The organism is Cyanobium sp. Morenito 9A2 (assembly GCF_024345575.1).
In the GTDB taxonomy this organism is placed as follows: domain Bacteria; phylum Cyanobacteriota; class Cyanobacteriia; order PCC-6307; family Cyanobiaceae; genus ATX-6F1.
This window is the reverse complement of record NZ_JAGQBJ010000013.1, coordinates 1-53,860: the sequence shown is the minus strand read 5'-3', so window position 1 is coordinate 53,860 and position 53,860 is coordinate 1. Positions and strand designations below refer to the sequence as shown.

Genomic DNA, 53,860 nt, shown 5'->3' with positions numbered 1-53,860 from the left:
ACGCAACTGAGCACCTGTGCCCAGTATCTAATGTCGCCATCCACCGGCTTCAAAATGTGAGCGTGATTGTTTACCCAATACTTTCCAGGCGCAACAAACGCCAAGGGTGAGGAGCGTGAGTAAAGATTTGCTCCATCCTCAGCAACAAGGATGAGTGGCTCATCAAATAGATAATCTTCGACGAAATCGATTACTCCCGACGCCCCATAGTACGGGTATTCCTTTGCCATCGATGACCTCTCTTCGCCGCTGAGTGGAACGCGTACTGAGTCAAGGTTTGAAAACAAGCGCTTCAGTGGCTTGACCTGCCAATGAGCTGGAATCTCCCCCAGCCACTCCACCCCTGAATCCTTCATGGGAACGGTTGGATCGAGGCCCTTCGTAGCGGCGCGCGTGATCAGGGCGGTGCGTTGCTCCTGGAGCAGATCGATCAGCCGCTGCTTCTTCGCCACCAGGGCATCAATTCGGGCGGTCTCGCGGTCGAGGAAGGTGGCTATGGCGCGTTGTTCTGGTTCGGGTGGAAGGGGATGCCGGAGGTTTTTGATAAATGATTCCGGCACTCGCTTCTGACCGCCCGCTCCATACATGTCTGCCCAACCGATCTTTCGGAAGGCGTCGCTCAGGGTGATGTAGAAAAGAAAACGCTGATCAAGGCAGGCGACTGCCCGCAAGACGTGCAACTCCGTCGTGCCAAAAGCTATTCCGTTGACTAGCCCAGTCGCTTCAGCACCCTTCCCATTTTCAAAGCAAGGTGTGATCTTTGCAACGACAATATCGCCGTCTTTAAAGTAGGTGTAACCAGTTCCAATATCTACAAGTAGCTTGCTTCCCGACAGCGCTAGACCTCCATGCTCACCAACCGCTTCCATGGGGACAAAGGAGACCTCCGTGTCAGGGGGAAGCGCACGAAGTTCTGAGGCAACTGGATTCATCACCACTGAGAACTTCAGTCGCTTCGCGGTCCAACGTTCGGGTATCTCTCCCAGCCACTCCACTCCCGAATCCTTGTAGGCGGGATAGGGCTTGAACCGCCCTTGCAGCCCCTCTTTCGTTCCCGCTTCCACCGAGCTCAACTCGCCACCTCCTCGCTAAGCCCCCACCAAGGCCCACCTGCTGGCCATCCCCGATCGAACGGACCACCAGCCACCAGGCTTTCCCGCACCGGCCCCAGAAAGGCAAGGATCGCCTCTCCGATCTCCTCGAAGCGATTCGGCGGGGGCACCAGCACGGCCTCCCGGGCTAGATAACCCGCCCATCGTGCCGCCAAATCCGGTCGTTGGTAAAAGACCGGCGTCAGCGGCGTGGGGATCTGCTCCGTCCAAGGGGTACCGCGCCTTTTGAAGCACGCGTCTACAGCTGCCTGCAACACCTGCCCCTCGAAACTGAAGGAACTGGCCAGGGCCCACAGGTCATGAAAATCCTTCATGCGGCTGTTGCGCAGATCGAGCTTCAGCATCGCTTCGAACTTCTCCGCCACAGCCGCCTCCCGCGGATAGGCCAGTAGCTCCGGTGCCGGCAGATCGTTCAGAAGGGTTGGGTAGGTGATGTCAGCCGGCTCCGGCACCACAGCATCACCGAAGCCCAGATCCAGCTGCACGCCAATGCGTGTGTTGCCAAGCAGGGCGCGGAAGCGGGCCCGCTTGCCGGAATACTCCTCCTCGGGCCGGATCGTCTCCAGACGGAGCGTGCTGAGATCAAAGATCACTCCATCCTCCGGACAAGGCACCGCGCAAACGGTTTCGAGCAATGCCCGAATGGAAGCGTCACTGGGATCACCGGATGCCAGCAGGTCCACATCCTTGGTGCCGCGGTAGGGATCGGGCAACCACACCGTGAGCAAACTCGCCCCCTTGAGGGCGAAACGCTCCCGCACCGCTGACGCACCGAGCCGGTAGAGCAGTCGTTCAGCGGCATAGCGCGTGAGGGTGCGCTGGAAGGCTTCGCCGCCAGCCTTGGCCAGCAGGCGGTCTTTGACCGAGGCGGCTGGGTTCCCCTTCATCGCTGCCCCACCGCCAGGGCCGCACGCAGACGCCGAGACGGCAGCACCTCCAGCACCCGCTCCAGTTCCGCCATGTTCACCTTGTGCTGTCGCAGGCCATCCTCTAATGCTTCCAGGGCTGTTTCGCTGCCCACCAGCCGCTCGAAGCGGAAGCAATCGGCAATCGTGCGCGCCGGCGAGGTGATCCGGGCCGGCACGCCCTCGAACGTGGTTTTGCTCACGCCATAGGTCCAGGCCGGGCCGCTAAAGCGCACGATCCGCAGCTTCAGGGTCTCCAGCTGGGGCAGGCGCGCCTTGTGGGGGATGGCCAGCCAGATCGCAGCCGGCGCCTCGGTGCCGATGTCATGCACCTGCAGGGCCGACAGCAGACACACGATGCTGTGGGGGACCGCGGCGCAGGCCATCGCCAGGGAATAGTGCTCGCTGGGTTCGGCGTCGGTGCGGCGGTAGAGGCCGCGACCAAGCCGCTCCACTGCCCCAGAACGCAGCAGGCTGGGCAGTTGATGGCGGCTGAGCCCGGCCGCATCCAGATCACTGGAGCGGAAGAAGGCGCCCAGGCCGGCTTCCTGGCTCGAAATGTCGGCAGATGGAGCAGCCATGCCGACAATCTGAGCGAAACTGCGGCCCCTGTCAACGCGAGATGTCGGCAACGTATGGCAAGGTGCCTTCATTTTGCGTTAGACCCTGCCTGCGGCCGTCACCTCCGCCAGCATCCGCAGGATGTCGTCTTCGATCGTGCGGATGTCCGCCTCGATCTCCTCGAGCGGGCGAGGTGGTGTGTAGCGGTAGAAGTAGCGGTTGAAGTTGATCTCGTAGCCCACCAGCCCCACCAGGCCGTCGCGTTCGTCGCGCTTGCTGGTGTTGATCCAGGCATCGGGCACATGGGGGAGCACCTCGCGATCGAAGAACGCCTGCACGCTGGCTGGGATTCCCTCATCGTCGACCGGGTCGGGACCGGGCGGCAGGGGAACGCTTTCGGTGTCGCGCAATTCGGGGTCGGGCTCGGGCGTGCCGTCGCCATTGGTGCAGATCTCCGCGTTCTCGTCCCGCTCGCCCAGGGCGGCGAGGATCGCCTTGCGGGCTGGTGCGGTGAGCTTCACACCGGCGTGGCGAGCGGCCAGGGTGAGGAGCTTGTCAAACTCGACCCGATCCGGGAACGGCTCCTCCGGTAGATCGTTCACCAGGTCGCAGATCTTCTCCTGTAGAGCGCGGCCTTCAGAGATGTCCCGGGCTCCGGCCTCCCCTTTCTTCTTGCTAGTGGCCAGGGCCAAGAAACCCTTCTCGGCCTGCAGCTGTGCGACCCGTTCGGGGCTGGCCTGGAAGCTGAGCCGCAGCGGTCGCTCCACCGTGATTTTGCGGAAGCCGAAGTGGGTGGTGGGGAAGATGCGGCTCACCACGATCTCCTCGGTCTTGCCGTCCTTCGTCACCGTGCGGGTATCGCCGTCGGTGTAGTCAGCAAGGATCTTGAGAATGTCCTGGGCCTTCGCGTAGGGGATCTCACGGCGTTTGTCGCCCAGGGACTTTCGCATCGCCGCACAGAACAGTCCGGTCTTGGTGTCCTGATCGAAGTGCGACGAATCGATCAGTTGCACTTTCCCCTTTCGCTCAGGGGCCTTGCGGTTCGTCACTACCCACACGTAGGTGGCGATGCCGGTGTTGTAGAAGAGCTGCTCGGGAAGGGCGATCAGCGCTTCCAGCCAGTCGTTCTCCAGGATGAAGCGGCGGATCTCGCTTTCGCCGCTGGCGGCGTCGCCCGTGAACAGCGGCGATCCGTTCATGATGATCGCGATGCGGGAACCGCCTTCGGCTGGATCCTTGGCATGGGCCAGCATGTGCAGCAGGAACAGCAGCTGTCCATCACTGATGCGCGGCAGACCCGGTGGAAAGCGCCCGGCGGCGCCTCGCTCGTGTTCGGCTCGCACGTCTGTTTCATCCCGCTTCCAGTCTTTGCCGTAGGGGGGATTGGCTATTAGGTAATCGAAGTTGATGCCTCTGTGGCGGTCGTTGGCGAGCGTGCTGCCATAAAAGAGATTGTCGGCATCACGGCCACTGGGATCCTTCATGAATAGATCCGACTTCGACACGGCCCAGGTTTCTGGATTGACCTCCTGGCCAAATAGATGAAGCTCGGCCTGTTCGTTGATCGCAGGGCTGAGCAGCTCACCATTCTTGCGTAGGCCAGAAGTGATGTGCTCCTTGCTGATCATCAGCATGCCGCCCGAACCGCAGCATGGGTCATACACGGTGGCCACGACACCCGGCCTACGGATGAGCTCTGCATCACCGGCCAGCATGAGATCCACCATTAGGTGAACCACATCCCGCGGCGTGAAGTGCTCCCCAGGGTTCTCATTCAGTGCTTCGTTGAACTTGCGGATTAGTTCTTCAAAGATCGTACCCATGGTGGCGTTGTCGATCCGGCTGGGGTGCAGATCTACCTTCTTGAATCGTTCCAGCACCTGAAAGAGTAGCCCGGCTTCATCGAGCTTGCTGATCGTGTTGTCGAAGTCGAACTTCTCGATAACCTCGCGCATGTTAGGACTGAAGCCCGCGATGTAGTTGCGCAGGTTCTTGGCCAGATCGGGTGCATCGGCCAGCAGCTTCTCGAAGTCGTAGCGGGAGGTGTTGTAGAAGGCGAAGCCGGCGGCCTTGCGCAGCTGCGGATCCAGGTTCTCCAACTTCTTGTCCCGCAGCTCCGCCTGCTTGGCCAGCACAGTTTCCTTCGTTCCTGCGAGCACACAATCAAGCCGCCGCAGCACCGTGAGCGGCAGGATCACGTCCTGATACTTGCCGCGCTTGAAGGTGTCACGGATCAGGTCGGCGACGCCCCAGAGGAAGCTGACGATCTCGTTGTGGTTCATGCGGATCAGTCGCCGTTAGATGCCAGCCTAGCAATGAGAATCGGATAATCGCAAATCACCTTCTCTTCGCTTTGCGGCTATTGAGACCATGCTCTTGCGGAATCTATATCTTAATTCAATGATGACAGGAATCGAGCAGGCTGATGCCGCTCAAGTCGCTCTACCTCTTCGCCGCATTTCAACCCCATCTGCTGAATATACGACGAAGTTTAAGTCGGTGATCTCAAAGAATCCCCTTTGCCGGAAAAGCTTGCAGACCTCTCCTGCTTCATCCCTTTGCATTCCTCTAATGGCGACACTCTCTTCTCTCCGGCGACCGCAACTTGAGCGTCCTTCCACAGGGATAGGATCGTAGCCCCTTTGAGCAAGGAGATTCACAAGCTCGTGATTTCGTTCGGCGTTCTCAGCCTCGCTCAGCACCTCCTCGTGCGGATTCGATGCAGTGAGAATGATCCATGGCGATCCCTCCGGAAGATCGCCCGGCTGCGAACCTGCCCAAACTTCTTCGGAGACAACGCGTCGAACGATCTCAGTAGAGGCATAGGCCTCCCATGCTTGAAGAGAATCGACGGAGAGGCTCTGAATCCTCCCCAACAGCAGATCAAGTTCCTGCAAACGGCTTCCATAGCTGGCAACCTTCTCACTGATGGCGAGGAGGCTTCTTCCGTGGGCGATATGATTTCTCAAGCGATTCACAAACTTTGATAGCTCATCGAATCTGCCACTGGCCCCCTTCCCTGAATAGCCTAGATCGCCGAGGAGTTTCTTGTTCTGCTTCGTTCTCAGGATTACCTCTCGGAGATATCTTGGTCCCGGAGAGTCATCGTTTTCATCAGGCGGAGAATCTGGAATTGGCGTAGTGTCATAGGTACCAATCAGTCGCCGAAGGCCAGCTTCAAGCGCCATTGTCTTGGCAAAAAGGTAAAGGCAAACAGCTGGCTTGGAAAGATCATCTCGCGTGGCTATGCCAACTAAATCTCCATCCTCTTGCAGAAAGAACCACCCCTTTTCAGTGAGTATCCGGATTGCATCCTGAAGGGAAAGTGAAGGCGCGACGATCAGTGCTTCATCAAGTGGCCGGATTGCAGTCTGAATGGAAGATTGGCGTTCCATTGCCCGAAGGTCCTCCCTCTGGAGAAAACCAAGAGCAGCATGATCTGTGACTGGTGCGACATCAAAGTCGTTACCCGTCATCCATGCCAGCACCTCTCCGGCGATATCGTCAGGCTTAGCAAGTAGCAAGTCAGACGTAGCAAAATGCTCAGCTCGAATGGCTTCCATTGCCAAGACTTCGATACCGGCGTAATCCTTAAACATTGATGCACATGCTCTTGGCAGAGCTTATCAACGGTTGTCTGTCATGGGTGCGTGCACTTTGCTGCATGTCACCAATTACATGCTCAAGCACTTTAATGCCGCCGCCCTGACCGCTCCCTCGCTCAGCCTCGCCACCACCTCGTCCAGCAACACGAAAGAACCCTCCACCGGTAGGGGGCGGCCTGCAGACCCACATTCCCGTCGATCAATTCAAGGAAGGCTTCACCACCTTCCGCCAGGTGCTGCGCGATGGCTCCTTCGGTGAGCTGCTGGTGGATGGCCAGCGTCCCGGCCAGTGGCGCCATGTGTTCGCCTCGGTGCAGTCGCTCGCGGGGATCGATCCGGCGGGCCTGGCGCCGGGCACGTTCGACGTGGTGATCGTCGATGAGTTCCACCACGCCGCCGCCTCCAGCTACGAGCGCTGGCTGGCCCACCTGGCGCCGTCCCTGCTGCTCGGCCTCACCGCCACCCCCGAACGCACCGACGGCCTCGACATCCTCCATTGGTTCGGCGGCCACACCGCCGCTGAGCTGCGGCTCTGGAGCGCCCTCGATCAGGGCCTGCTGGCGCCCTTCCACTACTTCGGCCTCCACGACGGCACCGACCTCTCCCGCATCGAATGGCGCCGCAACGGCTACGACAGCGGCGCCCTCTCCAGGCTCTACACAGCCGACGACGCCCGCCTGCGCCTGATCCTGCGCGAACTCGAGGGCAAGATCACCCACCTGCAGACGATGCGGGCCCTGGGCTTCTGCGTGAGCGTGGAGCACGCCGGCTGGATGGCCCGCAAGTTCGCCGATGCCGGCCTGCGCGCCGCCGCCCTCGATGCCTCCAGCCCCCGCGAGGAGCGCGCCGAGCAGATCCGCCGCCTCAGGTCCGGTGAGCTGCAGATCCTCTTCGCCGTGGATCTGTTCAACGAAGGGCTCGACATCCCCGAGATCGACACGGTGCTGTTCCTGCGGCCCACCGAGAGCGCCATCGTGTTCCTGCAGCAGCTCGGCCGCGGTCTGCGCCTCTGCCCGGGCAAGAGCTGCCTCACCGTTCTTGATTTCATCGGCCAGGCCCACCGCCGCTTCCGCCACGACCTCCGCTACCGCGCCCTGCTCGGCGGCACCCGCGACCAGCTGCGCCAGCAGATCGAAACCGGCTTCCCCTTCCTCCCCGCCGGCTGCAGCCTCCAGCTCGATCGCGTCTCCACGGAGCGGGTGCTTTCCAATCTGCGCGAGTCGCTGCCCAGCCGCCGGCCCCAGCTGCTCGCCGAATGCCGACGCTTCGGGGCCTGCTCGCTGGCGGCGCTGCTCGATGGGCTCGGGATGGAGCTGGGGGAGTTTTATCGGGTGGCGGGGTGTTGGGCGTTACTGCAGCGGGAGCTGGGGTGGGGAGCGGCGGCAGCCTCCGGGGAGCCCACGGCGGATGAGGAGCGGTTGGGGCGGGGGATCGCCGGCGGCCTGCTGCATCTCGACGACCCCGAGCGCCTGCGCTGGCTGGTGGATCAGCTGCAGCGGCCCGTGGCGCCTGATCCGGCGGGGTTGGATCTGTGTGCGGAGCGTCAGTGGCGGATTCTGCTGGCCCAGCTCTGGGGCAGTGGCCGCAACCATGTGCCCCTCGCAGAGGCGTTGGTGCGGCTCTGGGCCGCTTCCGCCATCCGCGCCGAGCTGGTGGAGCTGGCTGGGCTCCTGCTGGAGCGCACCGACCACCTGGTGGCACCGCTCGATTGGCCGTTTCTGTCCGATAGCGATCCAGCCCCGCCGGTGCCCCTCATGCTCCACGGCCGCTACTCCCGCGCCGAAGTGTTCGCGGCGTTTGGCTTGCTGAACGAGGCCCGCCCCTTCCCCGGCCGCGAGGGGGTGTTCTTTGATGAGGCGTCGCGTTGCGACGTGTTCTTCATCACCCTGAAGAAGAGTGAGCGGTTGTTCTCCCCCACCACCCGCTACAACGACTACGCCATCTCACCGCGTGAGTTCCACTGGGAGAGCCAGAGCCTCACCCGCGAAGCCTCAGCCACCGGCCAGCGCTACATCCACCACCGCGCCCGCAGTAGCCGAGTGCTGTTGTTTGTGCGGGAGGAGAACCGGCGCTGCGGCGTCACGTTGCCGTTTCTTTGCCTGGGCTTTGCCGACTACGTGAGCCACGAAGGCGAACGCCCGATGGCGATTCGCTGGCGGCTGCAGCGTGCGATTCCGGGGGGCTTCTATCCGGAGCTGGCGGTGGCGGTGTGAGGGGGGGCAGAACGCCAAGTGGGAAGGCACCTGGCCAACCCCTGCCTGCTGGCCATTACCAGGCCTCCAGGTGCAGATCGGCCACATGGGCAAAGGCCTGATCCGCCGTCACCAGGGCGCAACCTTCGCTGAGGGCATGGCTGGCGATCAGCAGATCCATCGCCGCCAAGGGCTTCCCGTTGCGTTCGAGATCGGCCCTCAGCCGGCCATACACCCTGGCGCAGGCTTCTGACCAGGGCAGGATCTCCAGGGTCTTGAGAGTGTTCTCCACCAGCGCTTGCAACCGCGACGTAGGCGGCAGCTTCTCCAGGCCATATCGGATCTCCGCCACCACGATCGACGACAGGCAACAGCGTTGCTCACGCACCCAGGTATCCAGGCACGGCGACAGGCCTTTCAGAAAGGCGTTCACGGCGTTGGTGTCGAGCATCAGCCTCCCCTTTGCCGCAGCCATCAGAGGAACTCCACCGGTTCCGCAGGGCGCGTGTCGCGCAACCCCTCGAAAAACGCTTCCAGCTCGGCCTGGAAGCCAGGCTCCTGAAGCAGGTCATCCCTTTGATCCAGTAAGGCGCGGGCCGATGGCCGCACCGGCGTGAGCACCACAGCGCCACTCTCGGGATCGCGATGCACCTCCACCTCCGTGCCCTCGAAGCGGAACTCGACGGGTAGCCGCACCGCCTGGCTGCGGCCGTTGCGGAAAAGCTTGGCGCGCATCGATCCGAAGTGATAGATACCAAGTCTAGACCGGTTCGCAAGCGCCGCGCCGACTCAAGCCGCCAGGATGCCCGTCTCCTGCAGCAGCCGCCGCTGGCGGCGGGCGTCCACGAAGTGGTGGGCCGCCATGGCGCCGCTCACGGCCGCCGGCGGTACGCCGATGCCGGGGAACACGCCGGCGCCGCAGAGCACCAGCCCCTGCACCGGAGTACCGCCGCCGGGAAACGGCCCCCGATCGGCGGGCCAGGCCGGGCCGTAGCTGCCCTGGTGCAGCCGCAGGAAGTGGCGGTGGGTGAGGGGGGTCCCCTGCAGCTCGATCACCACCCGCTCGCGCCAGTCGGGCAGCACGCCATCGAACACCTGGTGGAACACCGCGCAGCGCTCCTGCTTGAGGCGTTTGTAATCGGCACTGCTCCGCTCCAGCTCGCTCCAGAGCTCCCAGGGTTCGTTGGCGGGGGTGTAGCCATGCAGCACCTGATGCCCCGGGGGCGCCAGGGAGGGATCCAGCAGTGACGGCATCGACAGCACCACCATGTTGCGTTCGGCGCCGATGCCCCGCTGCCAGTCGCCCACCCAGACGTGATGGATCGGCAGCTCAGCCAGGTCGTCGCCACGCAGGCCCAGGTGCCAGTGCAGGAAGCTGGCGCAGGCCGGGGTGGCCTGCAGCCGCCTCCTCCAGCGCTCGGAAACGGAGCCCTCTGGGAGCAGGGCCGGCAGATCCCAGGGGCTGAGGTTGGCGATCACGCCCAACCGGGCACCCATGCGTTCGCCACCGGTGAGCCGTACCCCGCAGGCCCTGCCACCTTCCACCAGGATCTCCGCCACCGGGGAGCGGCACTGAAGCCGGCCGCCGTGGCGCTCCAGGCCGCGCACCAGGGCCGCCACCACCGCGGGGCTGCCGCCGATCGGGTAGTCCAGAGCGGCGTCGGGCTCGAACCACTCGCCGAACAGGGTGGCCATCGCCGCGGCGCTGGTCTGCTCCATCCCCAGCCCGGAGATCAGGAAGCAGAGCAGCTCCACCCAGTGGAGCAGGAAAGGATCGCGCAGGTGGCGACGGGCGAGCGGTCCGAAGGCACCCCCCAGCTGGCCCAGCCGGCCCGCCTGGGCGAGCAGCCCCAGACCCTGGCCGCCGAGGACGGCCGCCGTGCCCAGGCCCGGCCGCAGGGCCAGCAGCGGCAGGGAGCGAGCGGCGGCGCAGAAGGGCTGCAGAACCTGCATGAAGCGGGCCCATTCGTCGGCGGCGGCGGCTCCGCGCAGGTCGCGCACCACGGCCAGGAAGGGCTCCAGGCCCACACCCACCCGCAGCTGGCCCTCGGGCAGCAGCAGCCCCCACTCGTGGTAGCTGTGCACCGGCACCTCCTCCCCGATCGCCCGCAGCACCTGGGCCAGGGGGTTGCTGCTGGGCCAGCTCCCCAGACCGCTCCAGAGGGAGGGCCCGGATTCAAAAGCAAAGCCCTGGCGCTGGAAGCCATGGGCCGCGCCGCCTGGCTGGTCGTGGGCTTCGAGCACCAGCACCTCGAGGCCATGACGGGCGGCCATGGCGGCGGCGCAGAGCCCCCCCAGCCCACTGCCCACCACCACCAGATCCGGTTCTCTGCAGTGATGCGGCGGAACCCCTCCTGTCGCCGCCTGGTTCGCCATGGGGTGATGCTATGGAGAAGTGCCCTGCCGATGCGGCGATGTTGCGCCAGAGCCTCCACCAGCTCAGCCTCCAAACCCGGGGCGAAGGCTTCACCGACATCACCACCGCCCTCGACCGGGAGATCGGGGCCAGCGGGTTGGCCACCGGCCTGGCCAACCTGGCCTGTCTGCACACCTCCTGTTCGCTCACCATCAACGAGAACGCCGACCCTCGGGTGCTGCTGGATCTGGCCGCCTACCTCCAGGCCCTGGTGCCCCAGGAGGGGGTGCGACCGATCAGCGGCCGGGGCGAACTGCGCCCCTATCGCCACGACGACGAGGGCCCGGATGACATGCCCGCCCACATCCGCACGGCCCTCACCTGCACCACCCTCGCCCTGCCGTTCCGGGGCGGGCGGTTGCTGATCGGCACCTGGCAGGCCGTCTATCTCTGGGAGCACCGGGCCCAGGCCCAGCACCGGCAGCTGAGCCTGCATCTGCTCGGGGAGTGAGCTGGGTGCTGGCGTTGATGCGGGTCGTCGAGGGCTTCTGCGCAGCAGTTGCCTGCCTCTGGCGGGAATGGCGCAGACAGGAGGACTGCCCCTTAAATTGATGCTTGATGCCACAACATCAGATGCGCACCACCCTGCAACTCGACGATGACGTGCTGGCAGCGGCGCGGGTGCTGGCCCGGCAACAGCGCACCAGCCTGGGGGCCGTGATCAGCGAGCTGGCGCGCCAGGCCCTGGTGGCACCAGCACCAGGCTCCAGCTCGGAACATCGGAGGGCCGACCATCGCAACGGCCTGCCCCTGCTGCCCTGGAAGGAGCAGGGGGCACCGGTGGATCTGGAGCTCGTGAACAGCCTGCGCGACGAGCTGGCGTGAGGGTGGCTCTACTGGATGTGAACGTGCTGATCGCCCTGCTGGATCGGCGCCACGTACACCATGAACCTGCCCATGGCTGGTTTGCGGCAGCGCAGGCCCATGGCTGGGCCACCTGCCCCCTCACCCAGAACGCCGTGCTGCGCATCCTCGGCCAGCCGCGCTACCCCAACAGTCCGGGGCCGCCGGCGGTGGTGGCCCCTTTGATGGCGGAACTGATCCGCCACCCGCAGCATCAGTTCTGGCCGGATTCGCTCAGCCTGCTGGGCCACAGCGGTGTGGATGCATCGCACCTGCTGGAGGCAAGCCAGCTCACCGACACCTATCTTCTGGCGCTGGCGGTGCACCGCGGTGGCTGGCTGGTGAGCTTCGATCGCCGCCTCAGCTGCGAGGCGGTGGCTGGCGGCCGCGAGGCCCTGTGGTTGATCGATGCCTGAGACCGCCAGACGCGGCTCAGGACGAACAGCTGTAGTGGGACACGCCTCCGGCGTTGAAGAATTCCCTGGGCTTCAGGCGGTCATAGGTCGCCTGAAGCTCCGGGGATAGCTCGTCATAGGGATGGCTGAACACCTCCTGCAGCTCCCTGACCAGCCTGAACTCCCCTTGCGCCGCCTGTTCATAGGCCGGGGCGATCAGCCATTCGCGCCAAGTGATGGCCGGATTCACGCGTTTCATCGCTGCGGATGTCTCACGGGGGTCGCCGCTGCTGGTGACCTGATCCCTCCACCGCTGCAGCCAGTGCGTCCATTGCCCATCGAGCTGCTCTGAGCTGGGCACATAGAAGCTCTCTTTCAGGCTTGAAAGCTGCTCGGGGATATCCGACAACCTGCGGAAGAAGATCGTGTAGTCCACCTTCGAGAGCACCATCAGCTCAAGCAGCTCGTTCACCAGCGCGGCGTCGTAGCGGATCAGGCCGAGCTTGCTGGCCCACATCGCCTCGATCTCCTGCTGCATCGCGCCGGCGAAGCCATCACGGATCTGATCCAGCCTTGCCAGCTCATCCGTGTCTCCCCGGAGCAGCGGCCGGATCGCGGCCCAGAACATCTGGTAGTTGGCTTCAGCCGCTGCCGGTTGGTTGAAGAAGCAGAAATGCTCGCCGCCGCCGGTCCAGGGTTGAAACCGGGGATCGAACAGTTCGCAGAAGCCGAAGGGGCCGTAGTCGAGGGTGTAGCCCCCTGCCGCGCAGTTGTCGCTGTTGAAATTGCCCTGGCAGTAGCCCACGCGCATCCAGTTGGCGACCAGTGAGGTGAGCCGCGTGCGAAACAATCCCGCCAGCTCCACCACCTGCTCGCTGAACTCCAGGTTCGGATCAATCTCAGGCCGGTAGTTGCGCGCGATCAGGTGCGCCACGATCATCCGCAGCTCGTTGAGCGCCTGTGGATGGGCCTCGCTGCGGGCGCGGCGGGCAAACAGCTCCAGCTGGCCCACCCGCAGAAAGGAGGGTGCCACGCGGGTGGTGATCGCCGCCGGATTGTCCACCAGGATGTCGGGATCGAACGAGCGGGAGTTCGGGGAGTACCAGGGCCGGCGTACGGTTTCAGATCCAGACACCACCAGCATCAGGGAGCGTGAAGTGGGAACCCCCAGGGCGTGCATGAACTCCTGGGCCAGAAACTCCCGCACGCTGGAACGCAGCACGGCGCGTCCATCGGCCCCGCGGCAGTAGGGGGTCGGGCCACCGCCTTTCAGTTGCATCTCCCAACGACTGCCGTTGAAGACACCTTCAAACACGGAAATGGCCCGGCCATCGCCGTAGCCGTTGCCGGTTCCAAACGGGCACTGCTGGATGTACTCCGTGCCGTAGATCGAGAGGGCATACCCGGTGGCCCAGCCAAACGGTCGCATCGGCTCCCGCGCCACCGTGATGTCGCCGGAAAACAGACGGCGGAACTGGTCGTCGTGTGCCAGCGCATCGCTCAGGCCCAGCTCGCCAAAGAGGGTTCTGCTGTGCGCCACCACCTCCGGCGATGGAATCGGGGTTGGTGTCACCGGCACGTAATGACCGGAGAACACCTGGCGGGGCCGGTGATCGTGGCCATCGCCGGTGGCCTGGGGATCCGCCTGCAGGGAATCCAGCAGCGAATAGTCGGCCCGTTGGGCAAACTCCGCGAACGTGGCTGTCGGCGCGGCTGTCGTCACTGGTGTCGGCACTGTGGTCGTCACGGGTCTCTCGGGTTTTGAGCGGCCCGGGCAGGGCCCTGACGCTGGAGTCATCATCCTGGCGAACCTGTCGCCATCGGTGGGATGCCGATGCCATTGCCGTCGCGCGTGCTTCGTGCTCACCCAAGGCATTCGCAAGGTCGTCGGGCTTCAGCCCCCAGGATCCCCCTCAATCCGTGGGCGCAGATAGGCCACCGCCAGTTGCACCGTCTCCTTGACCAACCGCGCCCGCATGGGCGGCGGCTGGCTCAGGGAAAGCCACAGCAGGTTGCCGATCGTCTTCACCAGCACGTAGGCCATCAGGCCGGCCTCCTCGGGGCTGAGGCCTGCTCCCGCGGTAGCGGCCCGGGCCCCGAGGGCCACCGACCAATCGGCCACCAGTCGGGCATCGGTCTCCTCCTCGATCGCCACCAGGTCGGGGGTGCTGCTCTGCAGGTCGATGAAGATGGCCTGATAGCCGGGATGCTCGGCGAAGAAGCGATCCGTGCGAGCCACCACCGCTTCGATGTAGGCGTCGAGGTCCAGGGTTGCGCCCTCCTCCTGCTCCAAGGCGGCCAGCTCCCCATGGAGCTGCTCCCCATAGCGCCGGGCGAGGCTGCGCAGGATCGCCCCCTTGTCGGGGAAGAACTGGTAGAGGGAGCCGATCGGCACCCCGGCCCGCGCCGCGATGGCGTTGGTGGTGGTGGTCCCCACCCCATCGGACACGAACAACGCCTCGGCGGCCTCCAGGATCCGCCTCACCCGCTCCTGGCTGCGGGCCTGGCGGGGCTGGCGTCTCAGGCCGGAGGGCTCGGCAGACCCAGGGGGGGATCCGGGGTGGTCGGTCATGGCGGCAGGCCGAATCGCCGCGGCAGCGGCCAACTCCAGGAAAACACGAGCGATCCTCGCATCCTCCTTGACAAAGCTGAGGGGCGCTCATATTTTCTTGATATGAGCTTTGCTCATGTTCTCTCGGCCCTCCCGAGCACCCCTTCCTTCCCCTCTCCTGCCATGACCACCACCCCATTCCGAGTGCTCGGCACCTTCCTCGCCATGACCGGAGGCGACGACGACCTCGAGCTGGTGGGGGCCCTCACCGACGCCCTGCTCGCCACCCCCTCCTACGGACTGGCGGCCGAGCACCTGCGCCGTGATCCCGCCTGCGCCGCCCTGATCGAGGAGCGCTACATCCCCGGGCCCCAGAACCTGGAGGCCCTGGCCGCCCTGCCGAGCGGCTCCCTCGGCCACACCTACGCCATGAGGCTGGCCCGCCTCGGCTACGACCCCAACCTCCATGCCGGCATGGTGCCGAGCACCGATGGGATCTATGTGGAACTACGGCTCAGCCAGACCCATGACCTCTGGCACCTGCTCACCGGCTTCGATACCTCGGTGCACGGGGAGATCGCCCTGCAGGCCTTCCACCTCAGCCAGTTCCCCTACCCCCTCGCCAGCCTGCTCACGGCCCAGGCCCTGCTCTCCACCACCCTCTTCGAACCCGAGCAACTGCCCCTGCTGGTGGAGGCAATCCTCACCGGACTGCAGATGGGCCAGCAGGCGCAGCCCCTGTTCGCCCAGCGCTGGGAAGAAGGCTGGAACAAGCCCCTCAGCCAGTGGCGCGCCGAACTCAACCTGCCGCCTGGGCCACCCCAGGCACCCGGGCAGGAACAGGGCGCTGGGCTGGTTGGCGGCGGGGTCGCCCTCGGATGAGCCCACGGCGACAGTTTCAGCGTCCGGCAGCACGTGCCCCTGGCCGAGGCCCTCGTCCAGCTCTGGGCTGCCGCCCACTGCTACGCAGATGCCTTCGGCCATGGCCAAATCAACGAGGCCAGGCCCTTCCCCGGCCGCGTAGCCGAAGGCTTCTGCGCAGCAGTTGGAGTCCTCCACTGCCTCGCAGAAGCCGTCGGCTTCGATAAGGCGACCCAGTGCGATGTCATTTTAATCACCCTCAAGAAGTCCGAGCGCCTGTTCTCCCCCACCACCCGCACCAACGACGGCGCGATCTCCCAGTGGGATTTCCACTGGGAGAGCCAGAGCCTCACCCGCGAAGCCTCCGTTACCGGCCAGCGCTACATCCGCCACGCCGAGCGCAGCAGCCGCGTGATGCTGTTTGTGCGGGTAGCCGCAGGCTTCTGCGCAGCAGTTGAGAACAAGCTTGGCGGGGTGACGCTGCCGATTCGTTGGCGGTGTGAGGGGGAGATTCAGGCGGCCCAGTCCACCAGCTGCAGCCTATCGACGCGGCTGAACTCGCTGACGTTGTGGCTCACCACGGTGGCGCCGATCGCCAGGGCGTGACAGGCGATCCAGAGGTCGTTGGCGCCGATCGGTGTGGCACGGCGCTTCAAGGCGGTGGCCTGAACGGCGTAGTGCTCGCAGATTCCCGGTCCCTGGGGATAGAGCACCGGCACCAATCGCGTCAGGGCCTCCAGCTGCTGCAGGGTGGCCTCCCGCCGCCGACTGCCCGCTTCCCCACGTAGCAACTCGGCCCAGGTGATGAACGACATGGCGATGGTGTCGTCATCGCTGAGGGCATCGATGCGCTCGGCCACCTGGGGCGGACGGTTCTTGCTCAGATAGAAGAGGAGTTCGTATCGAGCAGGTAGATCACAGGGCTTCCCGTTCCTGCACCGGCAGCTTGTCGGCCTGCTGTTGCTCCAGCGCCTCCAGGAAGTCGGCATCCAACCCACTGAGCGCCTGCAGCAGGGCTTGCCCCCGCTGGCTGGGACAGGGGTGAATGAGCAGATCACCCTCCGGAGTGCGGCTGATCTGCACGCGATCGGTGCCGAGGCGAAACTCCGCGGGAATGCGCACGGCCTGGCTGTTGCCGTTCATCAACACGCGGCTGGGCAGGACCTCCACAGGACAACTCCTCGCGTGGGTACAGCCAAGTGTAGATGTGGTCGGTTCACGACGAACAGCTGTAGTGCGACACGCCACCGGCGTTGAAGAACTCTCGGGGCTTCAGGCGGTCGTACCTCGCCGCAAACTCCGCGGATGGTTCGTCATAGGGATGGCTGAACACTTCCTGCAGCTCCTGGACCAGGCTGAAATCCCCCTGGGCCGCCTGTTCATAGGCCGGGGCAATCAGCCATTCGCGCCAGGTGATCGCGGGGTTCACGCGTTGCATCGCTGCGGATGTCACCTTGGTGTCGCCGCCTGCCGTGATGCGATCCCGCCAGCGTTGCAGCCACTGCGTCCATCGCGCCTCAAGCTCTTCCGAACACGGCAGGTAGAAGCTCTCTTTCAAGGCGGAGAGTTGCTCGGGGATCTCAGAGAGCCGGCGGAAAAAGATCGAGTAATCCACCTTGGAGCGCACCATCAGCTCCAGCAGCTCGTTCACCAGTTCAACGTCATAGGTAGAGAGGCCGAGCTTGCTGGCCCACATCGCCTCGATCTCTTGGCGCATCGCTTCGGCGAAGCCGCCCTGGATCTGATCCAGCCGCGCCAGGGCCTGCGAGTGGCCCTCGAGCAGCGGCCGGAGGGCGGCCCAGAACATCTGGTAGTTGGCTTCAGCCGCCGCCGGTTGGTTGAAGAAGCAGAAATGCTCGCCGCCGCCGGTCCAGGGCTGAAACCGGGGATCGAACAGTTCGCAGAATCCGAAGGGGCCGTAGTCGAGGGTGTAGCCCCCTGCCGCGCAGTTGTCGCTGTTGAAATTGCCCTGGCAGTAGCCCACGCGCATCCAGTTCGCCACCAGAGACGTGAGCCGTCCGCGGAACAACCCCGCCAGCGCCACCACCTGGTCGCTGAACGCCAGGCCCGGATCGATCTCCTGCCGGTAGTTGCGCTCGATCAGGTGAGCCACGATCATCCGCAGCTCATGCAGCGCCTGCGGATGGGCACCGCGGCGGACGCGCCGGGCGAACAGCTCCAGCTGGCCCACCCGCAGAAACGACGGCGCCACCCGGGTGGTGATCGCCGCCGGGTTGTCCACCAGGATGTCGGGATCAAACGAGCGGGAGTTCGGCGCATACCAGGGCCGCCGCACGGTTTCCGAGCCGGACGCATACAGCGTCAGCGAGCGGGAGGTGGGCACCCCCAGGGCGTGCATGAACTCCTGCGCCAGGAACTCGCGCACGCTGGAGCGCAGCACGGCGCGGCCATCGGCGCCGCGGCCGTAGGGCGTCGGGCCACCGCCCTTGAGCTGCAGTTCCCAGCGCCGGCCGTTGAACACGCCTTCGAACACGGAAATGGCCCGGCCATCGCCGTAGCCGTTGCCGGTGCCGAACGGGCACTGCTGGATGTATTCGCTGCCGTAGATCGAGAGGGCATAGCCGGTGGCCCAGCCATAGGGCCGCATCGGCTCCTGCGCCGCCGTGATGTCGCCGGAAAACAGACGGCGGAACTGGTCGTCGTGTGCCAGCGCATCGCTCAGGCCCAGCTCGCCAAAGAGGGTTCTGCTGTGCGCCACCACCTCCGGTGCCGGAAGCGGGGTTGGTGTCACCGGCACGTAATGACCGGAGAACACCTGGCGGGGCCGGTGATCGTGGCCATCGCCGGTGGCCTGGGGATCCGCCTGCAGGGAATCCAGCAGCGAGTAGTCAGCCCGTTGGGCGAACTCCGCAAAGCTTGTGGTCGTCGCTGTCGGCGTGGCAGTCGGCACGGGTCTCTCGGGTGTTGGGCGGCCTGGGGCGGGCCCTGGCCTTGAGCTCATCATCCTGGCGAACCTGTCGCCATCGCTGGAGTGCCTTTTGCCGGTGCGTTCGAGCTTCAACTTCGCCGGCGCCCGCAGCGCTCCAGTCCCGCTGAGCTGTTGCCGCCGCTTGCGATGGTGAGGGGTGGGGGTGAAGGTTGGGGTGACAGGGGTGGAACTGATGGGTTGAGTTCTCCCCCCGCTGATGCCGCAACGAAACCAGCCCGGACGAGAACCGAGAGCAATGCGCTTTGGCGTACGCCTTCTGCAGGATCTGTGAGCAGTCTTTCCGCCACCGAGGCCCGAAAGCGGCTGGACGCCTTCATCGACGAGGTGGGGCAATCCCATGAGCCGATCCAGATCACCGGCAAGCGTGGCAACGCCATGCTCCAATCGGAAGACGACTGGCGGGCCATCTGGGGAACCCTGCAGATGGTCTCAATTCCTCGAATGGGCGAATCGATCCTGGATGGGAGGGCCACATCCTCAACGGAGCTGAGCAGCCAACCGGGCTGGTGAGCAGACCGGCTCAGCGGCCCAGCACCAGCTCGGCATATCGCCGCACCGCGCCGCTGTGGTCGGTGTCGGCCCGCAGGGCGATGAAACCGTCCGGCCGCACGGCCAGCAGGGTGAGGGGGCCCAGGCCCAGGCTGGGCGCCTCCTCCAGCCGCAGCGACACCACCGCCTCCACCAGCGCCGGCGGAACCATGCCGGTGGCCCGCTCGGCCTCCAGCTCTGCCTGCAGGCTGGCGAGTGCCTCCTGCGGTGACTGCGGACCAGCCAGCAGCAGCAGCGTGTGGCCGCGTCGGTGGGTGAGCTGGTGCAGCAGTGCCGCGCCAGCCCCGGGCGGCAGCGGGATTGTGGTGGGCAACCGTTGACCGGCGGCGAATGGTTGGCCGCCTTGGCCGCCGCTGCCGCCGCTGATCGCCGAGTCGGCGTAGCTCACGTTCAGCTCGGTTTCCGCCACCACCTCCTGCTGGCGGGCCACCGGGTTGGCCAGCATGGCGGCGATGGTCCGGTCGCGTTCGGCGCGCTCAACGGGCTCCTTCAGGCCATGGGCCTGCTCGGTGGCGTCGCCGGAGCGGCAGATCGCCTGCGCCACCGGACGCCGCTCCTGCTCGTAGCTGTCCAGCAGCGCGGGGGCGGCGGCGCCGTGGTGCACCAGCGCCAGCTTCCAGGCCAGGTTGGCGGCATCGTGCAGCCCGCAGTTCATGCCGTGACCCTCGGCGGGGGAGCAGACGTGGGCGGCATCGCCCGCCACGAACACCGGCCCGGCCCGGAAGGCGCTGGCCACCCGGCTGTGGCAGTGGAAGAGATTGGGGTTCTCCACTGCGCTGAAGTGGGCCTCCGGCAGGTAACGCTGCAGCACGGCGGTGGCTTCCGCCACCAGATCGCCCTGCTCATCGGCGGGCCGCAGATACACCCGCCAGCGCTGCTCGGGCAGGGCCGTGAGGATCAGCGGCGACGCGTCGAGATAGGCCGCGTTCAGCTCATGGCTGTCGGCCCAGCCCTCCACGGCCGCATCGAACACGGCCCAGGGGCGGGCGATGGCCTGGCCCTCGAAGTGGAGGCCGCTCAGCTCGCGGGTGGTGCTGCGCAGGCCGTCGCAGCCCACCACCCAGCGGGCCTCCACGGTTTGCTCCCACTCGCCGCAGCTCACCGTGGCGCTCATGCCGTCGCCGCTGGGCTGGAGGCCCACCAGCCGGCAGGCGCGCGTCACCGTGCCCCCCGCGCTCTCGAGATGATCCGTGAGGATCGCTTCGGTCACCTCTTCGGAGAGGCCGAGGTTGAAGCCGTAGCGGCTGCCGCAGCTGGCCAGATCCAGTTCCCCCAGCCTTTGGCCGTCGGCATGGATCAGGATCCGCCGCTGCCGGCAGCCGGCCTCGAGGAAGCGATCCACCAGCCCCAGCGCCTCGAAGATCTCCAGCGAGAGGGGGTGGATCACCGTGGCCCGGTCCCAGTGCAGGGCTTCGGCCCGGGCGTCGATCAGCAGGGTGGGCACGCCGCGGCGCTGCAGCTCCCCCGCCAGCAGCAGGCCCGTGGGGCCCGCCCCCACCACGAGCACGCAGGTCTGGGTGGGCAGGGAGGGAAGCACGGCACGGTGGCGGGCCGTGGATCACAGGGCCCCGAAGTGGCGCAGATTAGGGCCGTCGCCCCTGGTTTGATCGGCGCCCATGGACGAGCCTGTGTCGATGCTCCAGGGGGGCGCTCAGAGGGTTCTGCGCTGCATGGGGGATCTGGCCCTCGACGGTGGCCGGTTCCTGGCAGCCGCCCTGGCCCTCAGCGCGGCAGCGGCGCAGGCGGCCCCGAACGGCACCTGGTTGTCGCAGCCCCAGATCTGGTACTACGCCACCACCCATTCCCTTAACGGGACCATGGCCGAGATCCGTGACAGCGGCTTCAAGGTGGTATTCCTCGATGTCCGCAGGGTGTCGGACCGGATGCAGCGGGAGGCGGCCCAGGCAGCCCGCCGAGAGGGACTGGTGCCCGTGGTGTGGGTGCAGTCCCCCCAGTACCGGGCCTTGCAGATCGCCGATCTGGTGCACGAGGCCCGCCACGGCGACGGGATCCAGGTGGACGATCACTTCTTCGCCAACTACAGCCTTGAGGATTTTTATCTATTGCGTCAGCTTTACCCCAAGCCCATCTTCTGCAGCATCCAGCCGTTCCAGGTCGGCCTGGTCCCCAGGGATGGCTGCAACCAGCTCGATGTGCAGTGCTACAGCGCCCAGCAGTTCCAGGCGTGCCTCAAGCTGGCCGATCGGCTCGGCGCCGTGGTGAGTCTCTCGACCCAGAACACCCTGGGGCAGCAGCAAAAACTGGGCGGGAGACCCTTTAACACTTTCCTCTGGCAGGGCCCCTGACGGGCGGGGATTCCTCCGGAGCCAGCTGCGCGCCGATGGCACGGAAGATGTCATCAGCGGAGTTGCAGTAGGCACCGCTTGAGTCGAAGGCCCCTTCGTCGAAGGTGACCGCCACCGCAATCGCAATCTTCTTCGAGGGCAGGTAGGCCATCACCCCGGCCTGGCCGGAGAACAACGGGTTCTGGAGGAGCCAGGGGCCCGAGAGCACGATCCCGATCCCGTAGGTGTAGAAGTCGCCGAGGGTGGCGCAGGTCGCGCAGCCCTCGATCGGCCTGCCGAAGCCCCGCAGCGTCGGCGCGATCTGCAGCCTGTGGCTCTGCGGCGACAACAGTCGTCCCGTCCCGATCGCCTCGGCGGAGGTCGCCATGTCGTGGATGGTGGTGAACTGCACCGCACCACGGGTGATCGTCCACGAGGGGTTCCAGTAGGTCGACTCCTCGTAGAAGCGCGTCCCCGCTGGGATGCCGAGGGTCTGCCGCCGCTCCGACGAGAAGGCGTGCAGAACCGGCGGCGCGATCGCGGGGGTGCCGCCAGGGTCCCGCGTGTGGCGGAGGTCCAGGGGTGTGAAGATCCGCTCCTGCATCAGCACCGGCATCGTCTGGCCCGTGATTCGCTCCAGCGCCAGACCGAGCAGAACGTAGTTCGTGTGCGCGTAGTTCCAGCTCGTGCCGGGCTCGTACAAGAGCGTCTTCAGGTCCGCGAAGGCGAGCAGCTCCTGCACCGAGAAAGGGCGGAACGGGTTCGCGAGCGACGCCTGGTTGAAGGCGTCATTGCCGATCACGTAGTCGCGGTAGCCGGAGGTCATCCGGGCCAGCTGGCCGAGCGTGACCCGATCCGCGTTCGGGATCTCCGGTAGCCAGCGCGAGAGCTTGTCGTCGAGGCTCACCCTGTTCCCATCGACCAGCTGCAGCAGCAGCGTCGCCACGTAGGAAAGAGCGACAGCCCCGTTGCGGAAATGCATGTCCTTGGTGGCAGGCACGCCCGTCATCGACTCCCCCATGGCCTCGGTGACCACCTCCCTGCCGTCGATCGTGACGCGGACGATCACCGCCCTCAGATGATCAACCGCCATGCGCTGGCGAACGATCCGCAGGATGCCGGCTGCCTGGGGCGACTCCGCCGCCCGCCCCTCGTTGGCGCCCATGGCCATGGCGGGAGCCGCTCCGCCCAGACCACCCACGAGCAGGGCCCCCAGACCACACAACGCCTGCTGGCTGAACCATCGGCGATCCACACCGGCGCGCGCAGATGGCGGCACCGGTGCTCGACCCTGGGGTCCAGCGCCGGGAGGCGCCCCGGGGGACTTCGTAGTCTCGCCGTGATCAGGAAGAACCATGTCCAGCCTCCGTGGCCTGATTCGATCGGCCGCCCTGATGATGATGGCCGGAACGATGGGTGGGGCCATCGCCGTGCCCGCGGCAGGCGGCCCACCGGCTTCGCCCGTGACGCTGACGTTTGCCGGTCAGACCTATCTTCTGCGCTGGTCGTTGAACCACCAGCACGAGTTCACACCCCCGGGCCAGGACGACCTGAGCCGCTGGAGGGACATGGTCACCATCAACACCTATCCCGGCGTGAGCGATGGAGAAGGGCTGGCCCAAGTGGCCAATCGAGTTCTCGACAACTACAGGCGCAATAGGGCGATGGTGCTTCGCACCAGCTCAATTCCTAGAACCGCCCAGCAGCCTGCCGAGCACCTGATCGTTGCCCTCTTCTCCGTTCGCGATTCCAGCGAGGCCGTGTTCGCCCGATGGAGGCTGGCCGATGGCCGCGGCACCGCCGTGGTCTACAGCCACCGCCTCCAAGGGCCCGAGGCGGCAGCGGCCATGGCGGCCTGGCTGAAGACCCAAGGAACCGCCGTGGAGCGTTCCCTGATGTCCCTCCGGGAGGTTCCCTCCCACCGCCTTCTCGAGCCGACGATTCCCTGAGCGGTGGGGAAGCCTGTCGGTAGCCCTGCCAGACCCGCTGTCCCACCATCAACCACCTGGAGGCAGCGATGGATGGCGCCGCGGGATGGTCCTGCACGGGGCGGCTGCGGTTCAGCCACCGGGGGCGGCGATGGACCCCGGTGGCTGCCCTTCGAGGGACACGATCCCCTCATCGCACCAGCGGATCCATTCCTGCTCGAACAGGATGCCGCGGCGCAGGGTGAGATAGCGGTACTGCATGGAGCGGCAGCCCGGCCTGGCTGAGCACCAACGCTTCGTTTTCCTGATAGGAGGCGAGCTGTCTGGCATGCACGGCCCGGTGGCGTTGCACCTCCGCCAGCAGCTGCTCGGACTCGGTGGAGGAGCCGCCGAGCACCTTCACCAGCAGGTCTTCGCGGATCGGGGTGGGCAGGGAGGGCTCGGCAGCCCACTGGCGCAGCTCCTGGCGGCCCGCCTCGGTGATCGCGTACACCTTGCGATCGGGCTTGCCGCGCTGGGGCACCACCTGGCAGCAGGCCCAGCCGTTCTGCTCGATCCGCCCCAGCTCCCGGTAGATCTGCTGCTGGCTGGCCGTCCAGTAGCAGGCCATCGACTCCTCGAACTGCTTGCTGATGTCGTAGCTGCTTCCGTGTCAGCCCCCCCCAGGCGGGCGGGTCGGTGGGCGGCCTCCACCTGTCCCGCCGCCATTCCCTGAGTGCCGGCAAGGAAAAAGTCTGGGCCACCAGGCCCGACATCGGGACCGCTGACACCCAGAGATGGTGAGCGTCGCTCTGTGATCCCGAGCCCTGGTCCGATCCCTGCCACCAGCGGGGAAGCTCGCCCGGGGGAGGTCGGGCCGACCCGTTCAGTTCCGGGGCAGGAGTGCCTCAACGCGCACCACCTTGCCCTCCAGCGTCTGGTCACGGTCGGCGCGGGTGTTGATCGCGATCATGGTGAAGAGGCGGGGGTGGCCCATGGCGGACACCGTCCGGTGGCACGTCTCGATCGCGGCCAACATCGGGGGGCCGCTCACCCTTGATCGCGGTTCCGTCGGCATGCAGCTGGGTCTAGGGGCCTGCGTGCTTCAGCACCCGCTCGCATCCGGCATGGAGGGTGCCAGCGGCTCCTCCACCCCGATGGAGACGACACACCGAGCAACGATCACCGACAGGGCCGGCCCGGGGCACCTTCTGGCGGCCATTCTCTGCTCGAGGACCCCACGGAGAGCGACGGCACGAGCGACCTGTTCACGGATGCTCAGGGGTGGGCGCTGGCGCGGCCCGGGGTCCCCATCTCCACCCCATCCACCAGCGCTTGACGACCGCTCGGCCATGGCTTCCGTCGCACAGGGGGTAGTGGCGGGAGCGGCCGCAGCCGCAGACCTGCACGGTGCCCGGCGCTGCCAGCAGAACCTCCCGGGCCAGCTGGCCGGTACCGAGGTGGGCGCCGTCGCAGAACCAGCCCTGGCGGCTGCGGCCACAGCGGCACAGGAAGGTGAGGCCGGCGGGCAGCTCCAGGGGCTGCGGGCCGCTCGCAGCGTCATCGGGTTCGTTCATCGACCCATCGCCCCCCATCGCTCATCCCTGGGGCCAGTCTTCCAGAACTGGAGATGGTTGACCATGCTGCTGGCTCACCCTCCCGTCTGAGCGGCCCATGCCCGACCAACCGATCGTGATCCTGGGGGGCTTCCTGATCCGTCCGGAGTCCTACGCCCCGATGGTGGCCCGGCTGGGGCAGCTGAGCCACCAACCGGTGCGGCTGGTGGCGGTGGGCAAGCCCGAATGGCTGCTCACCGTGTTTGCCTCGACCTGGGCGCGGATCCTCGACCGGGTGGCGGCGACGGTGGCGAACCTGGCCAGACAGTCACCCACGGGCCGGGTAACGCTGATCGGCCACAGTTCCGGCGGAATCCTGCTGCGGCTGTTTCTCGATGACGCCCCGTTCCAGGGCCGCTGCTACGACGGCAAGTCCCTGGCGGACACGCTGCTGATGCTGGGCAGTCCCCACACCGCCTTGAAGGCCACGGTGCTGCGCGCGATGGTGGAGCGGCGGCTGCCGGGATCGACCTTCGCGGATCGGGTGCGGTACGTCTCGGTCGCCGGAGATCTGGCGCTGCCGGACGCCTCCCCCCTGGCCCGGCGTCTGGCGCCGACGGCCTACCGCAACAGCACGGGGCTGGCCAACGACCGCGGCGATGGACTCGTGCCGGTGACCGCGGCCCTGCTGGCGGGCTCGATGCCGGTGGTGTTGCCGGGGGTCGCCCACAGCGGTGCCTTCGGAGTGCGCTGGTACGGCAGCGCTGCGGTGGTGGAGGCTTGGTGGCGGGCCCAGGAGTGAGCAGAGCCCGGAAGCCCGTCCCTGCCCTTCGCTTCCCCCGCCGGCGCCGAGGCTGAGCCGAGCAGGGGGCCGTGAGCACCCCGGTCGGCGACTGCCGCCCGCCGCTCGCAAAGCGAGGGGCAACTCCACCGCTGCTCCGCTTGGCGATGGCGAGCGAACACGGTCCCCGGGCCCTGGGACCTCTTCCCCTGGGGCCGTTGACCAGCCGCTCCCGCCACCAGGGCCCGCGGGACGTTCGACACCCAAAGTGAGGGGCCAGGGCGATCGGCGCTCTGGGGAGCACCCGGCCGTGGGTTGAGATGGCCTTGTTTCGGGCATTGATGGCGTGGGGGACGGCGCCACCGCCATCCGGCCCGGGCGGAGATCTGCTCCGATGGACAGGCCCCGGGGGCGCACGGGCACCAAGGCTCGTTGCCCAGGGAATCGAGCATGGCCCCCGGTCCGGGGCCAGCCCTGTTGGGTGCCGGGCGAGCAGAGCTCACGAAGCCCTGGCTCAGCATGCGCAACTGCCGCCGTCGGGCAGCGTGATTGTGGCCTGTTTCTTGATGCAATCTGAATCGACGATCGCGCCAGGGGTGTGATCACACTTGTCTCCTTCGCCGGACCCACTCCCATCGAGGCCATTCCCATTGCCCCCCTGCGGCCCCTCAGAGGCTGCGGCTTCGCCGCTTTCGGGGGATCTCTGTTGCCTTCGAGTCGGCTGAAAGGCTGCCCGTGTCCTCCTCCGGCAACGTCGCCTGGATTGGGCCGATCCGGATCGTGCCCACCAACCAGGGGCTGCACGTGCACCTCAATCCAGGGGCGCCACGGTGGCTCAGGGATGCTTCGCATTCCTTTGGCCCACGGGCACCGTGCTGGCGAATCTGTCTGTGCCGCGGCGATGGGTGTGCGCTGGCGCTCCTGCTTTGATCCCCAACCGGCCCGTATGGCGCCCGCGAGGCGGGTCTGGGGGCTGGATCCAGCGGCGCTGTGGGGTTGGGCCTGGTGAGCCTGTCCAGCCCGGCAGGCGGTGGATGCGAGGCCCGAACCGAGAGCTGCGGGGAGGATCTGCTGACTGGTCATCCTCATGGGTTGTGCTTCACGGGGGGAACAGCTCAGGGCTCGGAGGGAATCCGTCTGAGGCTCGTGCCGGCCTCGCCCTGATGCGTGCGTGGACCCACCCACTGGCCCTGCGCCAGCACCCTTGAGCTGAACACGAGGTACGTCCTGTGGGCATCTCTCATTGAATGAACCAAACCCGCTTCCGCTGCTGCTTGAGCCGTTTTGGCTGGGCGGGAACAAGGGATGGACGATCGCTCTACCAGGCCCGCAATCGGTCTGTCGCAATCCAACCAACGAAAGGGGGCTTCCTGGATGAATCGTCAGAGCGGCGTGACGGGACCCCCGTTCGGGCGGCTGGGGGGTGAGAGGGTGCGGAAGCCGTTCCCTCTGTCGTCGCTGCCATGGCCACCTACCTGATCACCGGCGCCAACCGTGGCATCGGCACCGAGTATGGCCGCCAGCTCAAGGACCGGGGCGACACCGTGATCGCCGCCTGCCGCCGCTCCTCGCCCGAGCTGGACGCCCTCGGCGTGCGGATCGAGTCCGGGGTCGACATCACCTCCGCTGCCGCCATCGCCGGCCTTGTGGAACGGCTCGAGGGTCTGCCGATCGACGTGCTGATTCACAACGCCGGCCTTCTGGAGGCCACTTGCCTGGAGACTCTGGATGTCGAGAGCCTGCGGCGCCAGTTCGAGGTGAACGCCATCGGCCCCCTGCTGCTGAGCCGTGCCCTCCTGGGCCAGCTCGCCCCGGGCGCCAAGCTGATCCTGATGACCAGCCGCATGGGCTCGATCGCCGACAACAGCTCCGGTGGCTCCTATGGCTATCGGATGTCGAAGGTGGCGTTGTGCATGGCCGGCAAGTCGTTGGCGATCGACCTCCAGCCACGCGGCATCTCCGTGGCCCTGCTGCACCCCGGGCTGGTGCGCACGCGCATGACCGGTTTCGCCGCCCAGGCCGTTGCTCCCGAGCAGGCGGTGCGGGGCCTGCTGGACCGCATCGATGCGCTCAGCCTGGAGACCTCCGGCCGCTTCTGGCATGCCAACGGCCAGGAGCTGCCCTGGTAAGGCCGCGGCTGGATCTGACCTTACTTAAATGATGCCGCTGGGATCGGGGGCCGATCCAGGCCACCTTCGCGATCTAAAGCCCACCCCTGCCGAGCTGCCGCTGCACCTGATCGCTGGCGGCCAGCCCTGCTTCGATCGCCCCCTCGAAGTAGCCCGGCCAGCGGCAGGCGGCCTCGGTGCCCGCCCACACCACCCGGCCATGGGGTTGCTGCCACACCGGGCCATGGCGGGTCCAGGCCCCCGGGCTGAGGAAGCTGGTGAAGGCGCCGCCGGTCCAGCTCTCTTCGTTCCAGTTGTGGATCACCAGTTCGCTGGGGTCGGCCGCCGCCGGCCCCCACCAGGCGGCCAGATCCGCCAGCACGGCCCGCCGCCGCTGCGCCTCGGGCAAGCGCTGCCAGCGCGCGGCCCGATCCCCGGAGATGAAACTGGCCAGCAGGCCTGGGCCCTCAGGGGGTGAGCTGTCGACGGTGAGCTCCAAAGTGGGCAGATTGCCGATGCCCAGGCCGTTGAGGCCCCGCTCCCGCCAGAACGGCTTCGGGTAGAGCGCCAGCACCTTCACCATCGAGCCCATCGGCGAGCGCTGCAGCAGGCCCCGCCCATCGGGCGGCAGGTCGGGGCTGAAGCGGAGGCCCAGACGCAGCGGCGGCGGGATGGCGACCACCACGGCCGCGGCCCCGAGCGCGTCCCCCTCGCCGAAGGACACCCGCACCCCACCGGCGTTCTGCTCGATCGCCCCCACCGGCGCCCGCAGCCGGATCACGTCGGCCAGCTCGGCCGCCAGCCGCTCGGCCACCTGGGCCGCTCCCCCGTGCACGAGAGAGGCCTCCGGCGTCTCGTGCTGGGGGGCGACGGCCTGGGTCCAGGCCAGGTGCAGGATCGAGCTTTCGTGGGGTTCGAAACCACCGGAGCCCCCCACCCGCGCCAGCCAGTGCAGGGGATAGCGGGCCAACGGGCCGGCCCCCTGCCCCTCCAGCCAGCCCTGGAGGCTGATCCGATCGAGCGCTTCAGCGTTGGGGGCGGTCCAGGGAGCCGCCGGCGGCACCTGCGCCACCAGGCACTGAAACCGCTGCTGCAGGGCCAGGGCTTCCTCCAGCTCCGCCTGGGGCAGGCCGAGCTGCTGGGGTTGGAAGAACAAAAAGCTGGAGCCAAAGTCAGGCTCGACGCCGGCCCGATGGGGCGTCCCGTTCCAGTGGAACACTCCGTCTCCGTTGTAGGAGGTGGGGAAGCGCTGCAGGCCAAATTCCTCCAGCAGGTCGATCAGGCGCCGGTGCGTGGCCCCCACCCACTGGCCGCCCAGATCCAGCGGCAGGCCGGTGGCGCTGCGCCGGCCCACCATCCTTCCGCCGCAGCGGTCCCGCGCCTCCAGCACGCGCACCACCAGGCCCTGGCGTCGCAGGTCGCGGGCGCAGATCAGGCCGGAGAGACCGGCGCCCACCACCACCACATCCACCACCGCGGCTGCAGCTGCCTCAAGCGTGGCCGTCGTCATCGGATCACCATCGGGGCTGGGGTGAGAAGTGCTCAAGGGGGGTCGCGATCACGGGCCGGCCAGGCTCTCGCAACAGGGCATGGCCCCATCTTCCCCGAGCCAACCCATTTGTGGGCAACGACCGCCGAGCCGCGTCGCCCCACCGCCAGCCGGTGAATCCGGTGTTCCAGATCGACGCCCCTGTCACCCGCTCCATGGCCGGAACAACGCCGCCTTCGGAGTACGTGCGGCGGGAAGGCGATGCCGTCGCCACCAGGAGCCACAGCCCCTCAGCGATGTCTGTTCGGTGCGCTGCCATCCCGGGCCTCCTGGTCAGCCAAGCAGCCGGCTGTCGAACCCCCGGGTGACCAGCCGCCCACGCAGCGATGGCCCCCCTGCACCGGCGGCTCCCTCAGCGTGCCCTCCTGGCTGTGGAGCCCCCTCAGGTTGCTCAGCCGACAGGCGGGTACGAGGTTGCCAGGGATCGGAGTGTCACCCCCGCTTTCCCCGGATCATCAGCGCCGCCGGGCGGGTCGGAAGACGATCGGAGCTCGCGCCGATCACCGGATCACCGCTCCTGGGGGCCACCGAGGCGTTGGCGCTGGAACACACCCTGGCCTTCGAGGTTCAGGTTGTCGATCTGAACCTCGTAGGCCTCCCCATCGCCGCCCACTCTGAAGCCCACCGCACTCGGCCCGGAGGCATTCTCGCCGCTGGGCTGGTAGCTGTAGGTGTCACCACTGACATGGGTGAGCGGGTAGACCCTGCGCTGGGGCCCCAGCTCCAGCGCCAGGCCACCCCCCTGGGGCTTCACGGCGAGGGCTCCCACGTAGGCGTTGCCGTAACGGCCGCTGTAGGCCGTCCATGGCCGCGACGGAGCGGGATGCGCCGGCGGGAGCACCTGTGGATAGGCCTGACGGGCCATCTGGGCGAACGTTTCTCCCAGGGGCTTGAGGTAGTCGTCCTTGACCCTGCCGAAACGGGCAAGGTCGAGGAAGCTCAGCGCCACGGTTTCTGGCACCCCGATCGGCTGGCCGTTGGTCAGCACCACGATGCCCAGTGATTCCCCTGGAAGCAGATACACCGCTGTGGCGGCACCGAGGTCGAAGCCGCCGGAATGGCTGAGCTGCACAGCGCCCTGGTCGGTGCTGTTCACGTTCCAGCCCAACCCGTAGAAACCGCTGCGGTACACGGCTGGATCCCGCGAAGGCGCGCTGACGATCAGCGGGCGGTGGGTCTCGGCCAGGGCGGCGGGGGCCACGATCTGGCGGCCGCCGGCCCCGGTTCCCAGGCGCCCCCCCGCCAGCTGCAGCCGCAACCATTGGGAGAGGTCGCGCGCCGTGGAGCTCACGCCACCGGCGGGCGACTGGGCCCCTGGGTCCCGCTGGTAACGGGCCACCCAGCGGGGGCTGGCCGCCCCCTTGGCGCTCTCGCGCACATGCAGGACGGCGCGGTTGGGGGCCGCCAGCAGATCGGCATGGCTGGAGCTGGTGCGGCCCATGCCCAGCGGGTGATAGAGCCGTTCCCTGGAGAGCACTTCCCAGCCCTGGCCCGTGGCGTTCGCCGCTGCGATGGCGCCGGCCGTGAACCCGAAGTTGGTGTAGTTGAAGACGGACCGGAAGCGGTTCTCCAGGGGCAGCAGCCCCAGGCGCTGGAAGATGGTGCTGCGATCGAAGCCGATGTCCTCCAGCCAATCGCCGGCGTGGTCGGGCAGGCCGCTGCGGTGCGAGAGCAGATCCCGCAGGGTCACCCTTTCGGCGATGGCGGCCGGGCCGAGGCGAAAGCCGGGAAGAGCACCGATCACCGGATCGTCCCAGCGCACCCTGCCATCCCCCACCAGGCCCGCCACCACCGTGCTGGCGATCGGTTTCGAGAGCGAGGCCAGCTGAAAGACGGTGTCGGGATCCACGGTCTCGGCCTTGCCCACCTCCCTCAGCCCGTAGCCCTTGAGGAACACCACCCGGTCGTCGTGGACCACGGCGATCGCCAGGCCCGGCACCCCTGTCTGGCGCAGGATCTGCGTGGCGAAGGCCTCCAGCTTCGGTAGCGCCGCCGTCACTTTGGCCCCGGTCACCAGCCTCGGCGGTGGCGGTGGACCGGCGGCGGCTTCGGCGGCGAACACCGATGGCGCCGGGCTGAACATCCCAACGCCAAACACCAAACCCACCAACGTGAACACCTGCCGTGGGCGGCAGGAGAGTGGTTGGGGCTGCATCACCGAGATCACCGCAAGGAGCTGGGGGGTTCCCCTGATTGGGTGGACATCGATCTGGACTCCACCCAGGAGGTTGGAGAGGAAGCTCTCCTCAACGATCACGGTCTAACCCAGGCTTACCGCTGTCCACCTGGCGGCGGAGCAGGTCAATCCGGCCTCGCCGGTTGGCCTGGCGATGGTTCACATCGCAGGCCCATTCCCCATAATCCATCACAGAGGCTGGGCAACCACCCCCCGGAGGCTCCAACCTGAACAAACTGGTGGACCGGGAGAGCGGCTGAGAATTGGCTTCGCCATCAAGCCCATGGGCGCGATGGCGTCTGGAGTTGACAACGGGCGCGGCTGAATCAGGAACGGCTGCGCCCCGCTCGGCCGGAGCCTGCGCACATCGGCGCCCTCATCTCCAGGACGGCTCATAGATCCGCAGAGAAGCCATGCCTACAGGATTGGAGACAGGATTGGGGCCGAAAGGGAATGCCGTCACGGCGAACATGTAGGTGTCCGCCTGGGACGGATTGCGGTAGGGCATCAGCACAACGGTGACCGTCGCACCGGGTTGAACCGGTTCGGGGAAAACGATTCGTACCACCTGGGTGGCCTCATGGATCGTCACCTCCACGGGCACCCTTGAGCCCCCATGGCGGGGTACGCCAAGGAAGGCATGGGTGCGAGCTGAATCGTAGAACAGGTTCCTGTCGAATCCGCCCGTCTGCATAATTTCCAGGGCAGCGAGCGGGACTTCAGCCGTCTGGGGAACGTCGATCGAAAAGAAATACTCAGGACCCACATCGTCCTTGTAAGGCGAGTAGGTGATCAACCTGAGTTTCCAGGGCGGCGTTGCGAAAAAGGTCTGCCCCCTCAGCTCGATGGCAGGCGCTGGGGCCGTGAACGCCAGGGGTGAGCAGCACAGACCCAGCAGCGAAGCACCGATCAGACCATGGAAACGCAGCATCTGGCTCCTCGTTATGGTTCCCCACCAGGTTGTTGATGCCAGCAGCTGAGCGAACCGCCGCTGGGGGCTGAGGACTCCCGGGCCATGGAATGCATGAATCCTATTGAGATCGGCAGGTGGACCGGCAGCAGCCCATGGCCAGTCGCTGAGGTGCTGCGGGGCTGCCTGTCGGCCCCTTTCATCGGGATGGTTTTGCTGGGGACGACGTCGACCGGAGGTCCTGACGCTCTGCCATGCCGTGGCTCCTGGGGGCGTTAGGCCAGCGCTTCATGGCCTTCAACCCCCATGGCCTGCCCGCGGGCCTTCGCGCACCGCTTCCACGGCGGCCGCTGGCAACCACTGTTGAACGCTCCGGTGGTGCGGCCCCCCTCTGCTTCTGCCAGTGCGGGCGGTGACCTGGACCAGCCTGCTGGGCAACAACGGCCCGGTGCTGACCTGGTGCAGCACCTCGGGCTCACGGCCTGCTCGATGGGCTGGGGCTGCTGCGCGAGCTCCGGCTGCTGAACGCCCCTAGCGCCGTGTTCCTCGGGCGGCCCACCAACCTGTGGCCGATTGCGGTGCTGCCGTCGGTGGGGGCGATGGAGCGGATCGATCCGCGCCTGCTGGAGGCCGCCGCTGATCCGCACCCCAGCCCCTGTCGCCGCTTCACCCGGATGCTGATGGCCCTGATCACCCCGACGATGCCGCGGCCATGAACCGGATTGGACGCCTGCTGCTGGCACTCCCGGGTGCCCCGGCCTGAGTCCTGTCTGATGTGCTGGTGGCCGTCACGGCGCTGTTCAGCTTCCACGTCCCCCGCGGCCGCATCACCCTCCTCTGGCCGGGCTTCATCCTCGAGAAGCGGCGCCATCCCCTGCCCGTTGGCGGCGCTGCTGCTGGGTCGGTCGCCCACCAACCCGGAGCTCGTGCTGGCCACCGCTACCCCTGAGTGGTAGGAAAGGGTTCTAGGTCGTAAGCAGGAAATCGGTGCTGGCCTGTCCCCTTGAGAGGCTTGTTCTCCGTTCCTCCATGCCGTGACAGTTCTCTGGTGTGCCTTCTGAGCAAGCGTGTTGGAACGCTTTCCCTGCGCTTCCGCAGTCATCGCCAACGTCCCGAGCGGTTCAGGCGGAGTCCGAAGATTGAATTCGCCTGAAACGTGTCTGCGGGGGCTCACCTTGTTACATGCAGATCTGTAGAAAGACGTCCAGTGATTGTTTAAATCCTCGGCGGATCTCAGCCAGGCAGGGTCCAAGGCCATCCGCTCCTCCAGAAAACCCAAGGATTGTCCCGGCGAAACTGATCCGTTTCTTCAGGCCATTTGCGGATTGAAGCGACAGCGCCCTTGTTCGCATCGGCCGATGGGTGGTCTCTGTGCACGACCTTCACATCGCCAAATGGAACGACCGTGACTCGGCCGCCCGCCCTCTCACCAAGTTCCCTGTCGAGCACCTGAAACAGGGCTTCACTGTCCGTCCATGGCAAGCTGCCGTTTACGGGACGGGAGAAGATCAGCTCAGGGTGCGTTTGTGCTTCAGCTCCACAGCATGCAGAAGAGGGATAACGCTGTTTTCTATCCCGTCGTGGGCGCCGAAGTGCCGACGGACCACTCACCCTGCTGCTCTCCCGCAGCCTCTTCTGCTGCAGCTGCGTCGCCTTCCCCCCCCAAGGCCCGGCTGGCGGGCTTCGATGCATCCCTGGAGCTGGCGGCCCAGGATCAGGCGCCGCCGCCGCTGGCGGCCATCCTGCTCTCCCTTTCCCCTTGCTGCGACGACGGCGTGATCAGCCGCTTCACGGTTGCGGAGACGGTGTCGTTGCCCCTGTCCATCGAACTGGCCGGTGCCTTCCAGTGGGAGATCTCCCCGCAGATCCAGCTGCTCTCCAGCCTGGTGCTGTCCGTGGGCGCGGTGGCGCGGCTGCTGGCCTCGTCGCCCCGGTTCAACACGCCAACCGAAAGCATCCGCCTGGGATGGTGCGTCCTGCGGTGACTGAAACAGACTGTCGCTGCCCCTGCGGTTCAAGAACCCGGTGATGTCCCTCCCCATCCGCTCCGCTCTCCGGTCAGCGTGCCTGCCCCTGGTGGCCCTGCTGAGCATGGGTCTGGTCCTGGTTGCACCCCAGCCCCGTGCCCTCGGCGCTGAGGGACCGGGGCTGCCGGGCTACGCCCCCGGCAGCGGGCTGGAGGCCGACGCGGCCCGTCGCATCAGCCGCTGGGCCCTGGCCGACTACGCCGTCCCGGGCGCGGCCATCGCCCTGGTCCAGGACGGCCGGCTGACACTGGTGGAGGGTTTCGGGGTGCGCGACCTGGGTACCGGAGCCCCCACCACCGCCGACACGGTGTTCCAGCTGGCCAGCGTCTCGAAGACCTTCACGGCCGCCACGGTGGCCGCCCTGGTGGATCGCAAGCGGCTCACCTGGGAGCAGCCGATGGTGTCGCTGCTGCCGGACTTCCGCCTCCATGACGCCTATGCGGGCCGCTGGGTGAACGCCAGGGATCTGCTCAGCCACCGCGCCGGCTTCCCCGCCTTCTTCGGCGACCTCTTTGATCACCTCGGCTACGGCAGCGCCGACGTGCTGCATCGGATCCGCTACGTGAAGCCGGCCACCTCCTTCCGTGACCGCCCCGCCTACTCCAACATCGGCTTCTTCCTTGCCGGTGAACTGGCGGCGAAGGCCGGCGGCCAGCCCTTCCCCGCGCTCACCCGCTCCCTGCTCTTCAAGCCCCTGGCCATGACCCGCACGGGCGTGGCCACCAGCCTCATCGGCACGGCCGCCGCCCCCGGCAGCCTCACAAATGTCAGCCGCTCCCATGCCCTTGTCGGGGACCGCCTGCAGGTGGTGCCCCCCAACCTCAGCGCCCTGTTCATCGCCGCCGGCGGCTTTGCCAGCAGCGCCAACGACCTCGGCCGCTTTCTCACCCTGCTGGTCAGCGGCGGCGAGATCGACGGCAGGCGGGTGCTCTCGGAGGCGGCGGTGAAGGCCCTGTTCGAGCCGGTGATTGCCGAGGAGCCAGGCTTCGCCGAGTTCCCCCCGATCGATGAGCACTCCGGCTTCGACTATTCCCCCGGCTGGGGGGTGTACCACTACAACGGTCTGAAGGTGCTGGAGAAGGGCGGCGCTCTCGATGGTGTGCGGACCCTCCTGGTGGTCGTGCCCCAGAAGCGCTTTGCCGTGGCGATCCTTGCCAACCGTAACCTCACGGCCCTGCCGGAGGCGGTGCGAGCTGCCCTGCTGCAGCAGGCCTTCGGGCGGCCCGGCGAGCCCGATCTGCAGCCGGCGATCAGGGCCAAGGCCCGTCAGCTCGAAAGCCTGGTGTTGGCGGTGGAGCCGAAGCCCGCCAACCCGAAGCCCGCCTCCCTGCCCCTGTCGGCCTACACGGGTACATACGTCAACGACCTGTTCGGCTCCTGGAGCGTGGCCCAGCGGAATGGGGCCCTGGAGGTACTGGCGGGTCCGGCCCGTTACCGCGCGACGGTGAGCCCCTGGAACGGCGACACCTTCCACATGCTCTGGCCCGGCGTGATCTCCTCTCCGGTGGAGGTGCCCTTCCAGACGGACCCCTCGGGCCGGATCAGTGGCTTCGACTACCTGGGCTATGCGTTCCGGCGCATGGGCTCCTGAGATGTCCAGGATGGATGCGACGCCAACCTGAGCCGTTGCAACCCTTCTTTACGGCGGGCGAGCTCGGATGAAATGGGGGCTCCATGCGTTGGTGGGCGAAGCCTTTGAGCTGCAGATCCTGCGCCGCGACGGCAGCGCTCAGCCTTCGGCGTAGAGCGTGCCGCTGGAGCGGGCCCGCTCCAGCCCCACGTCCACTCCCAGATGCTGGTCGGGCCGGCCGGTGATCAGCAGGGCCCGGCGCTGGCGGGTGGCGATCTGCCAGAGCCAGCGGCTGAGCAGGGTGATCCGGTTTTCGGTATCGGGGATGAAGGCCAGGTGGGCGAGGCCCCAGAGCAGCCAACCGGCCAGGCCGGTAAGCCGCAGGCCGCGCAGGTCGGCGACGGCATAGAGCGGCCCGATCACCGCCATCGTGCCCAGGTCGTTCCAGCGGAACGGCGCCGTGGGGCGTCCGGCGAGGTCGTTGAGCAGATCCCGGGCCACCCAGGCGCCCATCTGCACCGCCGGACCGGCCATCCCCGGCAGGGGCGCCCCATCAGCGGTGTGGCGGTAGCAGCAGAGATCCCCCAGCACGCGCACCTCCGGGTGGCCGGGAATCGAGAAGTCGGGTTCCACTAGTACCCGGCCGCCCCGGTCTGTGGCGCAGCCGCTGCGCTCCGCCAGCAGCTTCCCCAGCCGCGAGGCACGCACCCCTGCGGTCCAGCAAATGGTGGCCGCCCGGAGCTGTTCGGCGGGATCCACTCCCTCCTCCTGCGGGGCCGCCCCAGCGGCTGCAGTGCTGGGCTTCAGGCGCACGGTGCCTGGTTCGATCGCCTCCACCAGCGTGTTCAACCGCACCTCGACGCCATTGGCGCGCAGGTAACCGGCCGCCGCGGCCGAAAGGCTGGGGTGCATCGCCGGCAGCACCCGCTCGACCGCATCCACCAGCACCACGCGGCAGTCCTGCTCCTTGAGCTGCTTGAAATCGCGTTGAATCGCCGAGCGCATCAGCTCCACCAGCGAGCCCGCCAGCTCGCAGCCCGCCGGGCCTCCCCCCACCACCACCACCGACTGCAGAAAACGGCGCCGCACCAGGTCGGTGGTCTGCTCAGCCTCCTCCAGGGCCATCAGCAGGCGCCGGCGGATCTCCTGGGCGTGCTCGAGAATCTTCATCGGCGGTGCCAGGGGGCGCCACTCCTCGTGGCCGAAGTAGGCGGTGCCCGAGCCACTGGCCAGCACCAGCCGGTCGTAGCCGTAGTGCTGGCCGTTGAACACCACCTCGCGGCGTTCCAGATCCAGGTCGTTCACCTCCCCCAGCAGCACCTGAACGTTGCGGGCCTGGCCCACCATCTGGCGCAGGGGCGAGGCCACATCGGCGGCGGACACCAGCCCCGAGGCCACCTGATAGAGCAGCGGCTGGAACAGGTTGAAGTTGCGCTTGTCGATCAGGGTGACGCGCACCCGCTGGCCCGCCAGGGCCTGGCAGAGGCGCAGCCCGGCGAAACCGCCACCCACCACCACCACGTGGGGGGCGGCGGCCAGGTCGGGAGCGGGCGGTTCCAGTTCAAGGAAGAAGCGTTCCGGCGCCATGTGCTCCAGCCCATGGGGAATGGATTGAACCGTAAGGAGGGTGCCCGGGCTGGGCGGAGCCCGATGGGGTTCTCCGCACAGAGCCGCCGCCGGCTCCGACCGCCCCGGGCCGGTCGGAGCCGGTCCGGCCTCTGCCTAGTCTGACCCAGGTCCAGTTGCCGCCGCCGCCGATGCGCTCCGTTCCTCTCCACCTCGAACCCGGCAGCGACGTGCGCCGCGCGCTCGAGTGGCTGGCAGCGGAGGAGAACGCCTCCGGCTTCGTGCTCGGTGTGGTGGGCAACCTCTCCCAGGCCGCCTTCCAGTGCCCGGGTGCGCCAGCGCCCACCCTGATCCAGGGCGAACTCGAGATCATCACCCTGCAGGGCACCCTCGCTCCCGCCGGAGTGCACCTGCACCTGAGCGTCTCCGATCCCGAGTGCCAGGTGTGGGGCGGCCACATCGAGCCCGGCACGTTGGTGCTCAAGGGGGCCGACCTGCTCGTGGGCCTGCTCGATGGCCCCCTGCCCACCGGCGCAGCGACCCTACCCGCTTCGGCGGCGGCTGAACTCCCGGCCCTGGCTGCCCGACCCCCTGCGGTCGCGCCAGGGGCACCGCCCACCGGGGGATCGCGGGTGGAGATCGCGGTGTTCCCGGGATGCCCCTACTGCGCCCGGGCCCTGCGCCTGCTGCGCACCCTCACCATTCCCTACCGGCTGGTGGAGCCCCAGGCCGGCAGCGTCCCCCAGGTGTCGATCGACGGCCAACTGATCGGCGGCTACGACGCCCTCGCCGAACTCCACAGCCAGGGCCGACTGGAGGGCCTGCGCCAGGGCTGAGCACTTCAGGGCAGCACGGTCGACGAAGGCGGCCCATGAGAGGTGGGGGCCTAGGGGTCCCGGAGGGGGCACCAACGGATCTGCTTCTCCTGCAGGCGCTTCTCGAATTCGGGGAAAACTTTCTTGGCGTGCTTGCTGCCGTAGAGCAGCAGCGCATACATCAGGTTGAGGCTGAATTCACCCCGGAAGTAGCCACCGTGGGAATCGAGGCGTCCCCATCCGATCGCACTCGCCAGCTGCATCGCGGCGGTGGCCCCGTAGTTGAGGATCCGGCTTCCCCGCCGCTGGGCGGTGAAGGCACTGAGCCACCGCTTCGTCTGGCCGTCAGCGGAGCCGGCCCCGCTGTCGCGGTAGTCGGTGCAGTCCACCAAGGTCAGCCGTCCCAACAACGAGGTCGTGTTGAACGGAGCCTCCCGCAGGCTGAGGCCGCGGCCGAGCCCGTTGAGGCCCACCTGGCTCAGCTCGAGTTCCCTCACTCCACCAGACGACATCGCCGCTCGATCCAGCGGCACCAGGTTTCCGAGCCGGTAGCCCCCCCGGCGACTGCGGGCCGGGGTCACGAACGAATTGGCCACCGTGGAGGCCAGCCGCAGCACGATGTCGGCGTCGTTGCTGAACACGAACACCTCCTGGAAGCGGCGCAGGGAGGAGGCCAGAGGATTGGCGCGGCCGTTGGTGAGCGCCCAGATCGGGATGTCGGGGGAGGCGAGCACCAACCGGCTGAGCTCGAAGAGTTCGCCGATGCGGCACCGTGGGAGGGCGGGATCGGAATCGGGATCTGCGTCGGCGTCGGCCCCGGGCTCGGGGGCAACGGCGGCGCGGTTGCGGAGGCCGAAGGGCCCGTTGCGGGGGTCGATCTGCTTCCAACGCTCGAGCGCCTTGGGGTCGAACACATCCGAAAGGGTGCGGATCGTCTGGGTGGCGACGAACGCTCCCATACTGTGGGCCAGCAGGCTGAGCTTGATCAAGCCGATGGCGGGGCTGTGTTCCGACGCCTCCGCCTCCGCCCGCTCCCTCAATTGCCGGACGATCGTTTCAGCGCTGGTGTGATAAACGGCCTCGATCGCATCGGCGTAGATCACATGCAACCAGCGCACCAGCTCCACGGCGTCGTAGACGCCGTGGCCCGCCGCCCGCTCCCGGTCGCGGAAGTAGGCGACCAGCCGCAGCGCCAGAAGTGCGGCGACCAGGCCGATCAGCGCGGCGCCGATCAGAGCGCATGGGCCCGGGGAGCGGGACACCAGCAGCACCCCCAGCGCCACCAGCCCCCAGAGCGGCGCCGGAACGGCCCCCGCCAGGGAACGCAGCAGGTCGCCATTGAGGATCGCCTCCGACGGCCAGGCGTAGTCGATGAACAGCACGAAGTCGTCGTAGGGGTGGTCGCTGGCTGCCCGATTCTCGGTGGCCCTGACAAACTGGGACTGGGTGATCCTGTAGCCGTTCTCCCGCACCCGGGGCAGAGGGGTGCTGAAGCCGTGAATGTTGAGCAGCAGCTTGAGCTTCAGATCGACGGCGGCCAGGCCCTTCGCCTGGCTCCCGCTCAGAAAGGCCAGCAGTTTGCGGCGGAAGGCCTCCAGGGCTTCCGCCGTCAGGTCAGGGAGACCGGCGCCGCGCCGGGAGGGGGGCCGAAGGAACTCCTGGTAGGCGTTCTCGGTATTGATCGGCGCCGTGCTGCAGACGAGCAGATGGCTGAAGTTCGGGTTGGCCATCCCCCCCTCGCCATGGCCGTCGTAGTCCACGATCGCGAGCTGGCGCACCGCATCTCCAGAGGGGCTGGCCATCAACGGATGCCGCGCAAGGCTTCGCCTGCAAGGTAGAAACGTCGGCCCCGGTTGGCAGGGCTCCGTGTGCCATCCGTCCGTTTGTTGACGGTCTTCTGGGGGCTCTGGAAACCCCATGATCCCCGTCTGAAACCAAACGGCCCTGCGCTAGGTCGGCCCGGCGAAGTTCCGCTCGCTCAGAGCCTCGGGGCACCGGGCGCTTCAAGCAGCGTCGCATCCGGCCAGGCCCCCAGCCCCTTGAACCGGCTGGCCAGGAAGCCGAGCAGGCTTGTGGGGCCGGCCAGGTCCTGCTCTGCGGCCCATTCGGCCTCCTGAATCTGGGCTTCCTCCAGACCAAGGCCGTCAATCAGGCGCCGGTAGGCCACCTTCTCTTGTGCGTTGATGCTTGAAGTGTCGCCCGGTCGGCGGCTGATCCGAATCAGCTGGTAGGCCAGCTTCACGGCTAGCTGCCGCTCGTCTTCTCCTTCGATTCGGGGGATCAGCGCCTCGAGGGCTTCGAGCCCGGGCGCCTCGACGGCCAGGGCTTCATCGGCTCCCAGTTGCAGCAGCAGCTCCTTTTCCTCGGCCGAGACATCCCCATCCGACCAGGCCACCCAGGAGAGGATCCGCAGCAGGTCGCGGTCGCGATCCAGCTTGTGCTCTCCAGCTGCGGTCATGGGTCGATCCTTCCGTGTTCGAACCACTCCAGCACGGCCTCCAGCGGGTCGGCGAGGGCTCGTGTCCTGCCGCTGCCCAACCTGGGTAGGGTCAGCCGGTTGCGTCCGTCGACGGCATCCGTGAGTCCATCCACCGAGGCGACATCAGCAACGACCCATCTGCAGCTCTCCACCAGCGAGGCTTGCGCCCTGGTGATCGGCGCTTATCCACCCTTCCGCTACGACGCCCGCGGCGGGCGCGGCCGCGGGCTGCTGGGGCCCTCGGCGGCAGCGGGGCCGCAGGCGCTGGTGTTCGATCCGGCCTCCCTGTCGATCCCGGCGCTCAGCTGGCGCACCGCGCGCTTCCTGGGCCTGCCCCTGCCGCCGGGTCTGTCGATCGTGATCGACGCCAAGCGGCTGGAGGGAAGCCTCGATGCCGCCACCGGTGAGCTGGCGCTGCGGTTCCAGGCGCGCTTCCACTTCGCCATCGGCTCCCTCTACCGAGCCCCGCCCCTGCTGGTGGACACCGAACTCCGCACCGGAACCGTGCGCGGCCGCCGGCACACCACCTGCGGAGCACCCCTGGCGGCCGACGGCTCCGCGCGGCTGGTCGGAGTGGCGACCATCCCACCCAGTGGTGAAGCCTGGTTCGATCGCTTCCTGGGTCTGCCCGATGAGGCCCTGGCCATGCTGCGCTGCCACTTCTCCGCCACCGACCCATGAGTCCCATGCTCCGACGCATCGCCCTGCTGCTGGGCTGGATCCTGATCTGGGGCACCGGCGGCTCCCTGATCGACGCAGGACTGATCCGGGCCGGGGTCTACTCGCTCGAAACCGGGCAGCTGGGCACCGCCGCCACCGTTGCCCTCTGGACCTTGACCTGGGCCGCCCTGGGCCTGGAGCTCCAGGGTCGGATCAAGCGCCCCGGGGATCTGCCGGACGCACCGCCCCAGGGGTGGCGGGGCCGGTGACCTGGGGCCCAGCGTGCCGGCCGAAGCCCGGACCAGGCGACGCAGCCGCCAAGGCAACCGGCCTTCGATCTCGATCTCCATCAAGGGCGTCTTAAGGCCGTCACCCCCCGAAGCGGCGTCAGGGGCCTGGGACTGGGGGCGGCGAGCCTGTCCAAGGTCACGATCTGGGTCACGCCGAGACCACCGGAGAGACGCCCAGCTCACCCCATGGCGGAATCAGTACAGGCGTACTAACATGGGCGCTGCGTCCCCTTCTCCCCCATGGCGCCCTCCTGTTTCGACGGCACGCTCCAGGGCAGCGACCGGCAGAGCTCAGTCCGGCAGAGCAGCGCCCCGCGACGGCCACCAGCTCGCCCCGGCAACGACCCGATCAGCTCCAGCCAGGCCAGCATGGGGAGCAAGGGGCAGCCCCAGACCAACCCGTTGAAGCCCGGGCAGATGGACCCCGCCGTCGAGCCCCTTCGCAGGGCCCGGCCCCAGCGCTTCCGCGATGCCCGCCCCGGTCACCTGGCGGTGGTGGCCATGGCCGGCCGACCGTGGTTCATCGGCCGCATCTGCGACCTCAGCCGCGGCCAGCGCGCCGCCCAGTGCTTCGCCCGGGTGATCGACATCGACACCGGCGCCATCGAGCGCATTCCCGCCCCCTGGATCGTGGAGCTGCTGGGCAATGCAATCCCTGATGCGCCCTCCATCCAGCGCTGAGGCTGCCCTGCGGCCCTCGGGCTGCAGAGCCCTTGCCGCGGGGCAGCGCTCAGGGCGCCCGGGGCGGCCCAGGGCGAGGGGCTACTCAGACCCGATGGCATGCCCTACCTTCAGCCCAGAGAACGATCGGTCGCTCATCAAGGTTCTCGAGCCTGCCCTTCCAGCCGATCAGCCCTTGAACGCCCCTTCGGAACCCACGGATTTCCCCCCGCGCTCCAAACGGCAGCTCCTGCCCAGTGCCATTGCGAGGGTGGACGCGACCTTCACCAGCTCCGATGGAATCTCCATCAGGGGCCGCCTCTGGGACATCAGTCCCGCCGGTGCCGGGATCCAGTTCAACCAGACCGTGTCGATCGCCGAAAACACGCTGGGCTCGCTTGTGCTTCATCACAGCTACAGCCATGCCGAGCTGACGTTGGAGGCGGAGGTGTGCTGGGTCGCCAAAGGTTCCGCATCGTCCTTGATCGGCACGGTGTTCTCCAGCACGATCAAGCCCGGCACCTTCCTCGACGCCTACTTTTAACCCTCCTCCTCAGCCCCCCCGGCCCGGCCACGATTGCCCTTGATCCGGCCCCGCTGGCGCTTGGCCAGAAGCCGCCGCTCCACGGAGCCCTTGGTGGGGCGGGTGGGCCGCCGCGGTGGGGGGGGTGGGCTGATCGCCCAGCGCAGCAACTCCTGCAGCCGCCGCAGGGCTGCCTGGCGGTTCAGCCATTGGGAGCGCTCTTCGCTGGCGGTGATCACCAGCGTGCCCTCCACCAGCCGCCCCGCCAGCCGCCGCAGGGCGCGCTGCTGAAGCTGCGGCGGCAGGGCCTCGGAGGCGGCCAGGGGGAACACCAACTCGACCCGCGAGTCGGTGGTGTTCACCCCCTGGCCCCCCGGACCCGACGCCCGAGAAAAACGCCAGGCCAGCTCTCGCACGGGGATCGTCAGCGTTTCCGTCAGTTTGAGATCGGCGGCCATCGTCTTCCCTTGGCTCACCAGGCTGCCAGCCGCTCAAGCGGGGGGATTCACCTTCGCCTGGCGCACCCGCTTCACCGCCACGGCCGCCTCTGCTGCGGTGACGCCGGCCACGAGCAGCAGGCCCCCCAGACCGATCAGTTGGTTCTGCTGCACCGCCTCGACCTCGGCCCCCTGCCCCAGCACCACGCCGAGCACGAACCAGGCGCTGGTCACCGCCGAGGTGATCCAGTAGGCCTTCCAGCGTCGTTGGTAGATGTAGCCCGTGCCCAGGCCGGGTACCACGTTCAACAGCCCTGCCACCCAAGCGGAGGAGGCGGCAAGAATGGCTTGTGGGCTGGGGCTCATCATCGGTGCGCTTCGAGTTCCCTGAACTCTGGCGTCCCCACGCTGCTGCCGTTGCCAGACTGGCTGATATGGGCCCTGCTTCCAGCCTCCGTCAGCAACTGCTGCACACTCTTGAACAGCCCGAACGAAGCCAGCCCGGGTCCCTGCGCGCCTTGATCGAAAGCCTGGAGCGCGAGCAACCCGCCGATCTGACGCGGCAGGCCGATCTGTTGCCGGGGGTTTGGCAGCTGCGCTGGAGCAGCGGCCGGGGGCCCGAGCAGCTCCTTGGACCCTGGACCGAGAGCCTGCAGGCCCTCGATCCCGCCCAGGGCCGCGCCCTGAACCTGCTGAGGCTGCGTGGACCAGCGGGCCTGGGAGGGCAGATCACGGTCCTGGCAGCGATCAAGCCGATCGGTCCCCAGCGGTTGAGCCTGCGCTTTGTGCGGGGCGGTTGGAGCGGGCCGTGCCTGGGCAGCAGGCCCTTTGAGCTGCAGCGCAACCTGCGCCAAAGCTTTTCGGCCTGGCTTGATGTCACCGTGCTGGATCAGGCGCTGCGCATCTGCCGGGGCAGCGCCGGCACTGTGTATGCGCTGACCCGCCATCCCCTGGCGCTCAGCGCAATCCCATGGCCGAGCGAATCTGACTGAGGCAGAGCTGGCCGCTGGAGCAGGTGGCGATCAGACGGCCATTGATCTGGGTCAGCGGGGTGCCCAGGGGCGGGGCGGCGGGGGCTGCGGTGGCCGAGCCGCCAACGGCCCTCGCCCAGGATGAGCTGGGCACGCCCCCTGGAGCGAAAGACGACGACTGGGTGCCGCTGACGGCGGCGCGGGCGGCGCCGAGGGCGCCGACGTAGGACGGCATCGCAGTGGCATTCAAGGCCCCCTGGGCTGCCCCGGCTGTGGTGAGATCCATCAGGGTCTGGGCCTGGAGAGGGGCACCCCAGCCGATGAGCATCAGCAACAGCAGCGAGCGTCGGGAGTGGGCCACGGGGCGATAGCGGAACTGGGGCTAGCGCTTCAACCTAGCTTTGGTTCCCAGGTTGGCCGCTGCGCCCAGGGTGGGTGTCGGCGGGCTAGTGCTCTCCGCCATGGACAGGGTCTTCGTCTACGGCACTCTCAAGCGCGGCCAGGGCAACCACCACTGGCTCCGCGGTGCCCCCTTCCTAGGGCGCGGGCGCCTGATCGGAGCCCGCCTCCACGACCTCGGCCCTTACCCGATGGCCGTGGCCGGCGATGGACTGATCCACGGCGAACTGTTTGCGGTCGATGAATGGGGCCTGCGCCATCTCGATGTGCTTGAAGATGCGCCCGTGCTCTACCAGCGCCAACGGCTGCGCCTCGTTGACGGCAGCCTTGCCTGGACCTATCTGGGCGATGGTTCCCAGGTCGAAGGGCAACCACTGGTGCCTTTCGCCGACTGGGGAAGCACGCCGGTGTTCCTGCCGCAGCCGATCGAGCATCCGGATCCGCCCCTGGTCGTCGCCGCTGCCGATGGCCGCAGGGGGGTCGTGCTGCATCTGGCACCCCAGGTGCTGCTGCGTTGGAACCATCAGCCACTGCCAAGCGTGAGCGTGAGCGTCCCGGGCGGTGAGACCTTTCTGACCCTGTGCCCTACGGCGCCTTGATCGGCAGCCAGATCACCTGATCGATCCGCCCCAGCACCCGGGGAGGGCCCCCTGCCACGCGCACTGTCACCACATCCGGGCGGCCGGCCATCACCCTGAGGCCCTGGCCAAGGGGAAAACGACGCTCCCCCTTCAGCTCCCCGACGAACAGCCGCTGCCCGCTGGCATCCAGGACGTCCAGCCAGCTCGCCTCACTGGCCTTGAGCACCACCTGTTGGGAAGGATCGGCGGCGGCATCCGTGTCAACGACGGGTTGTGCTCCCTGGGGCTTCAACCGATGCACGCCCACAACCCCGGCCGCCACCAGCAGCGCCAGCCCAACAGAAAGGACCAGCAGGCCTGCGCCCTGGCGCAGGCGAGCGACGGAAACATCCTGGGGCAACCACCGGGGCAGCACCCAGTGGCGCACCGTGATCACCTGCTCACTCCCCAGGTCAGCCCCTGGGCTGAACGGACGGCCACGGCCCCCTGATCCTTGGGGCTCAGCGTGCGCCGATGGCGCTGGTGGCGCTGGGCTCGGCCCGGAAGGCGCCGGGCTGGGCGGTTGAGTCAACGAAGCGGAAGCCGGGGGGGGAGGCACCGGCGCGGATGGAGCAGCCGGCGGGTTCCTGGCCCCAGGTGGGCGCGGCGGAGTCGGGCCCACCTGGGGTTTGACGGTCTCCCCACCTCCCGATTTTTCCTCAGCCCGGGCGGCCGGCAGGGCCCGTCGGGCGCCGGGGGGCTCGGCGCTGCCCAGGGCGTGGTGCACCTGATCGAGCAGCAGTTGGTTTTCCTCAGCCATCAGCCGCTGCTGATCCAGCAACGGCTGCAAGCGCTTCTCAAACGTGCGCTCGAAGATCTGCGGCAGATCCCCCAGCAGACCTTCGAGGTCGCTCAGCTGCCCGCGCGCCTCATCGAGTTCCCGCTGCAGGGCCTCCAGCTCATGCCGGTCGTCCGGGGACTGCTGGGCGGATGGGTCCTCAGGCAAGGGATTCTGCGCTCCTGCTGTCTACGTGAACCTTCTGGGCAAGAACCGGGCCCGAGGTTCGGCCCGACCCCGGCTCGAACGATCAGAAAATCAGATTAACCAGCCCTGGCGACCCAGAGCTGGCGTTCATTGAGCTCTGTTCATCGGCCCCGGCAGCCCCATGGACGCGATTGAATCCCATCGATTCAGTCGCGCCCGGTCTGAGCGGGCCATCGCCCTGCCCCAGCCGGCCGCCATCCTCAGCCTCTCGGCCCACTGGGAAGCCGAGGCCCCTGGGTCACCGCCATGGAACACCCGCCGGCACACCCCCGGCCCTGGTCCAGCGCTTGATCGAACTGGCGACGGAGACCCGCCTCATCAGGACTGGGGCCTTGACCCTGGCGGCCCGTCGGGGGCTGCGCCAGATGGGGCCCGAGGCCACCTTTCCAGTCCTGCCGCCCAGCCTCGATCAAGGCCGCGCCCCCTCCCAGCACGGGGAGCTGGGCCGTTCGTTGGCCTCCCTGTGCCAGTAGGGCGTTCCGGTGCTCCGCTGCGGCAGCCTGGTGCCACCTGGTCGAGCTCCATGTCCCCGGGGCGGGCGGGCCGGGGATGGCCAACAGAAAGGAGCCCTACGGTGCCATGGGCCTGCGCTCAGTGCTTCGGGGGGCATCCGGGCTGTTGGGGCAGCAAACTGCGCTGGAACCAGTCCCTGCCCCCCAGGGGCAGCACCAGCCGCACGGCCGCCGCCAGCAACGCCCGGGGCTCAAACGGTGCCTGGCGGGTGGGCCAGAGGCCCTTGCGGCGGTAGAGCTCATGCTGCAGGGCGTCCTGGGTTTCGCCCTCCAGGCCCTGCCAGCGCCCCCCCAGCTGCCAGCCCTCGCGCCCTCGGGAGTTCCGCTGCTCCAGCCGCAACGGCAACGGGCGGCCCTGCGCCAAGAGGCCCTCAACCACCACCAGCGCCCCCGCCGCCGGTGGACTCACCCCAGCGTCGAGGCGCCATTCGGCCCCCTCCTCCCCGAGCGCCAGGAGCCGCGCCCGCGCCACCGCCCCGCCGGTGCGCAGGGTCACCCACTGGTCCCGGGCAAACCAGGGGGCGACCGTCGGCGGCAGCCGATCCCAGCAGGTGCGCAGTGCCAGCAGCAGCAGCACCACGCTCAACCCTGACCACGCCAGCCCAAGGGTCTGGCCGGCCGGGGTGAGCACGGGGGGCACCGCCCGGGATGGATCGGGGCCGATCACAAGGTGCACCAGATTGAGCAGTTGGATCGCCAGCAGCGCCAGCAACGGCAGCAGCAAGCGGGGTTCAGGGCCTTGGCGACGCTGCGGGCTGAGCGCCTTGGGGGTGACATGGAAGCGTTGCGGGTGGCCCAAGCCGGTGGCGACCACGGCCACGGTGATCGGGATCAGGAAGATCCAGCGGTAGAGCTCCGGCATGACGGCTGAACGAGAGCCGCGGCTGAACCAGCTCAGCAACAGTATTTGCCCCAGGTAGAAGGGCAGGGCGACCGCCAGAAGCCCTTCGGCGCTGAGTCGGATCGGCACCACCCTCAGCAGCCCCAGGCTCAGGGGCATCAGCAACAGCAGCAGCTGCGGGATGACATTGAACCAGTGCTGGATGCCCTCCAGGTAGGCGAGTCGCTGCAGCGGGCTCAGGCCAGGAATCGTGAGCGGGTTGGCCCCCGTGCGCAGGGTCTGGAGGGTGCCGCTGGCCCAGCGGCTGCGCTGGCGGGCCATGGCCGCCGCCGTCAGCGGGGCCAGGCCGGCGCTGAGCTTTTCATCCAGATAGAGGTTGCGATAGCCGGCGGCGGTGATCCGGATGCCGGTGGCCAGATCCTCTGAAGCGGTGCCCGTCTCGAAGCGCCCCACGGCTTCGAGGGCCGAGCGGCGCACCACGAAGGAGGTGCCGGCGCAGACCACAGCGCCCACCGCCGCGCGGGTGGGCTCGATCCAGCGGTAGAAGCTTTCCTCATCGGGCATCAGCCAGCGCTCCAGGCGCAGGTTGCGCATGATTGGATCCGCCGTCATGTACGACTGGGGCGTCTGCACGAAGCCCACGGCCGGATCGGCAAACAGGCCCACGGTGCGCCGCAGGAAGGGCTCCAGGGGGACCACATCGGCGTCGAAGACCACGACCAGCTCGCCTTCGGCCTGTTCCAGGGCATGGTTGAGGTTCCCTGCCTTGGCATGGCGCCGGTCGCTGCGGCTGAGATAGCGGCAACCGAGGTCGGCGCAGAGCTGCTCCAACTCGGGCCGGCCGCTGTCATCGAGCAACCACACCTTGTGATGGGGGTAGTCGAGTGCCCGGCAACCCCGCAGGCAGCGCTCGATCAGCTCCGGAGGCTCGCCGTAGCTGGGCACCAGCACATCAACGCTGGGCCACACTCGGTCCGCTGGAGGCGGAACCTCGGCCACGGGCCGCTGGGGAAACCAGGTGAGCGCGAGTTGCAGGAAGCCGTTGGCCAGCAGCACCAGCTCCGCCGTCAGCAACAGCAGGCTCAGGGCCGCCGCCCCTGGGCTCGCCAGGTTCAGGGTGGAAGCGAAACGCCAGGTGAGGTAGCGCAGCCCCAGCACGGCTAACACCAGCACCGCCGAGCGCCGCGCCGCCAGGGGTTGAAGGGCCTCGGGGCGCCAGGACAATCCCAGGGCCCAGACCACCACCGTCAGCACCACCAGGGACTCCCCGCCGGGGGGCACCAAGGCCGTGGCCGCCAGGGGCAGGGCCCCCCACAGCACATAGGGCAGGGCGGTGCTGGCCGGTCGTTCCGCAGGCGCCTCTGATGGAACGTCGGTGGGACCAGGCGGTTCGGCCTGCACCGGCACGGGCGTCGTTCCGCTGTCCATGGGACTCCTTGGAATCAGGGCACCAGCCCATTCAGAAGCCGCTGATCCAGCGACCGGGGAGAGCGGAGCTCACGCTGGTGGAGCGGCAGGCAAGGCGGGCGAATGTCCATGCCTTGATTCCGTCGGTCCCGCCAACTTGGCGCCCAGGCCGATCCGGTGGGGGATGCCCTGGGCGGCGGGCAGTTCGGCGGGCCCATCGCGCACAGGCTCCGCTGCCGGGCGCCGCCCCAGGCCGTGGGGTCGCTGGAGCAGGCCGGACCATTGATGAACGATGCAACAAAACGTAAACACAACGTAACCGGGTCTTGGGTGTTCGTGGCCGGGGCGCTCGCGCTGGTTTGCCCAACCAGTCCTGGAGAGGCGATAGGTTCCCCTCATCACGGGCTCCCCATGGCTTCGACCCCCGCGCAGCAGGCGTTGTCCACCCTTTCGACCGCCGCGCGTCCCGGTGCTCCCCTTGGCGTGATGATCTGCGGCCACGGCAGTCGCAACCGTCTGGCGGTGGCCGAATTCGCCCAGCTGGCCGAGGGCCTGCGCCGGAAGCTGCCCCAGATCCCAGTGGAGTATGGCTATCTGGAGTTTGCACGACCGATCCTGCGGGATGGCCTCGAGCGTTTGCGGCAGCAGGGGGTGGGCCGGGTGCTGGCCGTGCCGGGGATGCTGTTCGCCGCCGGCCACGCCAAGAACGACATCCCCTCGGTGCTGAACACCTACGCTGCCGAAACGGGTCTTCAGATCGACTACGGCCGCGAACTGGGCATCGACCTCAAGATGATCCAGGCCGCCGGCGCCCGGATCCGCGAGGCCCTCGATCGCACCCCAGTGGGCCCCGCTGGACCAGTCCCCCTGCACGACACCCTGCTGGTGGTGGTGGGTCGCGGCTCCTCCGACCCCGACGCCAACTCCAATGTGGCCAAGGTGACGCGGATGCTGGTGGAGGGCTTCGGCTTCGGCTGGGGGGAGACCGTCTATTCCGGGGTCACCTTCCCCCTGGTGGAGCCCGGCCTGCGCCATGTGGTGCGGCTCGGCTACAAGCGCATCCTCGTCTTCCCCTATTTCCTGTTTTCCGGGGTGTTGGTGAGTCGCATCCGTCAGCACACGGAGCGCGTGGTCGCCGACCACCCGGAGGTGCAGTTCCTGCCCGTTGACTACCTGGGCGATCACCCCCTGGTGATCGACACCTTCATCGAGCGCGTGGAGGAGGTGGTGCGCGGCGACACCAACATGAACTGCTCCCTCTGCAAGTACAGGGCCCAGGTGCTGGGGTTCGAGCGCGAGGTGGGGGCCCCCCAGGAGAGCCATCACCACCACGTGGAAGGGCTGAGTGATCCCTGCAGCCTCTGTGACAACGAATGCACGGGCGCCTGCCAACCCGATGGCGTGCCGATCCCGCTGGCAGGACACGACCACGGTCACAGCCACGCCCTTGACCACAGCCACGTCCATGCCCCCAGCCATCACCATCCGCCTTACCCCCACGCCGATCACCCCCTGGGTCCCCGCACCCTGAGCACCCCTCGAGCCGATCAGGAGCCGACGGCCTGAGCACCGCTTGCAGACCCTGACAAACCGCTGCCCCAACCGTCTCGATCTTGGCCGCGACTCAATGGACACAATGCAGATAAGCTCTGCCTATCAATGGCGTCTTTCCCCAGGCGCCAGGGGTTTTCCCCAGATCAGACCCGGTTTTTCCACAGTTCAGGGGGTCTGAAGGGTTGCGGGACCGGGGCCGTTGGGGATTTCCCCGTTTGGCACCAATGGAACTTGACAGCGTCGCGTCCCGCCTACGGGTGTGATCTCCCCTCCGCTTGAAGTCTTCAAATCCTTTGCGCCCCAGGTCATCTCATTTTGATGCGTCGTGCGCTCCGCCAAGACCTCGGCTTTGACGCCCAGGCCTCCCCTGTGTCTTCCTTAGGGGGCATTCACGGACGGCAGCACTTGGACGGCGTTGAGGGAACGGGGGGGATGGAGCAGACACCGGGAGAGATGGGACGCGATCACCTCTCCCGCTGCATGGCCCAGCAGCCTGCCGAGCAGGCAACGGCCCCTGGCCTGAGCAGCGTCAGCCTTGAGGCCGAAGTGCCCGAAGCCCTGTTCGATGGCATGCGCGCCTTCATCCAAGCCCATCCCCACTGGGACCAGTACCGAGTGGTGACCTCGGCCCTGGCCGGGTTCCTGTTCCAGAACGGCTGCACCGATCGCACCGTCGCCCAGCACTACCTGCACGGCCTGTTCAAGCGCTGAGTGGACTGGCCGCCTTCGCTGCTTTGTACGGCTCCCAAGGGGGAGTCATCGAGGCGGTATCGGCACCCGGCAAGACATAAACGGGCAAAAAAAAGCAGGAGTGATGAGCTCCCGCTTTGGATCTCCCTTGCCCGACCTGTCAAAGGCCGACAATTGATTGTGCGCTGAAGATCCCTTGGGATCTGTGGTCATCGACACCGGATGCGGCGTTCGGTGTTGAAGCGCTCACAGCCCCCCACGGCGCAGATCCTCGGCGGCCCGTTCGCAGGCCCGCCAGGTGATCGCCATCTCCGTCAGGGTGGGGCTTTGCCAGCCGGCGCTGGGCCAGCACGCCCCATCCACCACCAGCAGATTGGGGGCGCGCCAGCAGCGGTTCCAGGGGTCGACGACCCCTTCGCTCTCCAGGGCCGCCATCGGCGCACCACCGAGTTCATGGATGTAGTAGCCGGGGGGCGGGGCCTCCGGCGCCAGGGCCACGCTGCGGCGCAGCAGCGGCTCGATCAGGGGCATCAGGAACAGGTCTTCCAGGGGGCGGATCTCGCCGCCGGAGGCCGCAACCACATCGGCCATGCGCCGGTGCATGTGCTCCACCATCCGCCGTTCATTGGCACCCCAGGCACAGTCGATGTGCACGGTCGGCAGACCCCAGGCATCGGTGCCGGAGGCATCCAGGCGTACGTGGTTGCCACGGGCACTGAGCATTTCCCCATGGCCGATGAGGAAGCCCACGGCTTCGCCCTGGCGGCGCTTGAGCATGCCGGGCGGATCGAAGCGCTGCACGGCACCCCAGAGCCCATAACCGCGCAGGAAGGGCAACCTTTCGCCCCGCTTGAGGTTCACAGTGTTGGGGACGAACACGCTGCCCGCCCCCGAGAGCTCGGGGGCTCCAGCAGGGGCCGGCTGATCCGGCAGACGAAAGAAGCGACTGCTGGAGATGTGATCCATCAGGTGATGGCCAAGGCGGCCGGAGGGATCCACCAGGCCGCCGACACGCTGGTCCTCGCTGGAGGCGAGCAGCAGCCTCACGCTCTCGATCGTCGAAGCGCAGAGCACTACCAGGGGTGCCGCTTCCCGTTGGCGTTCGCGGCTGAGCCGGTCGACGTAGACCACCGCCTCGGCGCGGCAGCCCGAGCGATCCAGCTCCACATGGCTCACCACCGCATTGCTGCGCACCGTTACCCGGCCGCTGGCCAGCGCCCGCCCCAGGCAGCCCCCCTGGGAGCTGGAGGCAGGCCAGCCGGCGCGGGATCCGCCGCGGTGCAGGGCAAAGCCGCGGGAATGAATCAGGGGCAGCCCCAGCTCGCGGTCGATCGAGGTCCGCAGATGGGTCTCGGCAGGGGTGAACGGCAGGGGCGAGTCGTAGTCGCCGTCAGGGAGCTGGGGGAGGCCATCGCGGTCACCGCGCACCGCCAGGAGCCGCTCCAGGCGTGTGTAGTAGGGCGCCAGGTCAGCATGGCTCAGGGGCCAGCTCGGACCGTGGCCATCGTGCTCCCCAGCCTTGAACTCCAGATCGGACAGCCGCAGGGTGATGCCGCCCCAGGTGAGGCTCTTGCCACCCACCTGCCGCCCCCTGGTCCATAGAAAGGGGCGATCGACGGGGGTGCCGTAGGGGTTCTCGCCTTCATCGACGAACAGCTCGGGATTCGCTTTCCAGTACCCGGGATGACTGGCCTGGCGCCTCTGGGCGCCACTGGTGAGCTTGCCCAGCCGCCGCAACGTGTTGAGAGGCTCAGACCCCAGGGCCCGCCCAACGCTCAGATCAGGGCCCGCTTCAAGCACCAGCACCTCGAGCCCCGCTTCGGCGAGCACCATCGCCGCCACACCACCGGTGGCGCCGGAGCCCACGACGATGGCGTCGACGGGCATCAGGAGGGGGTCACCTGCCGGTCCCGGCTAACGGTGGCGCTGGGGGTGCGGGCCCCCAGAAGCTCCAGGACGGCCAGGATCCCGTCACCGATCAGATCGACGCTCAACCAAACCAGCACCGCCGCGATCAGAAGTGGGTGCGAGGGGGGGCGCTCGAGGGCGGCAGGGGAGGGCGCATCAGGGAACTCCATCGCAGCCGCGCACCAGAGGAAGAGTGGATGATGAGATTAGGACAGCCCCATGGGCCGAAAGCGCAGCATGGCGGCCCGATTCTCCGCACGTTTTCAGCTCGCTGACCACTTTGCTCACATTGCTGGCAGCGCTGGAACAATGGGACCGGGAGAGTGAGCAATGCGCCCAGATGGGCCTTGAAACTGTCGTCCTGGCTACGGGGTCGGTTCAGGTCTGGTTGGTTTGGAAGCAGGGGGCGATGGCGCTCGGGTTTAGCCTTTCATACGGTTTGCTGATGGTGGTGCCCGTGCCTCTGAGCAACCTGCCCCCCCGTCGCTGGTCCCTGCGCATTTCGGGCGGGAGGGTCACGGCTCTTGCCATCGGTTGCGCCGCTCTTTCAGCCGGGGCAGGGGCCTGGGCCGGCGACGTGAGCGCCACCGGTGGTGCCCTGGGCCTTGGCACGGCGGTGAATGGGCGGGTGGGCGGCAGCTGCGGCGCCGGCCTCTGCCAGGTGGGTGGCGGCACGGCAGCGGGCAGCAACCTCTTTCACCGCTTTTCCGCCTTCGACACCCGCGGGGGCATCA

At 67.6% G+C, this 53,860-nt stretch carries 59 protein-coding genes and 1 pseudogene (1 of these 60 cut by a window edge); 27 read left to right on the top strand and 33 right to left on the bottom strand.

Going from position 1 to position 53,860, the window contains the following annotated elements; genetic code table 11:
- From KBY88_RS13755 to KBY88_RS13735, 5 genes are all read right to left on the bottom strand, one after another.
- Positions 1–1,064 carry the 5' portion of a restriction endonuclease subunit S gene (locus KBY88_RS13755; protein WP_254940533.1) on the bottom strand. It extends 253 nt beyond the left edge of the window, so only the first 1,064 of its 1,317 coding nucleotides appear in the window; the start codon lies at positions 1,062–1,064; its stop codon lies beyond the left edge, outside the window.
- A gap of 5 nt (positions 1,065–1,069) precedes the next feature.
- On the bottom strand, positions 1,070–1,999 hold the full coding sequence (locus KBY88_RS13750) for a nucleotidyl transferase AbiEii/AbiGii toxin family protein (RefSeq protein ID WP_254940508.1): 930 nt from the start codon (positions 1,997–1,999) through the stop codon (positions 1,070–1,072).
- Positions 1,996–2,598 (bottom strand): type IV toxin-antitoxin system AbiEi family antitoxin domain-containing protein, encoded by a 603-nt coding sequence (locus KBY88_RS13745; protein ID WP_254940507.1) that lies wholly within the window; start codon positions 2,596–2,598, stop codon positions 1,996–1,998. Before KBY88_RS13745 ends, KBY88_RS13750 begins: the two co-directional genes overlap by 4 nt.
- Before the next feature lie 78 nt (positions 2,599–2,676).
- Positions 2,677–4,860: an HsdM family class I SAM-dependent methyltransferase gene (locus KBY88_RS13740; RefSeq protein WP_254940506.1), complete on the bottom strand. Its 2,184-nt coding sequence runs from the start codon at positions 4,858–4,860 to the stop codon at positions 2,677–2,679.
- Positions 4,861–5,010: 150 nt separating this feature from the next.
- The gene (locus tag KBY88_RS13735) at positions 5,011–6,177 is read right to left on the bottom strand and encodes a DUF3293 domain-containing protein (RefSeq protein WP_254940505.1); all 1,167 of its coding nucleotides are present in this window, start codon (positions 6,175–6,177) and stop codon (positions 5,011–5,013) included.
- 182 nt (positions 6,178–6,359) lie between these two features.
- Between KBY88_RS13735 and KBY88_RS13730 the strand changes: the two genes are divergently transcribed.
- The gene (locus KBY88_RS13730) at positions 6,360–8,396 is read left to right on the top strand and encodes a DUF3427 domain-containing protein (RefSeq protein ID WP_396103214.1); all 2,037 of its coding nucleotides are present in this window, start codon (positions 6,360–6,362) and stop codon (positions 8,394–8,396) included.
- A gap of 55 nt (positions 8,397–8,451) precedes the next feature.
- On the opposite strand, the gene KBY88_RS13725 is transcribed toward KBY88_RS13730, so the two are convergent.
- From KBY88_RS13725 to KBY88_RS13715, 3 genes are read right to left on the bottom strand one after another with little or no spacing between them, the layout of a single operon-like run.
- Positions 8,452–8,826: a type II toxin-antitoxin system VapC family toxin gene (locus KBY88_RS13725; protein WP_254940503.1), complete on the bottom strand. Its 375-nt coding sequence runs from the start codon at positions 8,824–8,826 to the stop codon at positions 8,452–8,454.
- Between the two features lie 23 nt (positions 8,827–8,849).
- Positions 8,850–9,110 (bottom strand): antitoxin, encoded by a 261-nt coding sequence (locus KBY88_RS13720; protein ID WP_254940502.1) that lies wholly within the window; start codon positions 9,108–9,110, stop codon positions 8,850–8,852.
- Between the two features lie 54 nt (positions 9,111–9,164).
- Positions 9,165–10,751, bottom strand: a complete 1,587-nt coding sequence (locus KBY88_RS13715) for a phytoene desaturase family protein (protein ID WP_254940501.1) — start codon at positions 10,749–10,751, stop codon at positions 9,165–9,167.
- An 11-nt stretch (positions 10,752–10,762) separates the two neighbouring features.
- On the opposite strand from KBY88_RS13715, the gene KBY88_RS13710 reads away from it, so the two are divergent.
- The 3 genes from KBY88_RS13710 to KBY88_RS13700 all read left to right on the top strand — a co-directional run bounded on the left by KBY88_RS13710 (position 10,763) and on the right by KBY88_RS13700 (position 12,050).
- Positions 10,763–11,242: a secondary thiamine-phosphate synthase enzyme YjbQ gene (locus KBY88_RS13710; RefSeq protein ID WP_254940500.1), complete on the top strand. Its 480-nt coding sequence runs from the start codon at positions 10,763–10,765 to the stop codon at positions 11,240–11,242.
- Between the two features lie 122 nt (positions 11,243–11,364).
- A complete protein-coding gene (locus tag KBY88_RS13705; protein ID WP_254940499.1) occupies positions 11,365–11,616 on the top strand; it encodes a CopG family transcriptional regulator in 252 nt (83 codons plus the stop codon).
- Positions 11,617–11,618: 2 nt separating this feature from the next.
- Positions 11,619–12,050 carry a TA system VapC family ribonuclease toxin gene (locus KBY88_RS13700; protein ID WP_315858139.1) on the top strand — a complete coding sequence of 144 codons (432 nt, stop codon included), beginning with the start codon at positions 11,619–11,621 and terminating at the stop codon, positions 12,048–12,050.
- A 16-nt stretch (positions 12,051–12,066) separates the two neighbouring features.
- On the opposite strand, the gene KBY88_RS13695 is transcribed toward KBY88_RS13700, so the two are convergent.
- Positions 12,067–13,776, bottom strand: coding sequence for a protein adenylyltransferase SelO (locus tag KBY88_RS13695; RefSeq protein ID WP_514130646.1), 1,710 nt, complete (start codon positions 13,774–13,776; stop codon positions 12,067–12,069).
- A 147-nt stretch (positions 13,777–13,923) separates the two neighbouring features.
- Positions 13,924–14,634: a TetR/AcrR family transcriptional regulator gene (locus KBY88_RS13690; protein ID WP_254940497.1), complete on the bottom strand. Its 711-nt coding sequence runs from the start codon at positions 14,632–14,634 to the stop codon at positions 13,924–13,926.
- A gap of 129 nt (positions 14,635–14,763) precedes the next feature.
- Here KBY88_RS13690 and KBY88_RS13685 point away from each other — a divergent pair, with 129 nt between their 5' ends.
- Together KBY88_RS13685 and KBY88_RS13680 are read left to right on the top strand one after the other, a co-directional pair.
- Positions 14,764–15,462 (top strand): Coq4 family protein, encoded by a 699-nt coding sequence (locus KBY88_RS13685; protein WP_254940496.1) that lies wholly within the window; start codon positions 14,764–14,766, stop codon positions 15,460–15,462.
- 33 nt (positions 15,463–15,495) lie between these two features.
- Complete coding sequence (locus KBY88_RS13680) at positions 15,496–16,047, top strand: DUF3427 domain-containing protein (protein ID WP_254940495.1); 552 nt, start codon at positions 15,496–15,498, stop codon at positions 16,045–16,047.
- Here the strand turns inward: KBY88_RS13680 and KBY88_RS13675 are convergent.
- The 3 genes from KBY88_RS13675 to KBY88_RS13665 are packed head-to-tail and all read right to left on the bottom strand — an operon-like array spanning position 15,954 to position 18,352.
- The gene (locus KBY88_RS13675; RefSeq protein ID WP_254940494.1) at positions 15,954–16,301 is read right to left on the bottom strand and encodes a PIN domain-containing protein; all 348 of its coding nucleotides are present in this window, start codon (positions 16,299–16,301) and stop codon (positions 15,954–15,956) included. The two genes, KBY88_RS13680 and KBY88_RS13675, sit on opposite strands and share 94 nt — an antisense overlap.
- Before the next feature lie 55 nt (positions 16,302–16,356).
- The gene (locus KBY88_RS13670; RefSeq protein ID WP_254940493.1) at positions 16,357–16,611 is read right to left on the bottom strand and encodes an antitoxin; all 255 of its coding nucleotides are present in this window, start codon (positions 16,609–16,611) and stop codon (positions 16,357–16,359) included.
- 46 nt (positions 16,612–16,657) lie between these two features.
- Complete coding sequence (locus KBY88_RS13665) at positions 16,658–18,352, bottom strand: protein adenylyltransferase SelO (RefSeq protein ID WP_514130645.1); 1,695 nt, start codon at positions 18,350–18,352, stop codon at positions 16,658–16,660.
- A gap of 306 nt (positions 18,353–18,658) precedes the next feature.
- Here KBY88_RS13665 and KBY88_RS13660 point away from each other — a divergent pair, with 306 nt between their 5' ends.
- Positions 18,659–18,901, top strand: coding sequence for a type II toxin-antitoxin system Phd/YefM family antitoxin (locus tag KBY88_RS13660; RefSeq protein WP_254940492.1), 243 nt, complete (start codon positions 18,659–18,661; stop codon positions 18,899–18,901).
- 10 nt (positions 18,902–18,911) lie between these two features.
- On the opposite strand, the gene KBY88_RS13655 is transcribed toward KBY88_RS13660, so the two are convergent.
- Positions 18,912–20,477 carry an FAD-dependent monooxygenase gene (locus tag KBY88_RS13655; RefSeq protein WP_254940491.1) on the bottom strand — a complete coding sequence of 522 codons (1,566 nt, stop codon included), beginning with the start codon at positions 20,475–20,477 and terminating at the stop codon, positions 18,912–18,914.
- Between the two features lie 79 nt (positions 20,478–20,556).
- Here KBY88_RS13655 and KBY88_RS13650 point away from each other — a divergent pair, with 79 nt between their 5' ends.
- Positions 20,557–21,246 carry a hypothetical protein gene (locus KBY88_RS13650; protein ID WP_254940490.1) on the top strand — a complete coding sequence of 230 codons (690 nt, stop codon included), beginning with the start codon at positions 20,557–20,559 and terminating at the stop codon, positions 21,244–21,246.
- Here KBY88_RS13650 and KBY88_RS13645 read toward each other — a convergent pair.
- Positions 21,218–22,396 carry a serine hydrolase domain-containing protein gene (locus KBY88_RS13645; protein WP_254940489.1) on the bottom strand — a complete coding sequence of 393 codons (1,179 nt, stop codon included), beginning with the start codon at positions 22,394–22,396 and terminating at the stop codon, positions 21,218–21,220. The two genes, KBY88_RS13650 and KBY88_RS13645, sit on opposite strands and share 29 nt — an antisense overlap.
- A gap of 184 nt (positions 22,397–22,580) precedes the next feature.
- Between KBY88_RS13645 and KBY88_RS13640 the strand changes: the two genes are divergently transcribed.
- Positions 22,581–23,174, top strand: a complete 594-nt coding sequence (locus tag KBY88_RS13640) for a hypothetical protein (protein WP_254940488.1) — start codon at positions 22,581–22,583, stop codon at positions 23,172–23,174.
- Between the two features lie 111 nt (positions 23,175–23,285).
- On the opposite strand, the gene KBY88_RS13635 is transcribed toward KBY88_RS13640, so the two are convergent.
- The 4 genes from KBY88_RS13635 to KBY88_RS13620 form a co-directional block, all read right to left on the bottom strand.
- Complete coding sequence (locus KBY88_RS13635; protein WP_254940530.1) at positions 23,286–23,381, bottom strand: hypothetical protein; 96 nt, start codon at positions 23,379–23,381, stop codon at positions 23,286–23,288.
- Positions 23,344–23,763 (bottom strand): PadR family transcriptional regulator, encoded by a 420-nt coding sequence (locus KBY88_RS13630; protein WP_254940487.1) that lies wholly within the window; start codon positions 23,761–23,763, stop codon positions 23,344–23,346. The genes KBY88_RS13635 and KBY88_RS13630 overlap by 38 nt, the downstream gene beginning before the upstream one ends.
- Positions 23,764–24,018: 255 nt before the next feature.
- Positions 24,019–24,171, bottom strand: coding sequence for a thiamine-binding protein (locus KBY88_RS13625; protein WP_254940486.1), 153 nt, complete (start codon positions 24,169–24,171; stop codon positions 24,019–24,021).
- Between the two features lie 229 nt (positions 24,172–24,400).
- Positions 24,401–24,709: a CDGSH iron-sulfur domain-containing protein gene (locus tag KBY88_RS13620; protein WP_254940485.1), complete on the bottom strand. Its 309-nt coding sequence runs from the start codon at positions 24,707–24,709 to the stop codon at positions 24,401–24,403.
- 97 nt (positions 24,710–24,806) lie between these two features.
- Between KBY88_RS13620 and KBY88_RS13615 the strand changes: the two genes are divergently transcribed.
- Complete coding sequence (locus tag KBY88_RS13615) at positions 24,807–25,490, top strand: esterase/lipase family protein (RefSeq protein ID WP_254940484.1); 684 nt, start codon at positions 24,807–24,809, stop codon at positions 25,488–25,490.
- Positions 25,491–26,932: 1,442 nt separating this feature from the next.
- Positions 26,933–27,598 (top strand): SDR family oxidoreductase, encoded by a 666-nt coding sequence (locus KBY88_RS13610; RefSeq protein ID WP_254940483.1) that lies wholly within the window; start codon positions 26,933–26,935, stop codon positions 27,596–27,598.
- A gap of 73 nt (positions 27,599–27,671) precedes the next feature.
- Here the strand turns inward: KBY88_RS13610 and KBY88_RS13605 are convergent, their stop codons facing one another.
- The 3 genes from KBY88_RS13605 to KBY88_RS13595 all read right to left on the bottom strand — a co-directional run bounded on the left by KBY88_RS13605 (position 27,672) and on the right by KBY88_RS13595 (position 32,233).
- A complete protein-coding gene (locus KBY88_RS13605) occupies positions 27,672–29,087 on the bottom strand; it encodes a flavin monoamine oxidase family protein (protein WP_254940482.1) in 1,416 nt (471 codons plus the stop codon).
- 547 nt (positions 29,088–29,634) lie between these two features.
- Positions 29,635–31,281: a serine hydrolase gene (locus KBY88_RS13600; RefSeq protein WP_254940481.1), complete on the bottom strand. Its 1,647-nt coding sequence runs from the start codon at positions 31,279–31,281 to the stop codon at positions 29,635–29,637.
- Between the two features lie 397 nt (positions 31,282–31,678).
- Positions 31,679–32,233 (bottom strand): DUF2808 domain-containing protein, encoded by a 555-nt coding sequence (locus KBY88_RS13595; protein ID WP_254940480.1) that lies wholly within the window; start codon positions 32,231–32,233, stop codon positions 31,679–31,681.
- A gap of 285 nt (positions 32,234–32,518) precedes the next feature.
- Between KBY88_RS13595 and KBY88_RS13590 the strand changes: the two genes are divergently transcribed.
- The 3 genes from KBY88_RS13590 to KBY88_RS13580 all read left to right on the top strand — a co-directional run bounded on the left by KBY88_RS13590 (position 32,519) and on the right by KBY88_RS13580 (position 33,161).
- The gene (locus tag KBY88_RS13590) at positions 32,519–32,737 is read left to right on the top strand and encodes a hypothetical protein (RefSeq protein ID WP_254940479.1); all 219 of its coding nucleotides are present in this window, start codon (positions 32,519–32,521) and stop codon (positions 32,735–32,737) included.
- A gap of 14 nt (positions 32,738–32,751) precedes the next feature.
- Positions 32,752–32,928, top strand: a complete 177-nt coding sequence (locus KBY88_RS13585) for a hypothetical protein (protein ID WP_254940478.1) — start codon at positions 32,752–32,754, stop codon at positions 32,926–32,928.
- Between the two features lie 65 nt (positions 32,929–32,993).
- The gene (locus tag KBY88_RS13580) at positions 32,994–33,161 is read left to right on the top strand and encodes a hypothetical protein (RefSeq protein WP_254940477.1); all 168 of its coding nucleotides are present in this window, start codon (positions 32,994–32,996) and stop codon (positions 33,159–33,161) included.
- 114 nt (positions 33,162–33,275) lie between these two features.
- On the opposite strand, the pseudogene KBY88_RS16320 reads toward KBY88_RS13580, so the two are convergent.
- Positions 33,276–33,470 (bottom strand): annotated as a pseudogene (locus KBY88_RS16320) (toxin-antitoxin system HicB family antitoxin); the annotation flags it as partial.
- Between the two features lie 286 nt (positions 33,471–33,756).
- Between KBY88_RS16320 and KBY88_RS13575 the strand changes: the two are divergent.
- Together KBY88_RS13575 and KBY88_RS13570 are read left to right on the top strand one after the other, a co-directional pair.
- Complete coding sequence (locus KBY88_RS13575; protein ID WP_254940476.1) at positions 33,757–34,197, top strand: ABC transporter permease subunit; 441 nt, start codon at positions 33,757–33,759, stop codon at positions 34,195–34,197.
- Between the two features lie 43 nt (positions 34,198–34,240).
- Positions 34,241–35,830, top strand: coding sequence for a serine hydrolase (locus KBY88_RS13570; protein ID WP_254940475.1), 1,590 nt, complete (start codon positions 34,241–34,243; stop codon positions 35,828–35,830).
- A gap of 138 nt (positions 35,831–35,968) precedes the next feature.
- On the opposite strand, the gene KBY88_RS13565 is transcribed toward KBY88_RS13570, so the two are convergent.
- Complete coding sequence (locus tag KBY88_RS13565) at positions 35,969–37,396, bottom strand: NAD(P)/FAD-dependent oxidoreductase (RefSeq protein WP_254940474.1); 1,428 nt, start codon at positions 37,394–37,396, stop codon at positions 35,969–35,971.
- 170 nt (positions 37,397–37,566) lie between these two features.
- Between KBY88_RS13565 and KBY88_RS13560 the strand changes: the two genes are divergently transcribed.
- Positions 37,567–38,211, top strand: a complete 645-nt coding sequence (locus KBY88_RS13560) for a PCC domain-containing protein (protein ID WP_254940473.1) — start codon at positions 37,567–37,569, stop codon at positions 38,209–38,211.
- 50 nt (positions 38,212–38,261) lie between these two features.
- On the opposite strand, the gene KBY88_RS13555 is transcribed toward KBY88_RS13560, so the two are convergent.
- Positions 38,262–39,992 (bottom strand): hypothetical protein, encoded by a 1,731-nt coding sequence (locus KBY88_RS13555; RefSeq protein WP_254940472.1) that lies wholly within the window; start codon positions 39,990–39,992, stop codon positions 38,262–38,264.
- A 176-nt stretch (positions 39,993–40,168) separates the two neighbouring features.
- Positions 40,169–40,648 carry a hypothetical protein gene (locus KBY88_RS13550; RefSeq protein WP_254940471.1) on the bottom strand — a complete coding sequence of 160 codons (480 nt, stop codon included), beginning with the start codon at positions 40,646–40,648 and terminating at the stop codon, positions 40,169–40,171.
- 120 nt (positions 40,649–40,768) lie between these two features.
- On the opposite strand from KBY88_RS13550, the gene KBY88_RS13545 reads away from it, so the two are divergent.
- From KBY88_RS13545 to KBY88_RS13530, 4 genes are all read left to right on the top strand, one after another.
- Entirely contained in the window at positions 40,769–41,350 is a 582-nt protein-coding gene (locus tag KBY88_RS13545) for a hypothetical protein (RefSeq protein ID WP_254940470.1), read from the top strand.
- Positions 41,347–41,598 carry a hypothetical protein gene (locus KBY88_RS13540; protein ID WP_254940469.1) on the top strand — a complete coding sequence of 84 codons (252 nt, stop codon included), beginning with the start codon at positions 41,347–41,349 and terminating at the stop codon, positions 41,596–41,598. Before KBY88_RS13545 ends, KBY88_RS13540 begins: the two co-directional genes overlap by 4 nt.
- 261 nt (positions 41,599–41,859) lie before the next feature.
- Positions 41,860–42,300 (top strand): hypothetical protein, encoded by a 441-nt coding sequence (locus tag KBY88_RS13535; protein ID WP_254940468.1) that lies wholly within the window; start codon positions 41,860–41,862, stop codon positions 42,298–42,300.
- A gap of 175 nt (positions 42,301–42,475) precedes the next feature.
- Positions 42,476–42,823, top strand: coding sequence for a PilZ domain-containing protein (locus KBY88_RS13530; protein ID WP_254940467.1), 348 nt, complete (start codon positions 42,476–42,478; stop codon positions 42,821–42,823).
- Here the strand turns inward: KBY88_RS13530 and arfB are convergent.
- Together arfB and KBY88_RS13520 are read right to left on the bottom strand one after the other, a co-directional pair.
- Entirely contained in the window at positions 42,820–43,260 is a 441-nt protein-coding gene (gene arfB, locus KBY88_RS13525; protein WP_254940466.1) for an alternative ribosome rescue aminoacyl-tRNA hydrolase ArfB, read from the bottom strand. The genes KBY88_RS13530 and arfB overlap by 4 nt on opposite strands.
- Positions 43,261–43,293: 33 nt before the next feature.
- Positions 43,294–43,608 carry a DUF8646 family protein gene (locus KBY88_RS13520; protein WP_254940465.1) on the bottom strand — a complete coding sequence of 105 codons (315 nt, stop codon included), beginning with the start codon at positions 43,606–43,608 and terminating at the stop codon, positions 43,294–43,296.
- Positions 43,609–43,673: 65 nt separating this feature from the next.
- Between KBY88_RS13520 and KBY88_RS13515 the strand changes: the two genes are divergently transcribed.
- On the top strand, positions 43,674–44,231 hold the full coding sequence (locus KBY88_RS13515; protein WP_254940464.1) for a PAP/fibrillin family protein: 558 nt from the start codon (positions 43,674–43,676) through the stop codon (positions 44,229–44,231).
- On the opposite strand, the gene KBY88_RS13510 is transcribed toward KBY88_RS13515, so the two are convergent.
- Positions 44,197–44,571 carry a hypothetical protein gene (locus KBY88_RS13510; RefSeq protein ID WP_254940535.1) on the bottom strand — a complete coding sequence of 125 codons (375 nt, stop codon included), beginning with the start codon at positions 44,569–44,571 and terminating at the stop codon, positions 44,197–44,199. The genes KBY88_RS13515 and KBY88_RS13510 overlap by 35 nt on opposite strands.
- Before the next feature lie 100 nt (positions 44,572–44,671).
- Here KBY88_RS13510 and KBY88_RS13505 point away from each other — a divergent pair, with 100 nt between their 5' ends.
- Positions 44,672–45,208: a gamma-glutamylcyclotransferase family protein gene (locus KBY88_RS13505; RefSeq protein ID WP_254940463.1), complete on the top strand. Its 537-nt coding sequence runs from the start codon at positions 44,672–44,674 to the stop codon at positions 45,206–45,208.
- Here the strand turns inward: KBY88_RS13505 and KBY88_RS13500 are convergent.
- Positions 45,195–46,175: a DUF4115 domain-containing protein gene (locus KBY88_RS13500; protein ID WP_254940462.1), complete on the bottom strand. Its 981-nt coding sequence runs from the start codon at positions 46,173–46,175 to the stop codon at positions 45,195–45,197. The genes KBY88_RS13505 and KBY88_RS13500 overlap by 14 nt on opposite strands.
- Before the next feature lie 371 nt (positions 46,176–46,546).
- Here KBY88_RS13500 and KBY88_RS13495 point away from each other — a divergent pair, with 371 nt between their 5' ends.
- Positions 46,547–46,687, top strand: coding sequence for a hypothetical protein (locus tag KBY88_RS13495; protein WP_254940461.1), 141 nt, complete (start codon positions 46,547–46,549; stop codon positions 46,685–46,687).
- A gap of 118 nt (positions 46,688–46,805) precedes the next feature.
- Here KBY88_RS13495 and KBY88_RS13490 read toward each other — a convergent pair whose 3' ends face one another.
- Positions 46,806–48,995, bottom strand: a complete 2,190-nt coding sequence (locus KBY88_RS13490; RefSeq protein WP_254940460.1) for a glycosyltransferase family 2 protein — start codon at positions 48,993–48,995, stop codon at positions 46,806–46,808.
- A gap of 390 nt (positions 48,996–49,385) precedes the next feature.
- Here KBY88_RS13490 and KBY88_RS13485 point away from each other — a divergent pair, with 390 nt between their 5' ends.
- A complete protein-coding gene (locus KBY88_RS13485; protein WP_396103184.1) occupies positions 49,386–50,540 on the top strand; it encodes a sirohydrochlorin chelatase in 1,155 nt (384 codons plus the stop codon).
- A gap of 441 nt (positions 50,541–50,981) precedes the next feature.
- Positions 50,982–51,239 (top strand): DUF2811 domain-containing protein, encoded by a 258-nt coding sequence (locus tag KBY88_RS13480; RefSeq protein WP_254940459.1) that lies wholly within the window; start codon positions 50,982–50,984, stop codon positions 51,237–51,239.
- A gap of 225 nt (positions 51,240–51,464) precedes the next feature.
- Here KBY88_RS13480 and KBY88_RS13475 read toward each other — a convergent pair whose 3' ends face one another.
- Together KBY88_RS13475 and KBY88_RS13470 are read right to left on the bottom strand one after the other, a co-directional pair.
- Positions 51,465–53,105, bottom strand: a complete 1,641-nt coding sequence (locus tag KBY88_RS13475) for a GMC oxidoreductase (protein ID WP_254940458.1) — start codon at positions 53,103–53,105, stop codon at positions 51,465–51,467.
- Positions 53,105–53,296 (bottom strand): hypothetical protein, encoded by a 192-nt coding sequence (locus tag KBY88_RS13470; protein ID WP_254940457.1) that lies wholly within the window; start codon positions 53,294–53,296, stop codon positions 53,105–53,107. Before KBY88_RS13470 ends, KBY88_RS13475 begins: the two co-directional genes overlap by 1 nt.
- A 281-nt stretch (positions 53,297–53,577) precedes the next feature.
- Here KBY88_RS13470 and KBY88_RS13465 point away from each other — a divergent pair.
- Positions 53,578–53,860: hypothetical protein (locus tag KBY88_RS13465; RefSeq protein WP_254940456.1), on the top strand; the 283-nt coding region annotated here is incomplete at its 3' end.

What these genes read in the sequence shown, in the direction of transcription:
- KBY88_RS13750 (WP_254940508.1), bottom strand. Translation starts at nt 1,999, where the DNA reads ATGAAGGGGAACCCAGCCGCCTCGGTCAAAGACCGCCTGCTGGCCAAG.
- KBY88_RS13745 (WP_254940507.1), bottom strand. Translation starts at nt 2,598, where the DNA reads ATGGCTGCTCCATCTGCCGACATTTCGAGCCAGGAAGCCGGCCTGGGC.
- KBY88_RS13740 (WP_254940506.1), bottom strand. Translation starts at nt 4,860, where the DNA reads ATGAACCACAACGAGATCGTCAGCTTCCTCTGGGGCGTCGCCGACCTG.
- KBY88_RS13735 (WP_254940505.1), bottom strand. Translation starts at nt 6,177, where the DNA reads ATGTTTAAGGATTACGCCGGTATCGAAGTCTTGGCAATGGAAGCCATT.
- KBY88_RS13725 (WP_254940503.1), bottom strand. Translation starts at nt 8,826, where the DNA reads ATGCTCGACACCAACGCCGTGAACGCCTTTCTGAAAGGCCTGTCGCCG.
- KBY88_RS13720 (WP_254940502.1), bottom strand. Translation starts at nt 9,110, where the DNA reads ATGCGCGCCAAGCTTTTCCGCAACGGCCGCAGCCAGGCGGTGCGGCTA.
- KBY88_RS13715 (WP_254940501.1), bottom strand. Translation starts at nt 10,751, where the DNA reads ATGGCGAACCAGGCGGCGACAGGAGGGGTTCCGCCGCATCACTGCAGA.
- KBY88_RS13710 (WP_254940500.1), top strand. Translation starts at nt 10,763, where the DNA reads ATGGAGAAGTGCCCTGCCGATGCGGCGATGTTGCGCCAGAGCCTCCAC.
- KBY88_RS13705 (WP_254940499.1), top strand. Translation starts at nt 11,365, where the DNA reads ATGCGCACCACCCTGCAACTCGACGATGACGTGCTGGCAGCGGCGCGG.
- KBY88_RS13685 (WP_254940496.1), top strand. Translation starts at nt 14,764, where the DNA reads ATGACCACCACCCCATTCCGAGTGCTCGGCACCTTCCTCGCCATGACC.
- KBY88_RS13650 (WP_254940490.1), top strand. Translation starts at nt 20,557, where the DNA reads ATGGACGAGCCTGTGTCGATGCTCCAGGGGGGCGCTCAGAGGGTTCTG.
- KBY88_RS13645 (WP_254940489.1), bottom strand. Translation starts at nt 22,396, where the DNA reads ATGGCCATGGGCGCCAACGAGGGGCGGGCGGCGGAGTCGCCCCAGGCA.
- KBY88_RS13640 (WP_254940488.1), top strand. Translation starts at nt 22,581, where the DNA reads ATGTCCAGCCTCCGTGGCCTGATTCGATCGGCCGCCCTGATGATGATG.
- KBY88_RS13630 (WP_254940487.1), bottom strand. Translation starts at nt 23,763, where the DNA reads ATGGCCTGCTACTGGACGGCCAGCCAGCAGCAGATCTACCGGGAGCTG.
- KBY88_RS13625 (WP_254940486.1), bottom strand. Translation starts at nt 24,171, where the DNA reads ATGTTGGCCGCGATCGAGACGTGCCACCGGACGGTGTCCGCCATGGGC.
- KBY88_RS13620 (WP_254940485.1), bottom strand. Translation starts at nt 24,709, where the DNA reads ATGAACGAACCCGATGACGCTGCGAGCGGCCCGCAGCCCCTGGAGCTG.
- KBY88_RS13615 (WP_254940484.1), top strand. Translation starts at nt 24,807, where the DNA reads ATGCCCGACCAACCGATCGTGATCCTGGGGGGCTTCCTGATCCGTCCG.
- KBY88_RS13610 (WP_254940483.1), top strand. Translation starts at nt 26,933, where the DNA reads ATGGCCACCTACCTGATCACCGGCGCCAACCGTGGCATCGGCACCGAG.
- KBY88_RS13605 (WP_254940482.1), bottom strand. Translation starts at nt 29,087, where the DNA reads ATGACGACGGCCACGCTTGAGGCAGCTGCAGCCGCGGTGGTGGATGTG.
- KBY88_RS13600 (WP_254940481.1), bottom strand. Translation starts at nt 31,281, where the DNA reads ATGCAGCCCCAACCACTCTCCTGCCGCCCACGGCAGGTGTTCACGTTG.
- KBY88_RS13595 (WP_254940480.1), bottom strand. Translation starts at nt 32,233, where the DNA reads ATGCTGCGTTTCCATGGTCTGATCGGTGCTTCGCTGCTGGGTCTGTGC.
- KBY88_RS13590 (WP_254940479.1), top strand. Translation starts at nt 32,519, where the DNA reads ATGGCCTGCCCGCGGGCCTTCGCGCACCGCTTCCACGGCGGCCGCTGG.
- KBY88_RS13575 (WP_254940476.1), top strand. Translation starts at nt 33,757, where the DNA reads ATGCAGAAGAGGGATAACGCTGTTTTCTATCCCGTCGTGGGCGCCGAA.
- KBY88_RS13570 (WP_254940475.1), top strand. Translation starts at nt 34,241, where the DNA reads ATGTCCCTCCCCATCCGCTCCGCTCTCCGGTCAGCGTGCCTGCCCCTG.
- KBY88_RS13565 (WP_254940474.1), bottom strand. Translation starts at nt 37,396, where the DNA reads ATGGCGCCGGAACGCTTCTTCCTTGAACTGGAACCGCCCGCTCCCGAC.
- KBY88_RS13560 (WP_254940473.1), top strand. Translation starts at nt 37,567, where the DNA reads ATGCGCTCCGTTCCTCTCCACCTCGAACCCGGCAGCGACGTGCGCCGC.
- KBY88_RS13555 (WP_254940472.1), bottom strand. Translation starts at nt 39,992, where the DNA reads ATGGCCAGCCCCTCTGGAGATGCGGTGCGCCAGCTCGCGATCGTGGAC.
- KBY88_RS13550 (WP_254940471.1), bottom strand. Translation starts at nt 40,648, where the DNA reads ATGACCGCAGCTGGAGAGCACAAGCTGGATCGCGACCGCGACCTGCTG.
- KBY88_RS13540 (WP_254940469.1), top strand. Translation starts at nt 41,347, where the DNA reads ATGAGTCCCATGCTCCGACGCATCGCCCTGCTGCTGGGCTGGATCCTG.
- KBY88_RS13535 (WP_254940468.1), top strand. Translation starts at nt 41,860, where the DNA reads ATGGCGCCCTCCTGTTTCGACGGCACGCTCCAGGGCAGCGACCGGCAG.
- arfB (WP_254940466.1), bottom strand. Translation starts at nt 43,260, where the DNA reads ATGGCCGCCGATCTCAAACTGACGGAAACGCTGACGATCCCCGTGCGA.
- KBY88_RS13520 (WP_254940465.1), bottom strand. Translation starts at nt 43,608, where the DNA reads ATGATGAGCCCCAGCCCACAAGCCATTCTTGCCGCCTCCTCCGCTTGG.
- KBY88_RS13515 (WP_254940464.1), top strand. Translation starts at nt 43,674, where the DNA reads ATGGGCCCTGCTTCCAGCCTCCGTCAGCAACTGCTGCACACTCTTGAA.
- KBY88_RS13505 (WP_254940463.1), top strand. Translation starts at nt 44,672, where the DNA reads ATGGACAGGGTCTTCGTCTACGGCACTCTCAAGCGCGGCCAGGGCAAC.
- KBY88_RS13490 (WP_254940460.1), bottom strand. Translation starts at nt 48,995, where the DNA reads ATGGACAGCGGAACGACGCCCGTGCCGGTGCAGGCCGAACCGCCTGGT.
- KBY88_RS13485 (WP_396103184.1), top strand. Translation starts at nt 49,386, where the DNA reads ATGGCTTCGACCCCCGCGCAGCAGGCGTTGTCCACCCTTTCGACCGCC.
- KBY88_RS13480 (WP_254940459.1), top strand. Translation starts at nt 50,982, where the DNA reads ATGGGACGCGATCACCTCTCCCGCTGCATGGCCCAGCAGCCTGCCGAG.
- KBY88_RS13475 (WP_254940458.1), bottom strand. Translation starts at nt 53,105, where the DNA reads ATGCCCGTCGACGCCATCGTCGTGGGCTCCGGCGCCACCGGTGGTGTG.
- KBY88_RS13470 (WP_254940457.1), bottom strand. Translation starts at nt 53,296, where the DNA reads ATGGAGTTCCCTGATGCGCCCTCCCCTGCCGCCCTCGAGCGCCCCCCC.